This is a genomic window from Methylobacterium sp. Leaf118, from assembly GCF_920984675.1.
In the GTDB taxonomy this organism is placed as follows: domain Bacteria; phylum Pseudomonadota; class Alphaproteobacteria; order Rhizobiales; family Beijerinckiaceae; genus Methylobacterium.
The window spans coordinates 54,053-111,723 of sequence record NZ_CAKLBV010000007.1; the positions used below are offsets into that span (position 1 = coordinate 54,053).

Genomic DNA, 57,671 nt, shown 5'->3' on the forward strand with positions numbered 1-57,671 from the left:
GCTCGTGGGGGCGCCGCTGCGCCGCGCCTGCGCCCGCAGGCGGGTCAATTCGCCCGCCAGGGTCGCGGCGGTCAGGTCGAGGCGTCGCCCCGGAACCAGATGGCCGATGGCCGGAGCCGCCACCCCCGCCACGACGCCGAGAATCGCCAGCACGACGAGCATCTCGACGAGGCTGAACCCCGCCGAGCCGGCGCCCTGGCGGGGCGCGGTCATGGGCCGGCCTTAACGGCGGGGCGGCGGGCGAGCCGGGACAGCCGGGCCGACAGGACCGCCTCCTCGCCCTCCGCGCCGATCCGTTCGGCGATGAGGCCGTTCTCGTCCACGAGCAGCACGGCCGCGGTGTGGCCGTAGGTGTAGCCGCCCCCGGGCAGGGCCGTGCGCTCGGCCACCGCCCCGAAGCTCGTCACCGCCTCCTCGATCGCCGCCCGGTCGCCGGTGAGCGCCACGATCCGGGGATCGAAGCTCTCCATGTAAGGCCCCAGAGCCGCGGCGGTGTCGCGCTCCGGGTCCACGGTGACGAAGTAGAGGCGCAGGTCGGGATCGGGAATGTCCCGCAGGGCGAGGCTGATCCGGGCCAGCGTGGTCGGGCAGATGTTGGGGCAGTGGGTGAAGCCGAAGAACACGCCGTAGGGCCGGCCCGAGAGGGCGTCGGAATCGATGGTCGCGCCGGACGGATCCCGGAGCAGGAAATGGCCGGCGAACAGGCTGCCCCCGGCGAGCGACGGCCCCGGCTGCGCCGACTCGGCCGCCGGGGCGAGACCCGGCCCCGTCAGGGCGAGCAGGATGACGGCGAGCGTCACGCGCCGGCACGCGGAGCGCGGAAACCAGGGCGGGAGCGTCATCGTCGGTCACCCTGGGGCGCGAATCGTGCCCCCGCAGGGGCACCGGATCACGATGGTAGCGACCGCTTCTTGCTCGAACCTTTCGGACCGCCGCGTCGGCTGATGTCAGGGAGCCGGCGTCGAGCCCCGGGCCGATGCCGTCGGGCCCGCCCTCACACGGCGGTGGCCTGGAAACCGGCCACATCCAGTTCGAAGGAGCCGTCCGCCTCGATCGCGAAATAGGCCTTCGTCGTCTCCGCGGCTCCGGTTTGCAGCGATCGGATCGCGGCGACCGCGTCCGGCGGCGTTCCGATCCGCCGGGTCCAGGAGGCGAAGTCCATGCGCAGGCGCCAGGCCTGGATCGCCTCGATCCGGAAGCCGGCGCGCTCCAGCAGGGCCGTCCATTCGGCCGTGCGGTAATCGCGGGCATGGGACGGGTCCCGCAGCAGCTCGACCGCCTGCAGATGGGTGTCCCATGCCGCGGCGGACGGCGCGACGACGTCGATGAACACGGCCGTGCCGCCGCGTCTCAGGACACGGCGCGCCTCGCCCAGGCCGCGGGACAGGTCCGACCAGTGATGCGCGGAGAAGCGGCTGGCGACGCAATCGAAATGCGCGTCCGCGAAGGGGAGGCGTTCGGCGGGCGCGACGGTCCCCGAAATGTTCGTCAGGGCACGACGCCCGGCCTCCGCCGCGACGGCGGCGATCATCTCCGGCGACAGGTCGCAGGCCACGACCTCGCCGGCATGGGGCGCCAGGGCATAGGCCACATGTCCGCCGCCCGCGCCGAGGTCGAGGGCGCGGGCGGGGCGCAGCGCCGCCGCGAGGCGGCTCAGCCTCTCGAGATCCGCGCCGGCGGCATGGACCTCGCTCGTGACATAGGCCCCGGCCTGCGGGCCGAACTGGCCCCTCGCGAGGTCGTGCTGGCTGCGGCTCATCCGGTGCCCTTTCCTGATCGCAGGAGCCCGGCCGGTGGGCCGCGCCCCCGCAGCCGGGTGTCAGGGGCATTCCTCCTGGGTCCAGGTATATTGCCCCTTCGCCTCCCGGGCGATCGCCGCGCAGACGCTCTCCGGCACGTCGCCGGTGCAGGTGCGTCCGCCGACATAGTCCTTCACCCGGCAGGCCCCCTTCGCCGTCTGGGGCGGCGAGGTCGTCCCCGAGCCCGTTTGGGCCGTTTGCTCGGCCTGGGCCGGAGCCCCCAGAAGGGGCCCCGCGAGCAGGGCCGCCGCGGCGAGGCTCGCGAGCTTGCCGATCCTCTTGGTCATCATCACGATCTCGGGCATGGCGCGCTCTCCGCTTCGTCTCGACATTTACCGGATCCGCACGACCTTCGCGACGCTCGGCACCCCGGCCGCATCCATCGCGAACAGCATCCAGGTGCCCGGCAGCAGGATGCCGGGATCGCTCGGCAGCGTGAGCTGGTGGCTCGTGCCGCTCTGCGTGACCGTCAGCGGCACCCGGCGCTGGTCGGTGTTGGTTGAGTGGGTGACGCTGCTGAGCCGCACCAGGGAGAAGCTCGTCACGGCCCGGTCGGTGGTGACGGCGAGCGTGCCGCCCATCGTCGCGCTCGCGGGGGCCCCGGTGATGGTCGGGCGGTTCGCGAGGTTGCCCTGCGCGTCGTAGAGGTTCGGCGGGGTCAGGATCTCGAAATCGAGATGGTCGGCCCCGCCGCAGCCGCCGCAGAGGCCGCCGCCGCCGACGAGCACGCGCCCGTCGAGCATCAGCATGGCGATGCTGTGGTAGTTGCGCGGCACCACCATCGGGGCGAGCCGGCGGACCTTGCCGGTCTTCGGCGACCAGATCTCCGGCATCATCACCGGCAGGTTGTCGGTGAACTGGGCCGCCACGATCTGCCCGCCCACGGTCACGACGTCTCCGTCGGCCAGGACGACGCTGTTGGTGTAGGCCCGCGGGAACAGCATCGGCGCGGTCTCGGCGACGGTGACGGCTCCGTTCGGGCCGGCGCCGATATCGATCGTGTAGGCGGTGTCGAGGGCCGGCGCCCCGGTATAGGCGGGGGCGCCGCCGGCCTTAAAGATCTTGCCGATGTCGTACATGTTGGCGGTGCCGTTCACCGCGAAGCGGTCGTTGCCGCGCTTGCCGACGAAGCGGATGCTGCCGTCGCCGCTGGTATCGATCCAGTGCATGTCGGTGCTCGGGCCGGCATGGAACACCGAGCCGTTGGCGCCGGCAAACAGCCAGTAATGGGTGTCGCCGGGATAGACCGGCACGCTCGGATCGGCCGCCGCCTCGCCTTTGACGTTGCGCAGCACGCGCCAGCGGTTGGTGGCCTGCGACCAGACCTCGCCGTCCTTGCCGCCGGCCCCGCCGGACCACGAGCCGCCATAGGTGAAGGAATCGCCGTTCGAGAGCGTGGTGTTGGCGTTGTAGCCGCGGGTGATGTTCATGTTGGCCACGCGGGTCCAGGAATTCGCGGCCGGGTCGTAGATGGTCGAGACGCCCGCGGCGATGCCGCCGGTGATCAGGATGCGCCCGTCCGGCAGCACGTTCGTGCCGGGGCAGAACATGTTGTGCCCGGTATTGGCGATGTAGGTGTCGACCGCCTGATCGGTGGCCGGGTCGTAGAGGGTCGTCCAGGTGCCGTCGGTGGCGCCGGTCTGGAAGGCGGAGCGCTGCTCGGCCGCCCAGAACAGGATCTTGCCGTTGGGCAGGACCGCCCCGGCGACCGGGACGATGCCGATGCGCCGCGGCGCGGTCCAGGCGGACGGGGCCCGGCCCTCCGGACCGAGGATCGTCCAGCGCTGCGGGTCGGCCGAGTCGCAATCCCACTGCACGATGGCGCTGCCGGAGTTGCGGTTGTCGTTCCCCCCGGTCGGGCTGAGGCAGCGGCCCGAATGGTTGGCGACGATCTCGGTCCACTTGTCGAGCTTGCGCAGGCGGAACAGGGCGTTGGCGGCACTGGAGCAGCCCTGTTGCACCACGCGGGTGCCGTTGCCCGTCCCCGCATTCTCCACCGCGAGGCACTGTCCGGTCGTCGCGCTCTTGATCTGGTAGCCCTCCGCCATGGGCAGGAAGGTCCAGGTCTGGCTCGCCGGATCGCGGCAGACCTGCTGGAGCACGCCGTTCGCGGCGCCGTCGACGCAATTGCCCGAGCGGCGGTTGATCAGCACGGAGGCGCCGGTCGGGGCGCGCTCGCCGGGTGGGAGCGTTGCGGTGCCCCCATCCGTGCCGGTGCCCGTTCCGGTGCCGCCGGTGCCGCCCGTTCCCCCGGTCCCGCCCGTCCCGGTGCCCGGATCGGTGACGGTCGTGGTGGTGCAGCGCAGGGTGTAGACGACGTTGCGGCCCGGCGCGCCGGAATCGCCCCACATGTCCTGGCGCCCGCCCGCGGCGCAATCGCCCGAGGTCTGGAGCGCCCGCTCGTTCGGCGTGTCGCTGTAGGAGACGAGCGGCGTGCCGTTGCGCGACTTGTCCTGGTTGGCCCAGATCCGCAGGCCGACGGCCCAGCGCCCGCCCGCCGGGACGGTGATCGGCTGCGAGGCCGCGTTCAGGCCGGCCGGCGTGGTGCCCCAGTTGTAGGACAGGACCAGCGTCTGCGAGCCGACGCTGCCGTCGGTGTTGCGGGTGAACAGGAACAGTTCCTTGGCAAACCAGCCGTTGATCTCGGTCGGCGTCAGGGTCACCGCGGTGGCGGTGGTGGTACCCGCGCCCGTGGAGGCGCTGCCCTGGACGTCGCAGGCCTTGGCCACGCCGTAGAGCGGATCGCCGAAGGTGGCGTTGCTGCAGGCGATGGAGCCGGTGGCCGTGCGGGTCGCGTAGGTGCCGTTGGCGCCGTAACGGACCGTGCGCGTGCCCGAGACGGTGCAGGTCTCGTTCTCGGCGGCGCAGCGCGTCCAAGTCACCGTGCCGGTTCCGCCGGTGCCGGTCCCGCCGCCGGTGCCCGGGTCGGTGCCGCCGGTGCCTGTTCCGGGCGTGCCTCCGGTTCCGGTCCCGCCCGTGCCCGTTCCACCTGTGCCGGTCCCGCCGGTTCCGGTGCCCCCCGTTCCCGTGCCCCCGGTTCCGCCGCTCGTGTCGCCGCCGGTCCCGGTTCCGCCGGTGCCGCCCGTGCCGGGATCGGTTCCGGTTCCGCCACCCGTCCCCGTCGGGGCGGTGCAGTTCACGGTGTAGACGACGTTGCGTCCGGCCGTGCCGGCATCGCCCCAGGCATCCTGCCGGCCGCCGGCGGCGCAGTCACCCGAACTCTGCAGCGCGCGCTGCCCGGGCGTGTCGCTGTAGGACAGGATCGGGTTGCCCCGGCGCGACTTGTCGCTGTTGGCCCAGATCCGCAGGCCGACGCCCCAGGTCGCGCCGGCCGGCACCGCGAGCGGCTGCGAGGGCGTGTTCAGGCCCGCGGTCGCGAAGCCGAAATTGTAGGAGGCGACCGTCGCCTGGGTCGTGATGGCGCCGCTAGCGTCCCGCACGAACAGGAACACCTCTTTGGCGTACCAGCCGTTGATGGCCGTCGGCGTCAGGGTGACCGAGATGGCGGCGACCGCGCCGGTTCCCCCTCCCGTCGGCGGCGGGGTCGCCGGACTCGCCACCGGGACGAAGCTCTGGTTGTCGCCGCCCCAGCAATCCCACTGGATCAGCCGCTCGCCGTCGGCGCGGGAGCCGCCATAGACGTCGAGGCACTTGCCGGAATAGCCCGTGGTGAGCCGCATGCCGGTCCCTTGCGCCCGCGCCGACCACGCCTGCTGGGACACGTTGAGGCATCGGCTCTGCCGGACCACGCTGCCGTTGGTGCGCGAGGTCTGCGAATCCATGCACAGGCCGGTCGCCTGATTGACGAGCCGGAAGGCGCTGCCCGTGGACTGGATCTGCCAGGTCTGCTCCACGGCGCCGGTGCAGGTTTGCTGCACGAGGGTGACGGCCTCGGCCGGGTTGGCGCCCGGGACGGTGAGGCACAGTCCGGAATGGACCACCCGGATCGGTCCCGATCCGGTGCGCGCGGAGAAATCGATGTCCGCCTGGGCGGCGGTGGGGACGGCGCCGAGGAGCAGCGGCATCCAGAACGTTCGCCGACTGCGCAGGAACGCCTTGGCCTTGTTCGTGTCCCGTGCGCTGCTCATCTCGCCCCCGAGGTTGGCTGACTGACTGGGGGTTGCTTCGCAATCTCCCGCGTTCTCGGTACGGAACGAACGTTGAGGAAGATTGCAGCGCTCGAAGGCCTGACCGCAAGGGGGATCGATTGCTGTCAATGAGGTTAAGGGAGTGATACCGTGACGCCCACAGGAGCGTTACTTCGATTTTGACAGACAAACGACCGCGGACGCGGCTCGTATCGAGTGGACAAGACTGAGAGTTGTTGGACATTCGCTCGACCTGCTGGGCGGCGAGGCTCGCCGAGCGTGAACACACGCAACGCTGGGTTCGCTCGGTGATCGAGCTCAGCTTGTCCGAGGGAGGCCGACTCTGGGCCCGATGCGATCGGTCCTCGCCGGGCCCGACAGCGGCGGTCCTGCCGGACCGCGGCTCCGATCAGGCCGGCTCGGTCGTCCTGGCCGCCCCTTTGGGCAAACCGGGGACTCGGACTGGGGAGGCTCCGTCCGCAGGCGGGCTTTAAGCCGCCGTAAACGCCGCCAGCCTTAACGATTCCTCCCCATCGCGCCGTGAAGGGAGGGCGGTTCCCGTGCGTGCCATCCCAACTGTCTCGCCGTCGGGCGGGCGTGCCACCCTGCGCGAGAGTTTCGATACGGCGGCCCATCTGCTCGGCCTGAGCGAGGTGCGGGCCGACCGGGCGATCACCCACATCACCCTCCAGCTCGGTCCGCCCGGTGAGACCGGGCTGGCCGTGCTCGACCACCGCGCCGCCGAGCCGCGCCGCCACGCCCTCGCGATCGGCGCGGACGACCTCGTCGAGCGCCTGATGGCGATCCGCGAGGGCCAGGCGGGGCTGCGCGCCAAGATCCTGGTCGATCCCACCGCCTGCTTCACGCGCACCCTGGTCCTGCCGAGTGCCGTGCTGCCAAGGATGCGAATGGTGCTGGCGCAGGAGCTGGAGGCGGCCACCCCGTTCCGCGCGGAGGGCGTTCACGCCGACTGGTTCGTGGAATCCGAGGATGTCCAGGCCCGGACCCTGCAGGTGCGCCACGTCGTGCTCAAGCGCGGTCGCCTCGATCCCCTGCTCGCGGCCCTGGCGCAGGCGGGCATCGCGGTCGCCACGGTCACCGTCGGGCCGGACGAGGCGCGGACCATGCCGGTCGATCTCCTCAGCGGCGGACACCGCACCCTTCAAGGGCTCGCCGGGGGCGCTCGGACCGGTGATCTCGCATTCCTCGCTGGCGCAGTCCTGCTGCTCCTCGGCGCCGTCTGGGGCTGGCACGCGCATCAGGCCGCGACCCTCGAGGCCCTCGACGCGGCCGTCACCGCTGCGCGGCGGGCGGCGGGTCCCGCCCTGCCGGCGCCGCTCCAGGCCGGCACCGCGGCCCTCCTGGCGGGGCGGACTGCCCCCGTCGCCCGGACCTGGGAGGCGCTCGCGGCGGCGCTTCCGGCGACGGACTGGGCCGTGGCCCTGCGCCTCGACCGGGACAGCGCCTATCTCACCCTCCAGGCGGCGGACGAGGCCGCCGCCCTCGAGGCCCTCGCGCAGATCCCCGGCTTCGGGCCGCCCCATCTGCGCGACGCCCAGGCCAGCGCAGGCGGGGGGCACCGCCTTCTCGTCGAACTCCCCCGCGTCGGACGGGGAGAGCGGCCGTGAGGGCGCTTCTTTCCGACGGGCGAGCCCGCCCGATCCTGCTCGGCCTCTTCGGTTCGGGCCTCGCCCTCGTTCTGATCCTCGACCATGCCGGAGCGGCGTTCGACGCCTCCGCCCGGATCGACACGGCCCGGGAGCGTCTCGCCCGCCTCCACCGCATGGCGGCGCGCCCGCCCCTGCCGCCGGTGCTGACCGCACCCGACGCCGACGGGCTTCTGGCGGCCTTCCGCGGCCGCCTTGATGCCCTCGCCGGTGGACGCGCCGTGGTCCTCGACCGGTCCGAACTCGAGCGCGATCCCGATCACCCGGATCGGCCCCGCCTGCGCGCGGTGATCCGTGGCACCGCGGCGGGCTTGCACGGCCTGCTGCACGCGCTCGAAACCGAGGCGCCGATCCTCGCGATCGAGGAGGCGGATCTCGATGTCGAGCGGGCGGCCGATCCCGAGACCGGCCGCCCGACCGTGATGCGCGCGGCGCTGACGGCCCGCGGCCTCGTTCTGCCGCCGGTGGGGCCGGAGGCGCAGCCATGATCGACGGGATGAGGAGTGTGATGAGGGGCGTGCCGGCCCTCTTGGCTGGGAGCGGCCTCGGGTCCCGCGTGGTGTTCGGGTTGGCGAGTGTTGCCGCGCTCGCCGCCTTCGCCTGGCCCGTGACGGTCGATCCGCCGCCGCCGCCGGCCGTGGTGCCGGCATCGACGCCCCTCGGCGACGCCGCCCTGCGCCGGCCCCTGTTCGATCCGGGCCGGCGGGACTGGACCGCCCGCGGCGACCGGTCGGCCGTGCTCGAAGGCGAGCCGCGGCGGCCCGTGCTCACTCTGCGGGGGATCGTCGTCGATGGCGGCACGGCCCGCGCCCTCATCGATGACGGGGGCGGTGAGCCGCATTGGCTCGCCCGCGGCGAGGGGCGCGGCAACTGGCAGGTCGCGGCGATCGAGCCGGACGGCGTGACCCTGACGCAGAACGGCCGCAGCTTCCGGGCCGTCTTCATGGGCGAGCCCGCGACCCTGCGCCCGCTGCCCCTGGGTGCGGTCCCGCTGCGGCCGTAGCGGCGACGCCCCGCGGACCTCGATCCGGGACGATACTCTCACATCCGGTGGCGCAGCGGCTGGTCCGGAAAGCCGGCGCCCAGCGCGCCGGCCGATGCACTATTTCTGGAAACGGGCCTGGATGTTGTGCCCGTGCATCTTCAGCGACAGCACGACCTTGGCGCCCGCCGGAAGCGGCGCCTTGAGGGCGCCGACCAACCGGTTCGGCGCGGCCGGCGTCAGCGTCAGCGTGTCGGTCTGGCCGCCGGCCTGAACGAAGGCCTTGGCCGAGAGGCCGGCCGTCTCGGCCGGCTTGCCGCCCTCCTCGTTCACGAAGAACGTGACGCCGGTCTCGGTGGCGACCAGCTCGATGGGATGGCCATCGGCCACCGTGATCTCGCCGCCATTGGGGCCGGCGGCGAAACAGGGTCCGGCGAGGGCGAGGGCGGCGGCGAGGATCGCGGGGAGGAGGGGGGAACGCATGGTCTTTTCCTGTCTCGGGGGAGGGGAGGACGATCTCAGAACACCCCGGCCGGTGCCGGATCCGGGGCGCCGGACGGGGAGCGCTGATGGGCTTCGGCCCGCAGCCGTTCCAGAGGCTTGCGTCCGAACGCCAGGAACAGGACCGGGGTCACGACGGTGTCGAGGAGGGTGGCGCTGATCAGGCCGCCGAAGATCGTCACGGCGACCGGATGCAGGATCTCCTTGCCCGGCGCGTCGGCGCCGATCAGCAACGGCACCAGGGCGACGCCGGCGGCGAGGGCGGTCATCAGCACCGGGGCGAGCCGTTCCAGGCTGCCGCGGATCACGAGATCGGGCCCGAACGGCACCCCTTCGTGGATCGCGAGGTTCAGGATGTGGCTGACCTTCAGGATGCCGTTGCGGGTGGCGATGCCGGTGAGCGTGACGAAGCCGATCATCGAGGCGACCGAGAGCGGCTGCCCGGCGAGCCACAGGGCCGCGACGGAGCCGATCAGGGCAAGCGGAATGCTGCCGAGGATGATCAGGGTGAAGATCACCGAGCGGTAGCGGGAGTAGAGCAGGGCGAAGACCAGGCCGAAGGAGAGGAGGGAAAGCAGGCCGATGGTGCGGCTCGCCTCCCCTTGCGCCTGGAACGCGCCTTCCAGGCGGGTGGCGTACCCGTTGGGGAGCGGCGCCGCGGCGACCCGCTCCTGGATCGCGGCGACGATCGCGCCCATGTCGGCGCCGGCCTGCGTGTTGGCCTGCACGACGATCCGGCGCCGGGCGTTCTCCCGCAGGATCTGGTTCGGGCCGTCCGTCTCGCGGATGTCGGCGATCTGCCGGGCCGGCACCCAGCCCGAGGGCGTCTCGACCAGCATGTCGCCGAGGCGCTGGGTCGTGCGCATCGTGTCGGAGAGGCGCATCACCACGTCGAAGCGGCGGTGGCCGTCCACCACCCGCGAGACCACCTGCCCGTTCGAGAGGCGGCTCAGCTGCTCCACGAGGGACGCGGGCTGGACGCCGTAGAGGGCCGCGCGGTTGTAATCGACCCGGATCTCCAGCTGCGGGATCAGCACCTGTTTCTCGACCTGAAGGTCGGCGAGGCCGGGGATGTCGGCGATGCGCCCTCGGAAGTCCTCGGCCAGCGCCCGCAGGGTGTCGAGATCCTCGCCGAAGATCTTGAGGGCGATCTCGGCGCGCACCCCGGAGAGCATGTGGTCGAGTCGGTGCGAGATCGGCTGGCCGACATTCACGGAGACCGGCAGCAGGGCCAGGCGCTCGCGGATGTCGGCGACGAGTTCGGGCTTCGGCCGGGTGCCCGGCGTCAGGTCGATCTCGAGATCGGAGGAGTGGACGCCCTCCGCGTGCTCGTCGAGCTCGGCGCGTCCGGTCCGGCGTCCGACGGAGCGCACGCCCGGCATGTCGAGGAGCAGGCGCTCGGCCACCAGCCCGATCCGGTTGCTCTCGGCGAGCGAGATGCCGGGATTGAAGGCCATGTTGACCGTGAACGAGCCCTCGTTGAACGGCGGCAGGAAGGCGCGCGGCAGCGTCGCCGCCGCGAACCCCGCCGCCGCCACCGCCAGACCGGCGACGACCATCACGGTCCGGGCCTGCGGGACGAGGGCGCGCAACATCCACGCATTGGCGCGCTTCAATCCGCGGATCAGCCCGCTCTCGTGCTCTTCCAGGCGCTTCAGTCCCGGCAGCAGGTAGGAGGCCAGCACCGGCGTCAGGGTGATCGAGACGACGAGGCTTGCCAGGATGGAGACGATGTAGGCCTGTCCGAGCGGCGCGAAGAGACGCCCCTCGATGCCCGACAGGGAAAACAGCGGCACGAAGACTAGCACGATCACCATCGTGGCGTAGACGATGCCCGAGCGCACCTCGTTCGAGGCCGCGACCACCACCTCGAAGACGCTCTTGGGATTTCCGGCCTTTCGGTTCTCGCCGAGCCTGCGAAAGATGTTCTCCACGTCGACCACGGCGTCGTCGACGAGTTCGCCGATGGCGATGGCGAGCCCGCCGAGCGTCATCGTGTTGATGGACAGGCCGGCGAGGTAGAAGACGATCGCCGTGGCTAGGATCGAGACCGGGATCGCGGTGAGCGAGATCGCGGTGGTGCGCACGTTCAGCAGGAAGGCGAACAGCACCACGGCCACGACCGCCACCGCCTCGACCAGCACGGTCTCGACGTTGCGGATCGAGGTCTCGATGAAATTCGCCTGCCGGAAGATCAGCCGGTCGGCGCGCACGCCGCGGAAGGCGCAGGTCTCGCCGGCCGGCGCCGCGAAGGCCGGGCTCGTCGGGCTCGCGGCGTCGCCGCAGGCGTTCAGCCCGGCGGTGATCTCGGCGAGCGCCGCCTCGACCTCGCGGGTGAGGCGGACCGTGTCCACCCCCGGCTGCTTCTCGACCGAGATCACCACGGCCGGCGCGCCCATGTAGCCGGCGTCGCCCCGCTTCACCCGCGCCGCGAACGACACCTCGGCCACCTGCCGCAAGTAGACCGGCCGGGTGTTGACGGTGGCCACGACCATGTTGCGCAGGTCGTCGAGATCCATGGTCCGGCCGAGATTCCGGATCAGGTATTCGCGGGCGTATTGGTCGGTGAAGCCGCCGCCGGTATTGGTCCCGAACTGCGCCAGCGCCGTCTCCAGTTGGGCGTGGGTGACCCCCAGCGCCCGCAGGGCCGTCGGCTGGGGCGCGACGCGGAACTGGCGCACCTCGCCGCCCATCGGGATCACCTGGGCGACGCCGGGAATCGAGAGCAGGCGCGGGCGGATGGTGAAGTCGGCGAGCTCCCGCAACTGCATCGGCGAGACCGAGCCGCCGTTGACCGCCGCCATGACGATCTGGCCCATGATCGAGGAGACCGGGCCCATCATCGGGTTGACGGTGGCGGGCAGCTGCGGGCGCACCATGGCGAGCCGCTCGGAGACCTGCTGGCGGTTGCGGTAGATGTCGGTGCCCCAGTCGAACTCGACGTAGATCACCGACAGGCCGACCCCCGAGACCGAGCGGACGCGTCTGACGCCGGGCAGCCCGTTCATCTGCGTCTCGACCGGGAAGGTGACGAGCTGCTCGACTTCCTGGGGGGCGAGACCCTCGGCCTCCGTCATGATCGTGACGGTGGGCCGGTTGAGATCGGGAAAGACGTCCACCGGCAGCTTCGTCACCGCGAAGCCGCCATAGACGACGAGGACGGCGGCGAGCGCCAGGACGAGCAGGCGGTTGCGCAGGGAGAGCGCGACGAGAAGCGCGAACACGGGCGGGACTCCTCAGCGAACCTGATTGAGGAGTTCGGCGCCCTGGGTCACGATCCGACGGCCCGGCGTGAGGCCGGACACGACGAGGACCCGTCCGGCATCGAGGGGCTCGACCCGGACTTCCCGCGGTTCGAAACGCTCCGGGGCGGTGTGCTCGTAGACGAGGCTCTGGCCGTTGCCGCCCCGCACCACGCTCATCCGCGGAAGCGCAAGCCCGGTCTGCCGCGCATCGGTCTCCGCCAGCACGGTGACGAACTGGCCGGTGCGCAGCTCCGGGGGCGCATCCTGCACGGCGAAGTGCATCGGCACCGCCTGGCTGCGGTCGGCGAGCCCCGCGCCCATATAGGTGAGGCGCAGGATCCGGCCGTCGGCCAGGCGGGCGGTGGCGTTCGGCCCGCCGGCGACCGCATCGAAGCTCAGGGCCTCGACCCAGAGCCGGTCCGGATCGACGATCTGGAAGACCTGGAGGCCCGGGCTCGCCATCTGGCCGGCCACCGCATTCGCCTCGGCGATCACGCCGTCGACGGGCGCCGTCAGGGCTTCCGGCTGCTGGCGGATCGCGTCGAGGGCGGCGCGGCGGTCGAGCAGCCCCTTCAACTCGGCCTGCGCGTCCTCCAGCTGCACCTGCGAGACGGCGCCGCCGGGGGCGAGCTTGCGGTAGCGCTCGACCCGCCGCTCGACGACCGCGATCTGCTGGTCGAGTTCGCCCTGGCGCTGGCGCATATCCGAGACGTCCACCGCCTGCACGGGCGGGGTGACGGAGGCGAGGATCTCGCCCTTGCGCACCCGGGTGCCGAGCCGCGGGAACACGCCGGAGGCGGGCGGCGAGAGCCGGCCGCCGACGGAGGACTGGACGACCCCGCTGGCACTCGGATCGGGCACGATGCGTCCGGGCAGTTCGACCGTGCGGCGCAGGGTGTCGGCGGCGGTGACCTGGGTGCGCACCGCGAGGACCCGCTGGGTGGGCTTGGGCACGAAGATCGCGCCGTCCGGCTGCCGGCGGGCCAGATCCTGGCCCGACGGGGAGGCGGCCATCCGGGTCAGCATGGGCGGAGACGAGGCCGCGCCGCCTTTGTCGTCCCCGTCATGGGCAAAGGCCCGCGGCGCGCAGGCGATCGCCACGACGAGGACGATCAGCGCGGTGGCGGGTCCGTAGCGACGCCCCCGCATCAGCAGCGTGACGAGGCAGCCGATCAGGAAGCCCACGCCGCCGATGGCGAAGGGCAGGGGGTCGGCGTCCTTGAGATGGCGCTGGAAATCATGGGCTGCCGCGAGGCTGGCGGTCCAGGCCGAGGCGCCCGTGGATGCGGGCTCCGGCGGTGGCGGCGGGACCGTGATCGTCACCGGGAACACGTCGCTCTCGCCCGCGACCGTCACGGTGAAGAGCACCTCGTTCTCGCCGGGATGGGCGCTCCAGGGGGCGTCGAGGCCGTAGCTTCCGTCCGGCATCACGGTCGCCTTGGACGTCCCGTCCGGCCCCTCGGCCTGAATCACGGCGTCGGTCACGGGCTCGTTGGTGCCGGCCCGGTCGAGGAAGACGGTGAGCCGGCCGTTGCGGGCGATCGCGACCAGTTCGAGGGCGTCGGTGCTGGAGGCACCGCGCGGCGCGGTCGCGGCCGGCGCGGCCTGTGACTCGGCCGCATGGTCGTGGCCCTCGTGGGCAACGGCCGCGAGCGGCCCGCCGGCCCAGAGGCCGAGGACGAGGAGAGCCGTCCGCAAGGCGGAGGCGGAGGGACAACGCATGGACGATCGAGCCTTCGCAGGAGGGGATCCGGCGGCGGCCTGAGAAGGCTGCCGCTCGGCGCGCGCGCGGATGCGCGTTCCTCAAGCGACGGTTCGAGGGGGCTCGGGGAGGGCTTCGGGGCTCACGCTGACGAAGGCGATGGCGGGAATGCCCGCGAGCCGTCGTTCGGGCCGCCATGTCACGGCCATCCCCCAGCCCTCGGACCGCAGGACCGAGACATGGCAGCAATGAAGGCCGCAATGGCTGGCGGCCGCGTCCTCGCCGGCCTGCTGCGCAGAAGCTTCGATCGCGGCGGCGTGCGGCGCCCCGCCGATCTCGGACGGTTCCGACAGGACGGCGTGGGCCGCGGGATGGTCATGGGGATGGGCGTGGCCGATCGGACCCGTCGCGGCATGGGAATGCCCCGCAGCGACCACCGAGAAGGCAACGAGCGTCACGATCTGGAAGACCGTGAGCAGGGTGCGCCAAAGGGTGCGGGGAGCCGACATGACAGAGAGATCCTATCACAACGGAGCCGTTCGGCCATGCGGATTCTCACGCCCGACTCGGGGCGATCCTGCCCACTGTCCCAAGGTCTGTAATCCGCACCTGTGATCCGCGGCCCCGTCGATTTGCGCAAAGAAGGCCGAGCCGCCACAAGCGCCGCAGCGCGAGGACGGGGGCAGCCGTTCCCTTTCGCCCGCCAGAGACGCCGCTATCATAGGGCCGGCGTCGCCTGAATTGGCGGACCAGTCGCGATGCGGGCAGGAAAGAGCCGAAGATGGACCGATTAGATCCTCGCTGGATGCGGCGTTATCAAGTTACGGAAGTGTTGAAAGAGTTTAGCAATAAGAGCGTATTTTATTTTCCGAATCCGGGAAATGCGGGCGACTCGCTGATATCCGTCGCGACCATGCAGCTGTTCAAGCGTCTCAATATTACCTTCAAGCCGGTCGGGCTCGATGCGAAGGTGGAGGGACAGGTCGTCATCCTGGGCGGCGGCGGCAACTTCATCCCGCTCTACACCGCCATCCGCACCGCCCTCGAACGGTTCAGTGGCAAGGCGAAGCGGATCATCCTGCTGCCTCATACCATTCGCGGCAACGAGGACGTGATCGCCTTCCTGCCGAGCAATGCGATTCTGATGTGTCGCGACGCCGAGAGCTATCAGCACGTTCTGAACATCAATCCAAAGTGCGAAGTCATGCTCACGCACGACATGGCATTTCATCTCGATACCGAGGAGCTTTACGCGAACATCCCCGATCCGGACCATTATCAGCAGAATTATACCGAGAAGCTGCAGCTGAACAATCTGACCCCGCGCGATCTGGCGCAGAAGCCGGAATCGTACTTTTTTCGCCGGGATACGGAATCGACCGGGCGACACCCCACCACGGACCTCGATCTCTCCGCTGCGTTCACCTTCGGGGTCTGGCCCCGCAAGGCGGAGCTCGCCTCATGGTGCTTCCTGGAGGCCATTCGGACGTCGCAATCCGTCGCGACCGATCGCCTTCACGTCGCCATCGCGTCCGCCCTCCTGGGCAAGCCCTGTCGATTGCACGACAATTCCTATGGCAAGAACCGGGTCGTCTTCCAGCACAGCCTGCGCTCGTGGAGTTCGGTCTCGTTCCTGAACTGATCGATCGCGGGAACCAGCACCACGCGATCCGATCGCATCGCGTCCGTTTCACAGGCCGATCGGGCGCGGGGCGATGCGCCGGTCGGCCGGAGATCCTTCGACGGCGCAAGCGGTCGGGGAACACGAAGCGCGGCGGCGTGGCTCCGACGCTCGGACCCCGGAATGCCTACGGGGCCACCGAGCCATGTGCGGCCTGGATCAGCTCGTTCGCGAGCGCCTCGTCGTTGACGGCGCGCGCCAGCACGACCGCGCCGACCAGTGTCGAGAGCCTGGCGAGGGAACGTTGCCGACGCCGCTCCCGGGACGCCTTCGGGGTGAGGTTGGCGAGGATCGAGGCCAATCCCTCGACGGCCCGGGTGAACCGGGCCCGGACCGGGCTGTCCGGTGGTTCGCGCGAGACGTCGTTCGCCAGGGCCGCGAGCGGACAGCCCTTCCCGGGCGACCGGAGATGTCCCTGGGACAGGTAGGTCGCGAGGATGGTGTCCACGTCTCCGCGCCGATCCTCGGCGACGGCCGCGTCGAAGGCCTCGGCCGCGAGAGCCTCCTTGTTGGCGAACTGGCCGTAGAAGCCGCCATGGGTCAGGCCCGCGGAGGCCATGATGTCCGCGACGCCGACACCGTGAAGGCCGCGCTCCCGAAACAGGGTCGCGGCGACCTCGACCACGCGCTGGCGATTGAGCCGGGCCTGCTCCTGCGAAACTCTCGGCATTGTTGAATCTCTCGATGTTCCAACACGTTATATAGCGGCTGCCCCTCGTCTCATGAAGGGCCGACCCTTTCGTATCGGCCCGGGAGCTGGACGCCGGCTCTCGGAACAAGCCGATCCGAAACGGACGTCCCGAGAATCCTCCCGGATCCGAGATCCAGGATGAATTCCCCAAGGCCGGTGGGAACGACGCACGACCGGTCTGCGCGAGGGAGCGGAAGCGCAGACCGGTCGCCGCATCGCAGGCCCGATGCCGGGCCGGCGATCGCGTGGGTCGGAGGCCCGTCCACGAACCCGGTCCTCTGGCGTCAGGACTGGGCCGGTTGCAGCATCGCGCCGGCCTCCGACGGGACCTCCGCCTGCCGCGCCTCCCGCGAGACGCGGAACCACAGGGCGTAGAGGGCGGGCAGGAACAGGAGGGTCAGGAGGGTGCCGACGCCGACGCCGCCGATCAGGACATAGGCCAGGGCCCCCCAGAACACCGAGTGGGTGAGCGGGATGAAGGCTAGCATCGCCGCCGCCGCCGTCAGGATGACGGGACGGGCCCGCCGGACGGTGGATTCCACGATGGCCTCGTAATCCGACAGGCCCGCCGCCCGGTCGTGGTGGATCTGGTCCACGAGGATCAGGGTGTTGCGCATCAGGATGCCGGAGAGCGCGATCAGGCCGAGGATCGCGTTGAAGCCGAAGGGCTGGTGGAAGATCAGCAGCGTCGGCACGGCCCCGACCAGACCGAGCGGGGCGGTGGCGAACACCATGAACATCGTCGTGAACGAGCGCACCTGAAGCATGATGACCGTCAGCGTCACGATCAGCATCAGCGGGAAGACGGACACCAGGGCCGTCATCGCCTTGGCGCTCTCCTCCACCGCGCCGGCCGAGTCGATGCGGTAGCCCGGCGGGAGCTTCGCCCGGATCGCCTCAAGGAGCGGCGCGACCTGCGCGTGGATGTCCGGCGGCTGCCGTCCGTCGATGACGTCGCCCTGGACGCGGATATAGGTCTCGCGGTTGTAGCGCTTGAGCACCGCGTCCTCGCTGCGGCTCTCCAGGCGCGCCACCTGCGCGAGCGGGACTTGGCGTCCGTCCTTGGTCGCCAGCGTCAGGTCGCCGATCTCGCCGAGCGAACGCCGCTCGGGTCCCGGACTGCGCAGGAGCACGTCCACGGAGCGCAGGTTCTCGCGCACCTGGGTCGCCGGCGTCCCGTTGAGGTAGCTCTGCAATTGCTGGCCGGCCTCCTTCGGCGTCAGACCGATCAGGCGCAGCCGCTCCTGGTCGAGGGCGAGGTGCAGGCTCGGGGTCTTGTGGCCCCAGTCGAGGTGGACCATGCGCATGTTCGGGTTGGAGGCCATGGCCTCGGCCACCTCGGCGGCGATGCCGCGGATGACGTCGAGGTCCGGCCCCACCACGCGGAACGCCACCGGAAAGCGGACGGGCGGCCCGAACACGATCTGCAGCACCCGCACCCGCGCTTCGGGGAAGCGGCCCTCCTCGACGAGCCCGCGCACCTGGGCCCGGAGCGCGTCGCGGGCGTGGGAATCGGCGGTCTGCACCACGATCTGGGCGAAGGCCGGATCGGGCAGTTCGGGATCGAACGAGAGCACGAAGCGGGGCATGCCCTGGCCGATATAGCTCGTGATCGCGCGTGCCTCGGGCAGCGGGCGGATGGCGTCCTCGACCCGCCTCACCGTGGCTTCGGTGGCCGCGAAGGCCGAGCCCGCCGGCAGCGTCACCTCGACGATGAGTTCGGGGCGCTCCGAGTTCGGGAAGAATTGTTGTTCCACCTTGCCCATGCCGACCACGGCCGTCGCGAACAGAGCCAGGGTGATGCCGGCCGCCCACCATTTGTGGTCGACCGAGAGTCGCACGATCCGGCGCAGGCGCTGATAGTTCTTGGTGGCGTAGATCGCCTCGTGCCCGCCCTCGACCTTCTTGATGTTGGGCAACAGCTTGACGCCGAGATAGGGCGTGAAGGTCACCGCCACGACCCACGAGACGATCAGCGAGAAGGCCACGACCCAGAAGATGTTGCCGGCATATTCGCCCGCCGTCGAGGCCGCGAAGCCCACCGGCAGGAAGCCCGCGATGGTGACGATCGTGCCGGTCAGCATCGGCGCGGCGGTGGCGCTCCAGGCATAGGTCGCCGCCGCGATCCGGTCGGCGCCCTCCTCCATGCGCACCACCATCATCTCGATGGCGATGATGGCGTCGTCGACAAGCAGCCCGAGGGAGATGATCAGGGCGCCCAGCGTGATCCGGTCGAAGTCGCGGCCGGTGAGCATCATCACCACGAACACCGCCGACAGCGTGAGGGGCACGGCCAAGGCCACCACGATGCCGACGCGGAACCCGAGCGCGACCAGGGACACGAGGATCACCACCCCGAGGGCGGTGAAGAACTTCACCATGAACTCTTGGATCGCCTCGTCGATGACCTTGGCCTGATCGGTGATCTTGGTGAACCCGATGCCGGTGGGCAGTTCGTGGTGAATCGCGATCTCCTCGGCGTTGAGCGCCGCGCCGAGGGTGAGGCCGTTGAAGCCGGGCTTCATCACCACGCCGAGCATCAGGGCGGGCTCGCCGTCGTTGCGGATCGCGAAGGCCTTCGGCTCCTCATAGCCGCGCTTGACCTCGGCGATGTCGCCGAGCTTGAGGCTGCGCTCGCCCGCCGCCACCGGGAGGTTGCGGATCGCGTCGAGCCCGTCGATGGCGCCGTCGAGTCGCAGGTAGACCCGCGGCCCGTCCGCCTCGACGAAGCCCGCGGGCGTCACGTCGTTCTGGTTGGCGAGGGAGGCCAGGAGCTGCGGGCCCGTGATCCCGAGGGTCGCGAGGCGCTGGTAGGAGATTTCGACGAAGATCTTCTGCGCCTGTTCGCCGAGGATGTTGATCTTCTCGACGCCGGGCACCCGCAGCAGGCGCTGGCGCAGATCCTCCGCCCGCATCACGAGGTGGCGGTGCGGCTGCCCCCTCGCCTGGAGCGCGTAGAGGGCGAAATAGACGTCCGAGAATTCGTCGTTGAACAACGGTCCGAGCACGCCGCGCGGCAGGCTGGAGGCCTGATCGGAGAGTTTCTTGCGGGTCTGGTAGAACTCCCCCTGGACCTTGGCCGGGGGCATGTTGTCCTTGAAGAACACCTTCATCAGCATCAGGCCGGGCCGGACCGTGGTCTCGACGCGGTCGTAGTAGACGAGTTCCTGCAGCCGCTTCTCCAGCGGGTCGGCCACCTGCCGCTGCATCGCGTCGGCGGTCGCGCCGGGCCACGCGGCCGAGACCGCCATCACCTTCACGGTGAAGGTCGGATCCTCCGCGCGCCCGAGCCGCTCGAAGGCGAAGATTCCGGCCCCGATGATGGCGATCAGCAGGAACAGCGTGACGGCGCGCTCGCGCACCGCCAGCGCCGAGAGGTTGAAGGAGGTGGCGCTCATCGGGCCACCCCCGTGATGCTCGCGGGCGCCTGGCGCACGTGCTGTCCCGTGGTGAGGAGATGGGCGCCGAGGGCGACGATCCGATCGCCCGGAATCAGGCCGGAGGCGATCTCCGCGCTTTCCTCGGAGAGGCGGGCGATGGCGACCGGCTGCGCGCGGACCGTGTTGGTGTCCCGATCGAGCCGCCACACGGCGGCGCCGGCGCCCGCGTCGAACAGGGCGCCGAGCGGCACGGCCACCGAGGCCGGGCGCCCGGCCTCGCTCGGCGTGAGCCGGAGCGTCACGGTGGCCCCGAGCGGCGCGTCCTCGCCGTTGCCGGACAGGATGTAGCGCGCCCGGTAGGTGCGCGTGGCCGGGTCGGCGGTGGCGGACAGCTCGCGGAGGCGGGCCGGGTAGGTGGTCTCCCCCTCGGCATAGAGCGTGGCGGAGGCCGTGCCCGTCGCGAGGCGGCGGCTCGCCTCGGGCACGAACACCTCCGCCTCGCGGGCGCCGTCGCGGGCCAGCCGCACGACGGTCTGGCCGGCGGCTACCACCTGGCCGGGTTCGGAGGGCACCTCCATCACCACGCCGTCGGCATCGGCCTGGAGCTCGGAATAGCCGGCCTGATTGGCGATCTGGCTCGCCTGGGCCTCGGCCGAGGCGAACTGGGCGATGGCCGCGTCCGCCGCAGCCTTGTTCTGGTCGTAGCTCTGCCGCGAGGTCCAGCCCTCGCCGACGAGCTTGCGGCTGCGCTCCTCGTCCGCCCTGGCCTTGATCATCTGCGCCCGCGCCGCCTCGACCGAGGCCCGGGCCGCGTTCAGCGCGAGGGTGAAATCGGTCCGGTCGAGCCGCATCAGCGCCTGCCCGCGCCGCACGTGGTCCCCGGGATCGACGAGGCGCTCGAAGATCTTGCCGCCGACGCGGAAGCCGAGATTGCTCTCGGTCCGGGCTCGGATCACGCCCGTGTAGCGCGCGATTCCCGCGGCCGCCGGGGCGACATCGACGGTCTGGACCAGGGGCGGCTCGGGCGCCACGGCCGTCTCGGCCGGCGAGCACCCCGCCACCACCAACCCGGCAAGAACAACGACCCATCGCTTGTCCATCGTCGTCCCCGTGACCGTCTGGAGGCAGAAATAAATTAGATAAGTAATCTATTGCGGCATGGGTTCGGCGTCAATGGCGGCTCCGGCGGGTGATCGCGGACCCGGGCGACGCAGCGGGCGATCCGCCCGGCCCGCCGATGGTAAGGATTCCGATGGCGGGAAGGCCGGACGCGTCAGAGATGGCCTTCGCGGGCCTCGCGCAGGGAGCCGCCGAAGCGGCGCTGGAAGGCGCGGGAGATCGACGCGTCGTCGCGGAATCCCGCTGTGACGGCGATGGCCTCGATCGTCCCACCGAGGACGGCCAATCGTGTGCGGACGCTGTCGAGGCGGGCGTTGCGGATGGTGGCCCGGACACCGCCCCGCTCCGAGAAAGCGGCGCAGAGGCGGGTGCGCGAATTGCCGAGGCCGCGCACCCGCGTATCGACATCGAAGTCGCTCACTTGGCGCGCGATCGGGGCGTCGGCCAGGCCGCGGATCGCCTCGAGGCTCAGCGGCCCGTCCTCTGCGGTGTGGGCGGAGCGCCATTGATCGACCAGGCCGGCGGGGAGATGGATCAGGCCGTCGAGGCCGCTCTCGCGTTCCCCGGGCGTCATGGTCGGCACGGCCTGTACGTAGGCGGCGAAGAGAACCGGTGAACAGGCCAACCAGCGGCGCGTTGCGGGCGAGAAGCAATCCGCTGCGTTCCGCTGGTCCGTCCCCCGCGCGCCTCGAAGACGGCGCGGTCGGGCGACCGCGTGTTCGAAGGGATCGGCGACGGCACCGACACGATCCGCACGAGCGTGAGCTTCACCCCGGCGGCCAGTCAGGAGATCGATGAACTCCACGTTCTGCGCTCGGCCGGTGACCGGGCGATCGACCGGACCGGCAACGCGTTCGCCCAGACGGTGATCGGCAACAACGGCGCGAACGTGCTGAACGGCGGCTGGGGCAACGACGGGCTGACCGGCCGGGGCGGAGCCGACAGCTTCGTCTTCGTCAATGGGCTGGGCTCGGTCAATATCGCCCGCATCACCGACTTTGCCAGCGAGGACACGATCCGACTGTCGCAGAGCATCTTCACGACCCTGGCGACGGGTGAACTCGACAAGAGCGCGTTCAAGAACATCAGCGCCAATTCGGTCGATGCCGACGAGCGCACCTTGTTCAAGCCCTCGACCGGGGAGCTGTTCTACGATGCGGGTGGCTCGGGTAGCGGAGGGACGGTGAAATTCGCGACGCTCGACAACAAGGTCGCGCTCACCGCTGATGATTTCTTCATCGTGTGAGGTGACGGCACCGACGCGCGCACGGCGATCGCCTCGGTATGACGCAATCTCCCGGGCGCGTTGCCCGTCACCGCGGTCGCTCGGCGGATGACGCCGACGACGACGCGGGGATCGCTGTTCGTTACCCGCGCCTCCTCCCGAGAGGGGGTTGCCGGTTTGCGGATCATACCAAATCCGGTTGATCCCTTCGGGATGGCGGATTTGGGCTTCGCTCAAACGCTGCGCGGGCTTGCCTGATCTGGGCTCCGCTTTGATCAAGCGGAGCCCAGATCAGGCGATGCTCCGGTTCGCACGCCACTTTGCCGAACCGGCGGGCGCTGCGGGATCGGCCATGTCTCCGCGTGCCGCGACAGTGATGGGTCCTCTGGCGGGCGGCGACGTGAAAGCCGGCAACCGGCTCCTGCAGCTCGCGAACGGGTTGCGACCACGACCGGCCTGATCGCGCCATCAAACCCTGAACGGCACGGGCGCGCTGACCCGGGCGTTCCGATGCCGGACCAGTCTGTGCGCCCTCGTGTTTGCCGGGCACGCGTCCTCGGCCGCTCCGAACCACCGAAGGTAGGCGATTTCTGTTGCCAGACGATTGCCGGATCTCTTTCTGGAGATGTCTCAAGATTGCCCGGCCGTTTATGCTCGGGCGCTTCGGTATCGTTCCGATCTGAGAGGGCAAATTCTCTCGTATCAGCCCGAGGGAGATGCCCTCTCTCAGAAAAAGTCGATACGAAACAACATCCCGAGAAATTTTCTCTGTTCGGATATCCTGAACGATACCCGAGGATCGTCGCGAGTTCGCCGGGCTGTCGAGGCGATTGCATCCGCTGGAGTGCGGTGGTCTGTGTCACCGGAGCGCCCGTCACGGGCCCACAGGAGCCTCCCGGCGATGTCGATCAATCAGGGCGCGGCCGAGCAAGCCGCCGAGCTTTCAGCGCTCCGCGCAATGGTCCAAACGGTCGCGATGCTCACGTTCGAGAGCCACGGATTCACCGCCGACAAAGTCCGCATGCTGGGCCGTCACCTCGCCGCCCAGATCTCCGGCCTCGAAGTGGCCGGCGCTGCCGAAGCCGACCTGCAGTTCATCCGAGAGGCCAACAGCCAGGCCTATGTCGCGCTCTTCGACGCGGTCGCCGATGGGATGAGCGGTCAAGCCGGAGAGCGCGAAGAGTAGTGCGCGAGCATCGCCTGATCCGCCCAGGCTCAACGCCGGTCGTGGGTCACGACCCGGCGTGCCGAGGCGCCACCAATGGCAGCCTGCCGCGAGCGGCTGATACAAGTTCATGGAAGGTGTCGGGAAGGTCACCACCTGTCGCGACGGAAGGCGAACAGGTGAGTGGCGGAGACGGAGGGATTCGAACCCTCGATACCCTTCTTAGGGGTATGCTCATTTAGCAAACGAGTGCCTTCAGCCTCTCGGCCACGTCTCCTCGCCCCCTGGCTCTAGAAGCTCTCCGGGGACGGGTCAACCTCTTCGCGGGGGGGCGTGGGACAGATCGCGACATCCGGCGGGCCGATGAGGGTTTTGGGAGCGTGTCTGGGTTGCGGTGGCGGGCGGCGGGTCGGCCGCGTTCCCCGCGCGGGCGATTGGCCAGCGCCGGTTCGGGGCCGGTGCGCCTCACGCCTCGGCGAGGCGCTTGCGCTGGACCTTGCCGTTGGACGTGCGGGGCAGGGCGTCGAGGAAGCGAATCTCCCGGGGGGTTTTGTAGCCGGCCAGCCGCTCGCCGCACCAGGCTTTGAGACCCTCGGCATCGGGCGCGGCGCCGGGGCGCAAAACCACGAAGGCCGCGATCACCCGCAGGTCGGCGCGCACCGCGAGTTCGGTGACGCCGACTTCGGCCACGTCCGGGTGCTCGGCGAGGGCCCCCTCCACCTCCACCGGCGAGACGCGGTAGCCCATGGCGTTCATCAGGTCGTCGTTGCGGCCGTGGAACTGGAGGTAGCCGTCGGCGTCGAGGCTGGCGAGGTCGCCGCCCGCGAACCAATCGCCGCGCATCACCGCCGCCTCCTCCTCGGGCCGGCGCCAGTAGCCCAGCATCAGCCCGGGCTCGGACCGGTGCACCGCGAGCAGGCCGGTCTCGCCGGCCGGCAGCGGTTCCGGGGCACCCTCGACGGGAAGGATCGCGACCCGCCGGCCGGGCTGGGGCCGCCCCGGCGAGCCGCGACGCACGGGGATCGTCGGCCCGCTCGACACGTAGGTTGAGATCTCGCTCATGCCGAGCGCCTCGTAGAGCGGCTTGCCGGTGTGGGCGGTCCAGTCGTCGAGGAGGTCGGGACTGAGCGCCTCGCCTGCCGTCACGCCGTGGCGCAGGCGCGACAGGTCATGGGCCGCGAGGTCGGCGTATTTGAGGATCTGCCGATAGACGCTCGGCACCGCGGCGAAGATCGTCGCCCCATGGGCGTCGATCAGGCCGGGCCAGATGCCACGGTCGCGCGGGCCGTTGTAGAGCACCGCCGTGGCCCCGCAGGCCCAAGGATCGGTGATGCCGACACCGAGCGTGTAGGTCCAGTTCATCGTGCCCGCATGCAGCATCACGTCGGCCTCGGTGAGACCGAGCCAGTGCGCGTGCATCGGCTGCCGGCCCCAGACCGCGCGGTGGGCGTGGAGCACGCCTTTGGGGCGGCTCGTGGTGCCGGAGGTGTAGACCAGGGTGGCCGGATCGTCGGCGGCGGTGTCGGCATAGGCGGGGAGCGGCGCACCGGCCTTCAGGACGGCCACGTCCGTGGCGTCGAGCCAGAGCCGGCCGCCCGTGCCGGCCTCGGGCGTCGAGAAGCCCTCGCCGACGACGATCGCCGCCACCGCGGCATTGTCCATCAGGAACGCGGCCTCGTCGGCGGTCAGCTGGGGCGAGGAGGGCAGGGCGACGAGGCCGGCGGCGAGTGCGCCGAAATAGACGAGGACGTAATCGGTCTCGTTGCCCATCCGGATCATCACCCGGTCGCCGGGCCTGAGCCCGAGCCCGAGTAAGCCCGCCGCGATGCCGCGCACCGCCCGATCGGCCTCGGCATAGGTGAGGCGGCTCACCGCACCGCCATCGCCGGCCATCACGAGGGCCGTCTTGTCACCGCGCTGACGCGCGTTCGCTTCCAGGCAATGGCGGGCCGCGTTGAAGCGGGCGGGCGGCAGGCGGTCGTCGGAGATCGGCACGGGGGCGTCCGGTCGTCGTGGGCGGCCTCCGGTGTCCGCTCCCGCTCCCGCCCCGTCAAGCGCGGCCGCTGCGGCCGCGCGCCGCTCGGGCGCGACTCGTCGGTCAGCCGCGCGCCGGCCGGACGAGGCCGGACCGGTGATCCTCCGCGTTCTCGGTCAAGGCGAGCCAGAGGAAGCGGGCCGGATCGACCGGCCCCGGCAGGACGAGCCGCCCCGGGGGGACCGGACGGAAGCCGAAGCGGCGGTAATAGGGTGCGTCGCCGACCAACGTCACGAGGCCGTGGCCGGTGCGACGGGCCGCCTCCAGGCTGGCCCCCATCAGAGACGAGCCGATGCCGCGTCCCGAAAAGCTTGGATCGACGGTGAGGGGGCCAAGGACGAGGAGCGGTCCGCCATCGGCCTCCGCCGGGCCGACCCGCACCGAACCGACCAGATAGGTGCCGACGAGCGCCGTGAAGCACAGGTCGGGCAGGGGCGCCGCCCCCTCGCGCAGGCGATAAGCGGTGCGGGCGAAGCGGCCCGGCCCGAAGGCGCGGGCGTGCAGCCGCTCGATGGCCGAGCCGTCGTCGGGATGCTCGGGGCGGAGGACGAGGGGGAGGGCGGTCACGGAAGCGGAGTCTCGGCGCGGACCCCTGGGCCGATAGCAGCCCGCTCCTCAGCCGGCAAACGACGCCGCCCGCCGGCCCCCGCCATCAGGCCGCGCGGGCGGAAAAATCGATGCGCGGGTCGATCCAGGTGTAGATCAGGTCGGAGAGCAGGTTCACGGCCAGCCCGAGCAGGGAGAAGATGTAGAGGGTCGCGAACACCACCGGATAGTCGCGCCCGACGATCGAGGTGAAGGACAGGAGCCCGAGGCCGTCCAGCGAGAAGATCGTCTCGATCAGCAGCGAGCCGGTGAAGAAGGCGGTGATGAAGGAGCCGGGAAAGCCCGCGATGACGATCAGCATCGCGTTGCGGAAGACATGGCCGTAGAGGACGCGGCGCTCGGTCAGGCCCTTCATGCGGGCGGTGAGGACGTATTGCTTGCGGATCTCGTCGAGGAACGAGTTCTTGGTGAGCAGCGTCGAGGTCGCGAAGGCGCCGAGCACCAAAGCGGTCAGCGGCAGGGTGAGGTGCCACGCGTAGTCGATGGCCTTGCCCCACAGGGAGAGCGACTCGAAGTTTTCCGAGGTGAGGCCCCGGATCGGGAAGATCTGCACGAACGAGCCGCCCGCGAACAGGATGATGAGCAGGATGCCGAACAGGAAGCTCGGGATCGCGTAGCCGACGATGACCACGCCTGAGGTCCACACATCGAAGCGCGAACCGTCGGAGACCGCCTTGCGGATTCCCAGCGGGATCGAGATCGCATAGGACAGGAGCGTCATCCACAACCCCAGCGAGATCGAGACCGGCAGCTTCTCCTTGATCAGCTGCAGCACGCTCACGTCGCGAAAATAGCTGCGGCCGAAATCGAACCGGACATAGTCCCACAGCATCTTGGCGAAGCGCTCGGGCGCCGGCTTGTCGAAGCCGAACTGGGCTTCGAGCTTCTTGATGAAGGCGGGGTCCAACCCTTGCGCGCCGCGATATTTGGAGGTCTCGGAGCCCCCGCCGCCGCGGGTAGCGCCGCCGCCGAGATCGCCCTGGCCGCCGGTGACCCGCGAGAGCGAGCCTTCCTGCTGGCCCTGGAGCTGGGCCAGCACCCGCTCGACCGGTCCGCCGGGGGCGAACTGGATGATCGCGAAGGTGATCAGCATGATCCCGAAGATGGTCGGGACCATGAGGGCGAGGCGCCGCAGGATGTAGCCGAGCATGGTTGGAGCCTCAGTCTCGGCCGATCCGGCGCGCCTTCTCGGCGTCGTACCACCACAGGTCCGGGGTGCCGAGGCCGTAGGCCGGCGGGGTCGCCGGATGGCCGAACACGTCCCAGGTCGCGATCCGGTAGCTCGGGGCGTACCACATCGGAATCCAGTAGCGGCCTGCGCGCAGCACGCGGTCCAGGGCCCGGCAGGCGGTTTCCAGCGACGCGCGCGAGGTGGCGGTCACGGCTTTCTCGACCAGGGCATCGACCACCGGGCTGTGGATGCCCGCGAGGTTATTGGTCCCGGCCATGGCCGCGGCGGAGGATCCGAAGGTGGTGCGCAGTTCCGGCCCCGGGGTCGCCCCCTGCGAGGCGTTGCGGATCACGATGTCGAAATCGAAATCGCGCACGCGCAACTGGTATTGCGAGGCGTCGACGATGCGCTGCCGCGCCTGGAGACCCAGCCGGGCGAGATTGCGGATGAAGGGCTGGGTGCGGGCTTCCCAGATCGGGTCGTTGTCGAGGAACTCGAAGGCGATCGGCGCGCCGCTTGGCAGCTTGAACACGCTGCCGTCGCGGGTGCAGCCCGCCTCCTTCAGGAGCGCGTTGGCGCGGCTGAGCAGCGCCCGGTCCTGGCCCGAGCCGTCGCTCGACGGCATCACCCAGGCCTCGCCGAAGACTTCCGAGGGCAGATGCTCAGGATGGGCGTCGCGCAGGGGTTCGAGCAGCGCGAGTTCATCCGGGCCCGGCTTTCCCGTCGCCTTGAGGTCCGACCGCTCGAAGAACGAGTCCGTGCGGACATAAGTGTCGAACATCTGGTTGCGGTTGGTCCAGGCGAAGTCGAAGCACAGCCCGATCGCCTCGCGCACACGCGGGTCCTTGAACACCTCGCGGCGGGTGTTGAACCACCAGCCCTGGATGCTGGCCGGCGCGTTGTTCGGCAGCGTCACCCGCTTCACCCGGCCCTCGCGCGCCGCCGGGAAATCGTAGCCGTTGGCCCAGATCGAGGAGGTGAACTCTTCCCGGTAGGTGAACGCCCCGCTCTTGAACGCCTCGAACGCCGCCCGCCGATCGCGGAAATACTCATAGCGGAGCGCATCGAAGTTGTTGCGCCCGACATTCACCGGGAGTTCCGCCGCCCAGTAATCCGGCACCCGCTCCAGCTCGATGAAGCGGCCGACATCCATCCGCCCGACGCGGTAGGGGCCGGAGCCGAGGGGCGCCTCCAGCGTCGAGGCCTCGAAATCGCGGCCCTTCCACCACGTCTCGGAGAAGATCGGCAGGCCGGCCACCGTCTGCGGCAGGTCGCGGGCATAGCCCGGCTTGTAGCGCACCAGTACCACGTCGTCGGCTTCCGCCACCGCATCCTCGAGATCGAGGATTTCCTGCGAAATCGCCGGATGGCCCTTGTCGCGCAGAATCTTGAGCGAAAAGGCGACGTCGCGCGCGGTGAGCTTCGAGCCGTCGTGGAAATAGGCCTGTGGCCGCAGCCGGAAGCGCTGGGTCAGGCCGTCCGGGCTCGTCTCCACCGTGCGGGCGATCAGCCCGTAGGCGGCATCCGGCTCGTCGAGGGCGCGCACCATCAGGCTGTCGAAGGTGAAGTTCAGCCCGCCGGCGCCGTTGCCGCGGAACACGTAAGGGTTGAGTGTATCGAAGGAATCGAAGCCCTGGTTGCCGAAGGTCTGGACGAGCTGGGACGAGAATCGTCCACCCCGCGGGGCCATCGGGTTCACGTAGTCGAAGTTCGGGAAGTCGGGGCCGTATTTGAGCTCGCCGAAGCTCGACAGTCCGTGGCGGGCCCCGGTGGGCTCGGCGCCCTCGGCGCGGAGGCGGTGGGGGAAGGCGGCGGCCGCGGCGAGCGCCCCGGTGCCGAGGACGAGCCCGCGGCGCGTCGGGCGGGCGCTCAACGCGGTGCCCCGGTCTTGGCGGCGCGCGCCTCGTCGTACCACCAGATCGTCGGAAAGCCCGAGGAGCCGTAGCGCGGCAGCACTGCCGGGCGGCCGAAGCGGTTCCAGCGGATCGTTCGGACGACCGGCGAGGACCATTGCGGCAGGACGTAGTTGTGGGCGAGGAGCGCCCGGTCGAGGGCGCGGGTGGAGGCCACCAGCGTCTCGCGGTCGCTCGCGAAGATCACCTTCTCGATCAGGGCGTCGATGCCGGCGTCCTGAATGCCGGCGACGTTGCGCGTTCCGGGCTTCTCGGCGGCGGCCGAGCCCCAGTACTCGCGCTGCTCGTTGCCCGGCGAGAGCGATTCCGGCCAGCTCGTGGTCGTGATGTCGAAGTCGAAGGCGCGCAGGCGGTTCTGGTACTGGGCCTGATCGATCACCCGTACGCTGCACTGGATGCCGATGAGCTTGAGCTGCGCCGCGAACGGCAGGATCACCCGCTCGAACACGTTCTGAAATTCCAGGAACTCGACCGTGAAGGGCTCGCCGGTGGTCTTGTTGACCATCTGCCCGCTCTTGAGCTCGAAGCCGGCCTCCTTGAGGAGGCCGACCGCCTGGCGCAGGTTCGCCCGCACGGCCTCCGGCGTGTCGTTGACCGGGTTCTTGTAGACCTCGGTGAAGACGCGGGGCGGCAGCTTGTCCTTGACGCTCTCCAGGATCGCCCGCTCGTTGCCCTCGGGCAGGCCGGAAGAGGCGAGTTCGGAGCCGAAGAAGTAGGAATTGATGCGCTGGTACTGTCCGTAAAACAGCTGCCGGTTCATCTCCTCGAAGTTCATGGCGAGGTTGAAGGCGCGCCGCACCCGCTCGTCCTTGAACTTGTCCCGGCGCAGGTTGAACGTGAAGGCCTGCATGATCCCGGTGCCGCGGCCCGGGAATTCCTCCTTGACGAGCCGGCCCTCGCGGACCGCGGGGAAATCGTCGAATTGCGTGGCCCAGTTGCGGGCGACGTTCTCGGTGCGGAAATCGTAGAGGTCGCCCTTGAGGGCCTCCAGCAGCACCGATCCATCGCGAAAATACTCGAAGCGGATCGTGCCGAAATTGTTGCGTCCGCGGTTCACGGACAGGTCCTCGCCCCAGTAGTCCGCGACGCGCTCGTAGGTCGCCGACCGGCCTGGATCGAGCTTGACGAGCCGGTAGGGGCCGGAGCCGAGCGGGATCTCCAGCGTCGTCTCGGCGGGGTTGCGTGGCTTGCCGTCCGCGGTCTGGCCGGTCCACCAGTGCTTCGGCAGCACCTGCATCTGACCCAGCACCTGGGGCAGCTCGCGGTTGCCGGATTCCGAGAAGCGGAAGGTGATCTCGCGCTCGGAGCCCGGCTCGGCCCCGGTCACGCTGTGGTAATAGGCGGCGTAGAACGGGCTGTTGGCCTTGAGCGTCTCGAAGGACCAGATCACGTCCTCGACCGTGACGGGCCGGCCGTCGTGCCAGCGGGCGCCGGCCCGGAGGCGGTAGGTCACGGACATCCCGTCGGGGGCGACGCGCACCGCCTCGGCGAGCAGGCCGTAGGAGGAGAACGGCTCATCGCCCGAATCCTCCATCAGCGTGTCGTAGATCTGGGTGATCCCGCCTTCGAGGTCGCCCTTCAGCCCGTTGACGACGACGTTGAGATTGTCGAACCCGCCCTGCGCCCCGAGGCGGACGAGGCCGCCGACCGGGGCCTTCGGGTCGACATACTCGAAATGGGGGAAGTCGGGCCCGTATTTCGGTTCGCCGAGCAGGGTCAGGGCGTGGCGCCAGCGGTCGGGGGCTGCCTGGGCCGAGGCCTTGGCCGCCGATTCCGCCGGCTCCTGGGCGGCGGCGGGCCCGCGGAGGCCGAGGGCGGCGAGCGCTCCGGCAAGGAAGCTGCGGCGTGCGATCACGGCGTGTCCTGTCACCTGGGCGCGGTCTCCCGTCTGTCGCACCCGTTCGTCGGAACGGGCGAAAATCCGGGCTCGTTCTAGGACGCCCGGGCCCCCCGCGCCAAGCCGCCGCGAGCGCGCAGCCTCGCCGGACGCGCCTGTCCGACCGAAAGAGGCCTGTCTGTCCGAAAAACGACTGCCTGTCCGAAAAACGACTGCCCAACGAAAAAGGCCGGGCGCTCCGGCCCGGCCTTCCTGGTCTCGATGAATCGTCGCCTTACGGCTTGGGCGCCTCGGGATCGGCCTTGGCCGGCGCCTCTGTGGCCGCCGGGGCCTCGGGGGAGGCCGGCGCCTTCTGGGTGTCGACGTCGCCCGACGGCTTGGCCTCCGGCGCCTGGGGCGGCGCGACCTCGTTGCGCTGGGGCTGCACCTCGGGGGCCGGGACCGGACGGGCCGTGCCCTTGCCGTCGCCCTCGGCGCCCTGGGGTGCGTTGGTCTCGGGCTTCTTGTCCTTGTCGCCGGTCTGGCTCTCGGGGGCCTTGTCGGCGGGCTTGCTCTCCGGGGGCTTGCTCTCCGGCGGCTTGGCGGCCGGCTTCTCGCCCTCGGCCTTCTTCTCGGCCTCGGCGGGCTTTTTCTCGCCTTCGGCGGGCTTGGCCGCCTCGTCCTTCTTCTCGGCGACCGGGAGCGGCTTGGGGCTGTCGGAGAGGGTGCGCAGATAGGCGATCACGTTGGCGCGCTCGGTCGGCGAGCCGATGCCCGCGAAGGCCATCTTGGTGCCCTTGGCATAGCCCTTCGGGTTCTCGAGGAAGTGATCGAGATCCTCGTAGGTCCAGGTGCCGCCCTTCTCCTTCAGGCCGGCCGAGTACTCGAAGCCGGCGGCATGCGCCTTCTCCCGCTCGACGACGTCCCACAGGTCCGGGCCGACCTTGTTCGGGCCGCCCTTCTCGAAGCTGTGGCAGGCGGCGCAGGCCTTGGTGCCGCCCTTGCCCTTGTCGGCGTCGGCGCTGGCGAGCCGCACGGCGACCGGTTCGGCTTTCGGCGCGGCGGCGGCCGAAGCGGCGGCCTTCGGCTCCGGTTCGGGCAGCGCGTAGCCCGCGCTGCCCGCGGGCTTCGGGTGGTAGATCAGCTCCGCCACGAAACCCGACCCGACTGCGAACAGCAGGGCGCCGAGAACTGCGCCGGCGACCTTGTTCAGCTCGAAGGAATCCATGCTCGACTGCTCCGGCGCGCGGGATGAGGGACCCGGCGAATGGGGGCCCGACGGGCAAGACGCCGGACTTTGGAAGATTTCGAGGGTGATTAGCCGTTCGGGGCCGATCTTGACAATGGCCCGCGCGCGCAGCGCGCTGTCGCACGGCCGGTTTTCCCATGGGCTGGTATACCAGCCACGGCGGTCCCCTGCTTTCCCCCCCGCGATGACAAGCCCGGCCGCCGCTGGTAGAGCCGCCCGCGACGCCGCAAGGTCATCGCCCCACGCCATGTCCGATCCGCTCATTCTGATTCCGGCCCGGCTCGCCGCCACGCGCCTGCCGAACAAGCCGCTCGCCGACCTCGCGGGTGAGCCGATGATCGTCCATGTCTGGCGACGCGCCGTCGAATCGGGGATCGGCCCCGTCGTGGTCGCGACCGACTCGCCCGAGATCGTCGACGCCATCGAGTCCCGCGGCGGGCTCGCGGTGATGACCCGGGCCGACCACCCCTCGGGCTCCGACCGCCTCGCCGAGGCGCTGGAGATCATCGATCCGGAGGGCCATCACGATGTCGTCGTCAACGTGCAGGGCGACCTCCCGACCATCGACCCGGCGATCATCGGCGCGGCGGTGATGCCGCTGGCCGATCCGCATGTCGACATCGCCACCCTGGCGGCGGTGATCGAGCGGTCGGAGGAGGCCGACGCCCCGAACGTCGTCAAGATCATCGGTCACACCGTCGGCCCCAATCGCCTCCGGGCGCTCGCCTTCACGCGCGCCCGGGCGCCCTGGGGGGATGGGCCGCTGTTCCACCATATCGGCCTCTACGCCTATCGCCGGAAGGCGCTCGCGCGCTTCGTCCGCCTGCCGCAGGGGGAGCTGGAGCGCCGGGAGAAGCTGGAGCAGCTGCGGGCGCTGGAGGCCGGGATGCGCATCGACGCCGCCCTCGTCACCGACCTGCCCCTCGGCGTCGACACCCCGGCCGACCTGGAACGCGCCCGGGCGCTGCTCGCCACCCGCCGCCTCAACTGAAGCGTCCCGCGCCATGACCGACCGCACCATTGCCTATCAGGGCGAGCCCGGAGCCAACTCGCACATCATCTGCGCTCAGGCCTATCCGGACTGGACCTATCTTCCCTGCCCAACCTTCGAGGACGCCTTCGCGGCGGTGAACGAAGGCGCGGCCGGCCTCGCCATGATCCCGATCGAGAACTCGATCGCCGGCCGGGTCGCCGACATCCACCACCTGATCCCGACGGCCCGGCTGCACATCATCGCCGAGCACTTCCTGCCGATCCACTTCCAGCTCATGGTGCTGCCCGGCGCCCCGGCGGAGGGGCTGCGCAGCGCGCACAGCCACGTCCACGCCTTGGGCCAGTGCCGCCGCGTCATCCGCCGCCTCGGCCTCAAGGCCGTGGTCGCGGGCGACACCGCGGGCGCGGCCCGCGAGGTGGCCGAGGCGGGCGATCCGACCCGCGCCGCGCTCGCCCCGGCGCTCGCGGCCGAGGTCTACGGTCTCGACATCCTGGAGCGGGACGTGGAGGACGAGGCCCACAACACCACGCGCTTCGTCGTGTTCGCGCCCGAGGCCGTGCCGTCCGATCCCGGCGACGGCGCCCATGTCACGAGCTTCATCTTCCGGGTGCGCAACATCCCGGCGGCGCTCTACAAGGCGCTTGGCGGCTTCGCCACCAACGGCGTCAACATGTCGAAGCTCGAAAGCTACATGGTCGAGGGCCAGTTCACCGCGACCCAGTTCTACGCCGAGGTCGACGGCCATCCCGAGGATGACGGCCTGCGTCGCGCCCTCGACGAACTGCGCTACTTCTCCCGCGAGGTGCGCATCATCGGCACCTATCCGGCCCATCCCTTCCGCGAGGCGACCCGGCAGGCGGCGGAATAACCGTTCCCGCCTGACATGGTCTAAACCGTCGCCCTCCGTCCTGATCTTCGGCGAGCGATGAGCACTTATCGATTCGACGACCTCCTGGCCCCGCGCCGGATCGCGGTGGTTGGCGCCGGAGACCGGCCGGGTTCGGTCGGCCGGGCCATCATCGACGGCCTGCGCGCGGGCGGGTTCGAGGGCGAGATCGTTCCGGTCCATCCCCGGGAGGCGAGCGTCGACGGGCTCGCCTGCGTGCCCTCCATCGCCGGCCTCGCCCAGCCCCCGGACCTCGTCATGGTGGCGACGCCCCCGGGGGCGGTGCCCGGCATCGTCGAGGAGGCGGGCCGGGCCGGGGCCGCCGCGGCGGTGGTGCTCTCGGCCCATCTCGGCCAGGGCGAGGCCGCACCGATGGGCGCGGCCCAGGCCACGGCTCGGCGCTACGGCCTGCGCCTGATCGGGCCCGACAGCGTCGGCCTCAGCGTCCCGGCCAAGGGCCTCAACGCCAGCCTCCTCGCCCAACCCCCGAAGCCCGGCGACCTCGCGCTGATCTCGCAATCGGGCACCGTCGCCTCCGCCATCGCCGCCTGGGCGGGCCGGCGCGGTGTCGGCTTCTCGGCGGTGATGACCCTCGGCCGTTCGGCGGATGTCGACGTGGCCGACTGCCTCGACCATTTCGCCGAGGATTTCCACACCCGCGCGATCATCCTCTCCCTCCACCACGTCGCGGATGCCCGGAAATTCCTGAGCGCCGCCCGGGCCGCGGCCCGGGCCAAGCCGGTCGTGGTGCTGCGCACCGGCCGTCACGAGGCGTCCGCCCACGCCCCCGAGACCCATACGGGCGCCCTGGCCCGGCCGGGCGCGGTCTACGAGGCCGCGTTCCGCCGGGCCGGCCTGCTGGCCGTCGACGGGCTCGACGCGATGTTCTCGGCGGTCGAGACGCTGGGGCGCCAGCGCCCCTTCCCGGGCCATCGCCTGATGATCGTCTCGAACGGCCGCGGCATCGGTGCTCTCGCCGCCGACGGCCTCGCCGACCGGGGCGGTGCCCTCTCTGCGCCCTCGCCGGCCGCGCTCGCGGCCCTGGAGCCGGTGCGGCATGGCGGGCGGGCCAACCCCCTCGATCTCGGCATCGACGCGGTGCCGGAGGACTATGCCCGCGCCCTGGAGCCGCTGCTCGCCTGCCGTGAGAGCGATGCCCTGCTCGCGATCCATGTGCCGACCGCCCGGGCCGGTAGCCGCGCGGTGGCGCAGACCGTCGCCGCCGCCGTCGCGTCGGGCCGCAAGGCCGGGCGGCGCAAGCCGGTCTTCGCCGTCTCGATCGGCGAGGACGAGGCGATCCGGACGATCTACGGCGAGGCCAAGATTCCCCTGTTCCCGACCGATGCCGACGCGGTCGAAGGCTTCCTGCACCTCGTGCGCTACCGCGAGGCCCAGGACGACCTCATGCGCACCCCCGCTTCGCTGCCGCGGGACTTCTCGCCGGACATCGCCGCGGCCCGGGGAATCGTCGAGCAGGCGCTGGCCGAGGGCCGGACCTGGCTCGATCCCGGCGCCATCGCCGCTTTGCTCGCCGCCTACCGGATCGAGTCGGTGCCCGTCGCCCTCGCCCCCGATCCCGAGGGAGCCGCCGCTGCGGCCTGGCCGTTCATCGCCGCTGGAGGGACCGTGGCCCTCAAGCTCGTCTCGCCGGACGTCGTGCACAAGTCGGAGGTCGGCGGCGTGCGCCTCGGCCTCACGTCCGAGGCCGACGTCCGCGAGGCCGCCCGGGCCATGATCGCCCGGGTGCGGGCTCTGCGCCCAGAGGCCCGCATCGCCGGGTTCGCGATCCAGCCGACGGTGCGCCGGCCCCAGGCACGGGAGCTGATCGCGGGGCTCGCGGAGGATCCGGTCTTCGGCCCCGTCGTCGTGTTCGGCCGCGGTGGCACGGCGGTGGAGGTGATCGATGACCGGGCGCTCGGCCTGCCGCCCCTCGACCTCGCTCTGGCGGGCGAACTGATCGGGCGCACCCGCGTCGCCCGCCGGCTGGCGGCCTACCGCGACGTGCCCGCCGCCGACACGGGCGCCATCGCGCTCACCCTCGTCAAACTCGCCCAGCTCGCCGCCGACCTGCCGGCGGTGCGCGAACTCGACATCAACCCCCTGCTCGCCGACGCGGACGGCGTTCTCGCTCTCGACGCGCGGGTGCGGATCGAGGCGGAGGCCGGGTCGGAGCGCCGCCGCGGCCGATGGCATCCCCGCTTCGCGATCCGACCCTATCCGGCCGAGTGGGAGCGGCGGCTCGTGGCCGGCGACCGGCGCATCCAGGTCCGCCCGGTGCGGCCCGAGGACGAGGGGATGTTCCGCGCCTTCTTCGGACAGGTCGATCCGGAGGACGTGCGCCTGCGCTTCTTCGCCCCCGTGCGTGAGTTCAGCCACGCCTTCCTGGCCCGGCTGACCCAGCTCGATTATTCCCGGGCTATCGCCTTCGTGGCCACCGAGGAGGGGCCGGACGGCGACCGGCGCATGCTCGGCGCCGTCCGGCTCCACGCTGACGCCAACCATGATTCGGGCGAGTTCGCAATTCTCGTGCGCTCCGACATCAAGGGCACCGGCCTCGGCATCGCCCTGATGCGCATGATGATCGACTGGGCCCGTACGGAGGGCATCGCCTGCGTCGAGGGCAGCGTGCTCGCCGAGAACCGGGCCATGCGCTCCGTCTGCCGCCATCTCGGCTTCGAGGAGCGGCTCGCCCCGGACGAGTCCGGCCTCGTCAAGGTCAAGCTGCGGGTCGGGGCCGGCGGCAGCGCATGAGAAAGGCCGCCGACCCTCTCGGATCGGCGGCCCTTTCGATGACGATGTCGGCGGGGGTCAGTGGCCGCTCTCGGTGGCGTCGCGGGTCGACTCGTAGAGGAACCACGTGCGCTCCTCGGCCTGGTCGATCCACTCCTCCAGGAGGCTCGTGGTCGAGACGTCGTTCGCCTCGTCGGTCACCGCGTGCAGCTCGCGCATGTTGGCGGTGAGCGTCTTGTTGTCGTCCCGCAACTCCTTGAGCATCTCGAGCGGGCTGACGTAATCGGCGTTGTTGTCCTGGACGCGCTTGAGGCCCTCGGCCTGACCGAGCGAGCGCAGGGTGGTGCCGCCGATCTTGCGGGCGCGCTCGCCGACCGCGTCGATGATCGAGAAAATCTGCTCGGATTGCTCGTCGAGCAGGAGATGGTAGTCGCGGAAATTCGGGCCGCTGACATGCCAATGGAAGTTCTTGGTCTTGATAAAGAGCGCGAACAGGTCCGACAGCAGCACGGTCAAGCCATGCGCGATCTTGGTGACGTCCTCCGGATTGAGGTCGGTCGGGGTGTTGAGCCGGTCGCTGGCGACGCGCAGTTTAGCCTTGGCCATCGCGGAAATCCTCAAACTGTCTTCGAAACGCGGCCAGCGTCCGAGCGCCGGCACTCGTCGGGCAGAATGAGGTTTTCGAGGCGATTGTTCCAGCGCGCATGGCAGCCTCCCTGTCGGGGGATGCCAAGGCTCCATGGCGCATGCCGGCTCAGGTCCTCCCGCCGACGAGACCCGGCGGAACGAGGCCCGGCTCGCCGTCCGGCGCAGGGACGGCCCGGCGGACGGGCGGCTTCGCCGCGATCGGGGCCGGCCCTGGTGCGGGAGCGACGGCCCTTGGCGCCTCGGGCCGTGCGCCTTCGACCTTGACCGCCGGCTTGGCCGCCGGCGCGGGAGGGCGCGGCGTCCCGCCCGCGGCCTCGGACCGCGACGGCAGGCCCCGCTGGCCGAGCGCGCCCGTGGTCGCGACATCGGGCGGCGGGGCGGCGGGCTTCGCCGCGGCAGCGGTCCCGGCCGGGGCGGCGGAGGGCGTGTCGAGGCCGTAGATGTCGTCGCGGAAATGCACCCGCCCGTCCGTGGTCGCGTAGCCGGTGAGATAGACGAAGGCCACCGGCACCGGCTTGACGAGCTTGACGTCGCGCCGGTCGCCCGTGGCGATCCCGGTCTCGATCTCGATCGGACCCCAGACCGAGCCGGCCCCGTTCGGCCCCTCGGTGCCCTGGAGCAGCCAGGCGGCGAACTCCTTCACCTGCCCGACGCGCACGCAGCCATGGGAGTGGAACCGGACCGAGCCGGCGAAGAGCGACTTCGAGGGCGTGTCGTGCATGTAGATCGCGTGGCGGTTCGGCATGTCGATCCGCACCTGCCCGAGCGAATTGTCGAAGCCGGCATCCTGGCGCAGCGTGTAGTTGGCCGCCTTTTCGGTGGTCCAGTCGATCGTCGTCGGATCGACCTCGACCCCACCGGGGCCGAGGATGCGGATGTGGTTCTTGGCCAGATATCCCGGATTCTTGCGCATCGTCGGGATGATCTCGTTCTTGATCACCGAGATCGGCACGGTCCAGGTCGGGTTGAGGTTGACGTCGGTGATGCGGGTCTCGACCGTCGGCGTCTGCTTGTCGGGCTTGCCGACCACCGCGACGTAGCGGCGGGTCACCGCGCCATTCTCCACCGCCTCGACGGTCGCCGAGGGGATGTTGACGGCGACGTAGCGCTCGCCGAACGCGAAGTTCGATCCCAACACCCGCTGGGCCGAGGCGCGCAGCTGCCGCTGGCGGACCTCCGCCGGCACGTTCAGGGCGTTGAGCGTCAGCCGTCCGAGGATGCCTGAATCCGGCAGGCCGTGCCGGGCCTGGAAGGCTTTCACGGCGGCCACCAGCGGCGGGTCGTAGCGATCGGAGGGCGGCGCCTCGGCGGGCAGGTCGCCGGTCAGCGTCAGGTGGTGGCGCAACGACGGGATCGCCGGATGGCTGTCGCCGGGCTTCGGGGCGAAGTCGGGCGGCAGGGTCTTCCAGCCGCCGGCCTCGGCATAGATCTGATAGCGCTCGGCGGCCCGCATCGTCTCGACGAAGGTCTGCGCCGTGTAGGTCGGCAGTGGATCTTCGGAGACGCGGGCGTAGACGGTCGGCGGCAGCTCCCGTGACACCTTCTTGACGGGCGCCGGTTCGGTCGGAGCGGCGTCCGGCCGCGTCTCGGCCCTTGCCGGCTTGGGCTCTGCCTTCTCGGTTTTGGCCTCCGGGTTGGGATCGGGCCGCAGCTCCGGTTTCGGCTCGGCCTTGCCCTCGGCGCGGGGCTCGATTCGCAGGTTGATCCGGGAGTCGGAGCGGGGCTCGGGTGGAGGCTCGGCCCGAAGCGGCGTGGCGAGCAGCAGGGCGAGGGCCGCGGCACCGCCGAGCAGCCGGGTGCCGCGCGGGGCGGGGAGGACGTACGGCATCGCGGGTCTCGTCGGGGACACGAAGCGCGATCATCCGGGGGGATGGTTACCATCTCCCTCCGCGCGCCCGATGGGCGTTGTCCCGCGTTGCGGCGCCCGTGGGGCCGGGCCCCGTGCCGCGGTGGTGCGGGCCGCCTGGATGTGCAAAACCCGGGGCGCCGGTCGCCCCGCGAGACCCCCGTGAGCAAAGCCAGACCTTCCGAGAAGACCCTGCTGACGCCGGAGCGCCGGCCGGACGATGCCGATCAGTCGATCCGCCCCCTCAGCCTGTCCGAGTTCATCGGCCAGCGGGCGGCCCGCGCCAACATGCAGATCTTCATCGAGGCAGCCAAGAAGACCGGCCAGGCCCTCGACCACGTCCTGTTCGTCGGCCCGCCCGGCCTCGGCAAGACCACGCTCGCCCAGATCGTCGCCCGCGAACTCGGGGTGAACTTCCGCTCGACCTCCGGCCCGGTCATCGCGAAGGCGGGCGACCTCGCCGCCCAGCTCACGAACCTCGAAGAGCGCGACGTGCTCTTCATCGACGAGATCCACCGCCTCAACCCGGCGGTGGAGGAGATTCTCTATCCGGCGATGGAGGATTACCAGCTCGACCTCATCATCGGCGAGGGCCCGGCCGCCCGCTCCGTCAAGATCGAGCTGCCGAAGTTCACGCTGGTGGGCGCCACCACCCGCGCCGGCCTGCTGACGACGCCGCTGCGCGACCGCTTCGGCATCCCGATCCGGCTGGAATTCTACGAGATCGACGAGCTCGAACTCATCGTGCGCCGCGGCGCCCGGGTGTTGGGCCTCGGCATGTCGGAGGAGGGCGCCAACGAGATCGCCAAGCGGGCGCGGGGCACGCCGCGCATCGCCGGGCGTCTGCTGCGCCGGGTGCGCGACTTCGCCATCGTCGAAGACGCGCCCACCGTCACCCGGGAAATCGCCGACCGGGCCCTGCTGATGCTCGACGTGGACCCCGTCGGCCTCGACGTGATGGATCGCAAGTACCTGACGCTGATCGCCGCCTCCTTCGGCGGCGGGCCGGTCGGGATCGAGACGATCGCGGCGGCCCTCTCCGAGCCCCGCGACGCCATCGAGGACATCATCGAGCCCTACCTGATCCAGAAGGGCTTCGTGCAGCGCACCCCCCGCGGCCGCGTGCTGACCCCGCACGCCTTCCGCCATATGGGCTTTGCCGAGCCGCGGCGCGATCCGGCGACGCAGTTCGGCCTGTTCGGTGGCGCCAACGATCCGGAGGCCTGAGGCGGCGTGCCGGCGCGCGTCACCCGCCGCACGGTGCTGACTGGCCTCGGCGGCCTCGCACTCGCTGGGCTCGGCACCGGCGCCTACGCCGTCGGGATCGCGCCGATGCGCCTCGTCGTGACCCGTTATGCCTTGCGCCCGCTCGGGCCCTGGCCGCCGGGCTTGACCCTGCGCATTGTGGCACTCGCCGACCTGCATGCCTGCGAGCCGTGGATGCCGCTCTCGCGAATTGCCGGCATCGTCGCTGCGGCCAACGCGCTGGGTGGCGATGTGACCGTGCTGCTCGGCGACTACGTCTCGGGCATGAACATGGTGACCCGACATGTGGAGGCGGCCGAGTGGGCACCCGTCTTGGGGCGACTCACGGCGCCGCTCGGCACCTACGCCATCCTGGGCAACCACGATTGGTGGGAGGACCGCACGGCGCAACGCCGCGGCGCCGGCCCGACCATCGCGGGCGCGGCGCTGACCCGGAGCGGCATCCGCGTGCTGGAGAACGAGGCGCAGCCGCTGACGGTCCGCGGCCATACCGTCTGGCTCGCGGGGCTCGGCGACCAGCTCGCCTTCCAGCCGAGCCGCCAGCACCGCGGCGCGGCCGGCATCGGCCGGGACGATCTGCCCGGCACGCTCGCCCGAATTCCCGAAGGCGCGCCCGCGATCCTGCTGGCGCACGAGCCCGATATCTTTCCTCATGTACCGCCGCGGATCGCGCTGACGCTGTCGGGTCACACGCATGGCGGGCAGGTGCGCCTGTTCGGCCACGCGCCCGTGGTGCCGTCACGCTACGGCGAACGCTTCGCCTATGGTCATGTCCGCGAGCAGGCCGACCTCATCGTCTCCGGCGGTCTCGGCATGAGCGTCGCTCCAGTGCGGCTCGGCGTACCGCCGGAGATCGTGGTGGTGGATCTCGGTGCCGAGGACGGAGCGGTCTGAAAGATATGTCGCCAACGCATAGCGCATTCGCCCTCGAAGCCGGGGGCCGGGCGATCCAGGCCGCTCGGATGTGACCGCGATCCACGGCGTCCTTCTATCAAGCTGTTGATTTTGTCTGCGATTTCGATCGGCCCCGCCCGAACCGCGGCGGATCGGCGCTCCCTTGATCCTGTCATCACAGGATCGTTGGCATGCGGAACACGCGGGTTTCGCATCTGTTGGGGCCGCGAACGCTTCCACACGGGAGCGTCGGCGAACCCACGCCGCAAGCCCGATTCCCGAGGAAGATTCCCCTATGAAGACGACCGTCCTGGCCGCCCTCGGCCTGTCCGTGGCCGCCCTCACCACCCCCGCCCTGGCGCAGGATGCCCTGCTGCTGCGCATCGGTGCCGACGCGCCGATCGGGGCCGCCGCCGCCTCCACGCCGGAGTTCCGCGCCGAAGCCCTGCGCTCGGACGCCGTGAGCATCGAGGCGAGCCGCATCGCCCTGGAGCGCTCCCGCAACCCGCGCGTGCGCCGCTACGCCAACCGGGTGCTGGTGGAGCGTGATGCAACCACCAAGGCGCTGCTGCCCCAGGGCACCTCGCTGTCCGCCAGCGGCCGGATCGTCCCCGACAGCCAGGGCATTCCAACCCGTCTCGACAACCCGGTCGGCCTTGTGCTCGCGCCCGTCACGCTGGCGGCCAATCTCGGCACCGGCATCGTCGGCGGTGTGCTCGGCGGCGTCGGCCTCATCGACAACAGTCCGGCCGAGCCCGGCCGCCGCGTCGCCGTCGGCCCCAACGGCCAGAACCGCCTGGAGCGCCTGAGGGCGGCCCGCTCGGCCCGCGAATTCGACCGCACCTATGTCGGCCAGCAGGCCCGCTCGGATGCGCGGACCCTCGCGCTCTACAGCCGCTACGCCCGCACCGGCGACAGCGCGGCCGGCCGCACCTTCGCCAACGAGGCGCTGCCCTACATCGCCGACCAGCACGCCGAGTCGGCGACGCTGGCGGGCCGCATCGGCGGCTGAGTTCGTCCAAGAACGCTCGCATCGAACGCTCGCATCGAACCCTCGCATCGGCGAAGGCCGTCCCTCGGGGCGGCCTTCGCCGTTTGGAGCTTCGTCCGAGGTCGGGCCGGTTTGCCTGATCTCGCCCTGCGCCGATCGACTGGTTACATCGAGCCGCAGCGAGGCGCTGCACCGCGCCTCCCCTCAGACGTCTCTCGGTCCCCCATGACCTCAGCCATCCCCGCGAACGCCCACCGCCTGCCCCTGCGGATCTATTACGAGGACACCGATTTCTCGGGCTTCGTCTACCATGCGAGCTACCTGCGGTTCATGGAGCGCGGGCGCACGGAACTTCTGCGGGGCTTGGCCGGCGACCAATCGGCGTTGCATGCCGACGGGTCAGGGCTCGTCTTCGTGGTGCGGAAGATGACCCTCGATTATCTCCGACCCGCGCGGATGGACGATCAGGTCGAGGTGCTGACATGGTCGAGCGCCTTGCGCGGTGCCTCGATGCATCTCGCGCAGGTCGTGCGGCGCGGAGAGGACGTGCTGGTGCGCGCCGAGGTCGTCGTCGCCTGCGTGCGAGACGGGCGGGCGGTTCGCCTCCCCGACGGGCTGCGCCGTGCTCTCACGCCGCCGGAGGTCAGATCCGCCTGACTTCGACCAGGAATTCCTGGACCGAGCGGGTCACCTCCTCCATCTGCTCGTCGAGGATCGTCGTCGCCGAGAGGACCGAGCGGGCCGAGCCGGCGGAGGTATCGGCGGCCCCGGCGACCTCGTCGATGCTGCCGCCGACGCGCCCGGTGCGCTCGGCCGCCTCCCGGGCGCTCCGGCTGATCTCTCCGGCCGTCGCCGATTGCTCCTCCACCGCGGCGGCGATCGTGGTGGCGCCCTCGTCGAGACCCTGGATGACGCCCGCGATCCGCTCGATGGCTGCGACGGTCTGCGAGGTCGCCGCCTGGATCAGGCCGATATGCTGCGCGATCTCACCGGTGGCCTTGGCGGTCTGCTCGGCCAGCGCCTTGACCTCGGTGGCGACGACCGCGAAGCCGCGCCCGGCGGCGCCCGCCCGCGCCGCCTCGATGGTGGCGTTGAGGGCGAGGAGGTTGGTCTGGCTGGCGATCGAACGGATCAGCCCGACGACCTCGCCGATGCGATGCGACGTGTCCGACGACGCCTTGACGCTGTCCATCGCCGCGCCGGCCTCGGTCACGGCCTGACCGGTGGCCGCGCCGGAGCGGCTCACCTGCCCGGTGATCTCGGCGTTCGAGGCCGTCAGCTCCTCGACGGCGGCGGCCACGGACTGGACGTTGGTCGTCGTCTCCAAGGCGCTGGTCGCGGCGCTTCCGGCGGTGGCGGTGGCGCCGGTCGCGGTCAGAACCGGCTCCGCGGCGCCGCGCATCGCCTTCGTGGCATTCGCGGTCTCGTCGAGCGCCATGCGGATGGCGGCGTCGAAGCGCGCGATCGACTCGGTAAAGGGGGTCACGTCGGCCCAGGACAGCACAGCCGCGACGTAGCGGCCATCGGCGGCCCGCACGGGAGAGACGTGGAGATCGAGGGTCTTCGGGCCCAGCTTGATCTTGGTGCGCCAGGGCAGGCGAGAGGGATCGGCGACGAGGCTGCGCTGATGGGCCGGGTTCTTGTGGAACACGTCCATCGAGAGGCCGACCATCGCATCCGGGTTCACCGAAGCGGGAAGAGGCTCCCGGATGGCACGCAACGTCTCGACGCTGCGGCGGTTGGCGAAGATGATCGTCGCCTCGGCTGGATCCAAGACCAAGACGTTGACCGGAAGCGAGTCGATGATCGCCGCGAACGCCACCTTTGGGACACTCTTGCCGTCCGCTTCTTGTAGTCTGGTCATGTTTAAGTGTGAAGACCTACGCAGCGTTATCATTGCGATGGCGCTTCCGTATCGATCGAGGAGCAGGTTCAAGCGATTTTTTGTCTTTTATCATTTGTTAAATTTGGCCGCTTCGGCGGCTTCGACCGGTTCATCCGCCCGGCCCCCTTGGCCCACCCCATTGCCCCCCCCCTTGGCCCACCCGCTGTGCCCTGCCACACGAGCCACGTCCCGCGCATCAGCCCGTCGCGGTGGCAACGGCTGGGATCCGCGTCGGCAACGGTTTCTTAACCCTGCCGCCGGCTTAGACTTGGGAGGCGGGTTCATACCGCGCCGCGAAAGGGGCCGGGCCCGGGAGGGCTCTCGACCCTTACTTTCGACAGATTCCCGAGTGATCTCAAACGCTATCGCTCAAAGGATCAGTCGGCAGTCCGGCCCGCGGCGGCGCGGCCCTGACGACGCGAGGATCATTCAATGACCCCAGCCGATGCCATGCACGCCGCGCCCGTCGCAGACATGAGCCTGTTCGGCCTGTTCTGGCAGGCGCATTTCGTCGTCAAAATCGTGATGGTGGGCCTGCTCGGCGCCTCGATCTGGTGCTGGTCGATCATCGTCGACAAGTCCCTGCTGTTCCGCCGGGTCGAGGCGGAGATGGACGCCTTCGAGGAGGCGTTCTGGTCCGGCCGCTCCCTGGAGGAGCTCTACCGGTCCTTCAACGACCGCCAGCCGACCGGCCTCGGCGCGCTCTTCGTCGCCGCCATGCGGGAGTGGAAGCGCTCCTTCGAGGGCTCGGGCCGGCAGATCCACTCGCTGTCGCAGCGCATCGACAAGGTGCTCGACGTGACGATCCAGCGCGAGGTCGAGCGGCTCGATTCCCGGCTCCTGTTCCTCGCCTCGATCGGCTCGGCCGGTCCCTATATCGGCCTGTTCGGCACGGTCTGGGGCATCATGACCGCCTTCACCTCGATCGCGGCCTCCAAGAACACGTCGCTCGCCGTCGTGGCGCCGGGCATCGCCGAGGCCCTGTTCGCCACCGCCATCGGCCTGTTCGCGGCGATCCCCGCAGTGCTCGCCTACAACAAGCTCCAGGCCACCGTCGCCAAGTCGCAGTCGCGCCTGGAAGGCTTCGCCGACGAATTCTCCGCGATCCTCTCGCGCCAGATCGACGAGCGGCTCTCGGTCGCCGCCTGACCCGCCCGGAGCAGCAGCCATGGCCATGACGCACGGCGCCCAGGGCGGCGGCAAGCGGCGCCGCCGCGGGCGTCGCACCGGCGGCGCCATCAACGAGATCAACATGACGCCGTTCATCGACGTCGTGCTGGTGCTCCTCATCGTCTTCATGGTGGCCGCGCCCATGATGACGGTCGGCGTGCCCCTCGACCTGCCGCAATCCAAGGCGGGTCCGCTCAATTCCGACGTGAAGCCGATCACGCTCTCGATCCGCCGCACCGGCGAGGTCCATCTCGGCGAGGTCGAACTCTCCGACTCCGCCATCGTGCCCCAACTCATGCAGGCGGCCAAGAACGGCACCGAGGACCGCGTGTTCGTGCGCGGCGACAAGCGGGTCGATTACGGTCGCGTGGCGCAGGTGATGGCCATCGTCACCGGCGGCGGCTTCAAGAAGGTCGCCCTCGTCACCGAACCCGACAATTAGGGACGCTGCCAAACCGTGGCTCTGCGCTGGCCCACACACTTCGATCGCCGGGAACCGGGCGTCTGGATCTCGGGCATGGCCCATGCCGCCCTGTTCGCCGGCGCCCTGTTCGCCGTGGCCGCTCCGGCGCTTCCGGATGCGCAGGAGGGCGTGGCCGTCGAGGTGCTGAGCGAGCAGGCGTTTTCGGAGATGACCCGCGGGCAGCGGGATGCCGAGCGCCCCGAGAAAACGCCCAATCGGGCCGAGCGGGTCTCCGACAAGCCGGAGGAGCGCGAGCCGGAGAACGCGGAGACGGACGCGCCGGCCGCCCCGACCCGCACCGCCGACATGAAGCTCGCCTCCGTCGATGCGATGCCCCTGCGCGCCGACACCGCCGATCCGGTGAAGGAGGAGGCCGAGGCCGCCGCCGCGAAGGCCGCCGCCGCCAAAGCGGAGGCGGCGAAAGCCGAGGCTGCCAAGGCTGCGGAGGCCAAGGCGAAGGCCGAGGCGCGGGCGAAAGCCGAGGCCGCCACCAAGGCGGAGGCGGCCAAGGCCGCCGCCAAGGCCGAGGCCGAGAAGCGCGAGGAATTGCAGAAGCTGATCGAGCGCGAGCAGGCCGAGGCCGAGGCCGAAGCCGCTGCCAAGGAAGCCGCTTCCAAGGAAGCCGCGTCCAAGGCGGAGGCGAAGTCCAAGGCCGAGGCCAAGGCGAAGGCCGAGGCGCGGGCCAAAGCCGAGGCCGAGGCGAAAGCGAAGGCCGACGCGCAGGCGAAGGCGGAGGCCGAGCACCAGAAGCAGCTCGCCGACGCCAAGGCGAAGGCCGACGCCGCGGCCAAGGCGGAAGCGGACGCCAAAGCCAAGGCCGAGGCTGCGGCGAAAGCCAAGGCGAAGGCGATGGCCGACGCAAAGGCGAAGGCCGATGCCGAGGCCAAGGCGCGCCAGCAGGCCGAACTCGCCAACACGTTCAATCCCGGTGACATCCGCCAGACGCTCGCTGCGCGGGCGCCCTCGCAATCGACCGGCTCGACCGGGCGCGAGGTGCAGCGCACCGCCTCCCTCGGCACGGCGACCGGCACGGCCCAGAAGCTGTCGCCGTCCCTGCGCGACGCCCTGGTCGGAATGCTGCAGCAGCAGATCGAGCGGTGCTACTCCGCGCCCCCCGGGGCGACGCAGGGGGTGGTCCTGCCGATGCTCGACATCCGCCTCAACCAGGACGGGTCGCTCACCACAGAGCCGCGGGTGGTGCGGTCGGGCTCGAACTCGGTCGACCAGTCGATCGCCCAGGCCGCCTTGCGGGCGGTGCGGCGCTGCGCCCCCTACAAGATCCCGGCCCAGTACGCGCCCTATTACAACGACTGGAAGGCCATCAACGCCGAGTTCGAGTTCTCGCCCGTCTGATCCCTGCCCGGTCCCTCCCGACTTCCCCGACCAGCCTCTCCGGACGACTTCCCATGCCTGGAACAGCCTTCACCCGGCGCGGCCTTGCGCTCGCCCTCGGCGTCCTCGCCCTCGCGCTGCCCGCCGCCACGCCTGCCCGAGCCCAGCTTCAGCTCCGCATCGGCAGCGGCGCGTTCCAGCCGATGCCGATCGCCGTCGCGGATTTCGCGGGGGATGCGAGCCTCGGCACGCTGGTGGCGAGCGTCATCACGAACAACCTGCGCCGTTCGGGCTACTTCACGCCGCTGGAGAAGGCGCGCTTCCCCGAGACCCCGAGCTTCGACGCGGCGCCGAACTTCGAGTCGTGGCGGAGCGCGGGCGTTCAGGCGCTCGTCACCGGACGGGTCGGGCGCGACGCCGCGGGCCGGCTGACGGTGGCGTTCCGTTTGTGGGATGTGGGGTCGGGCCAGCAGATCACCGGACAGCAATACGGCACCGACGTCGCCAACGCCCGCCGCACCGGCCACCTCGTCTCGGACGCGGTCTACACCAAGATCACCGGCCTCGGCCCGTGGTTCGACAGCCGCGTCGCCTTCGTCGACGAGTCCGGCCCCAAGGAGAACCGCCGCAAGCGCCTGATGGTGATGGATCAGGACGGCGCCAACGTGCGGGCGCTGACCAGCGGCGGCGACGTGGCGGTGGTGGCGCCGCGCTACTCGCCCGCCGGCCAGGAGATCGCCTTCATGACCCAGGCCACGGGCCAGCAGCCCAGGGTCCAGATGATCGACCTGGAGACCGGCCAGCGCCAGACGGTCGGCAACTTCGCCTCCATGAGCGCGAGCCCCCGCTTCTCGCCCGACGGGCGCCGCCTCGTGATGAGCGTGCAGCAGGGCGGCAATGCCGACATCGTCACCGTCGATCTCGGCTCGAAGGCGCAGACGCCGATCACGCAGGGGCTCGCCATCAACACTTCGCCGTCCTACGCGCCGGACGGCAGCCAGATCGTGTTCGAATCCGACCGCGGCGGCTCGCAGCAGATCTACGTGATGGGCGCCGATGGCTCGAACGCCCGGCGCATCTCCTTCGGCGAGGGCGCGGCCTCGCAGCCGGCTTGGTCGCCGCGGGGCGACCTCATCGCCTTCACCCGCCAGCGCAAGGGCGGCTTCGCCATCTGCGTGATGCGCCCCGACGGCTCGGGTGAGCGCGTGCTGACGGAGGGGTTCCACAACGAGAGCCCCACCTTCTCGCCGAATGGCCAGTACGTGATGTTCTTCCGCGATCCCGGCGGCCAGGGCGGCGGCAAGCTCTACATGGTCGACATCACCGGCAAGGTGGAGCAGCCCGTCCCGACCCCGAGCTTCGCCTCCGACCCGACCTGGTCGCCGCTGCTGGCGGGGCGCTGATCGCGGCGCGAACGACAGCCGCATCGTTCGGCCACTCGGAGGAGGGGGCAGCGTCGCGCCAGGCGCCCCCCATGCCAGCGCGATCCGTGAGCGAGCACCGAGGACGGGCCGAGCGTCCTGGCCTTTGGCCGTATCGCGCCGTGGAGGCTGTGGCGGCCATTCAATGAATGCGGGTAAAATCCGCCGCAAGACACTCTTCGCTTGAGGCGCGCGCCGCAAAACCGGTATCCGGCGCCGATTGAGACCGGAGACATGCTGCGATGGCTATGCGACTCGATCGCGTCGGCGACCTGTACGACACGGCGACGTTCGGGCCCCTGTCGGCCGTCGATGAACTCATCCCGACGGCGGATGGCGGTTACAAGCTGATCTTCGAGCGGCAGACCGAACCCGGTGACGGCACGCCGCGGATCGACGAGGATTTCCTCGCGACAATCGGGCCGAATGGCCTGCAGAACGGCCCCCTTCTCAAGTTCGACGAAGATCTGAGATTCGGCCATTCGGTGGTCCGGTCGGACGGATCTCTGCTGGTGTCGTTCGGAATGAGAACCCACATCATTCTCGGGACGGTCGGTCCGACCGGTGAGATCGAGACGGGTTACAGCGCAGAACTGACGCAGATCCTCGAGCCTCCTTTCACCACCAGCGACGGCGGCGTCGCCTTCGGAACCAGCGGCGTGATCGCCGTTGCCCGCATCGGTCAGGATACGAGCGGAAAACATCGGGCGGTCGATATCCTGAAGTCGGACCTCACGGTCAAGACGACCCTCATCCTCGATCGCGACCTGACAACGGACGAGGCCGGCTCCACCACGATCACCGCCCTGTCCGACGGCCGCTTCCTGGTGACGTGGACCGAACTCATCGGCGACCGATCCAATGTCGTTGCCCGCGTCATCCCCTCCGCAGGCGTCGCCGTCGGACCGACCTTCGTGGTCGGCCAGGTCGATGACGGCAGCGCCCTCGTGGGGGACTATGCGGTCACCGCGCTCCCGGATGGCGCATTCGCCTTGAGCTATCAAGGGCCGTACATGAGGGACAACTCCCCGATGAACGGAGTCGAGCCGAGCGTCCAGAATCTCTATGGACAAATTTGGGTTCCGAATGGGGCCGGCGGGTTCACTGCGAGCGGAAGCTTTGATCAGGACGATCGGTTCGACATTGACGCACTCAAAGCTCTCATCACACTGTCCGATGGGCGCATGGTTCAGATCGTGCGATATAGCAATGATGCCCTGTCTGGCGAAGCGCGATTGACTGATCTGCTCGTGCGGGCGCACGTGTACGATGCCCGTGGGACTTACACGGGAGAAACGTTCGACCTGTTTCAATTCAAAGAAGATTACGGAGTTGGCTGGCAGCTGCTCGATAATGTTCGAGCGGTCGCGCTTGAAGGCGATCGGTTTGCCCTGATCGTCGATTCTCAGAGTGCCTCGAACGGGGCGCATAGCACCGTCCAGATCCTGTCGCTCTCGTCGCTGCCGCTTGCGCTGGTTCGAGGAACCACCAGCGGGAACGACATTCTCAAAGGGAACAGCCGCACCGATCTCGCCGAACTGCTGAAAGGCGGCGAGGGCAACGATCACCTGCTGGGGTATGCCGGCAACGACAAGCTCTCCGGTGGGAATGGCGACGACCGTCTCGATGGCGGCACCGGCGCCGATCGAATGGAGGGCGGACGCGGCAACGACACCTACATCGTCGATGCGTTCGACGATTTCGTCGTCGAGGATCAGGGAAGCGGATACGATACCGTGACGACGTCGATGGATTACGGTCTCTTCGACAACGTCGAGGCGCTGGTCCTGACGGGCACGGCTGCGCTCAGTGGTCGCGGCAATGCGCTCGACAATGTGCTGACCGGCAACAACGGCGCCAACGTCCTCGACGGGAGCACGGGCGCCGACGTCATGCGCGGATGGGGTGGCGACGACACGTTCATGGTCGACAACGCGAAAGACAAGATTGTCGAGCGGGCCGATCGCGGGATGGATACTGTGATCACCACCGTGAGCTATCGGCTGACCAACGACCAGTCGATCGAGATCCTGAAGATCGATCCCTATTTTAATTATTCTGGTCGGACCATCAGCCTGACCGGAAACGATGGCGCGACGACGATCGTGGGAAGCTATTTCGCCGATGTCCTCAATGGGAAGGGCGGCGCGGACATCCTGACCGGTGCGGGGGGAAGCGACACATTCGTGTTCGACAGCGCCCTCGGAAACGGCAATGTCGACAGAATCACTGATTTCACCTCACGTTTTGATCGCATCAAACTCGACGATGCGATCTTCAAGGGCCTGCCCACAGGACGTCTGGTAGACACTCTGTACAAGGATCTCTCGAAAGGGGGTGTCGATGGCGACGACCGAGTTCTCTACGATCCGACGACGGGTAAACTGGCCTACGACGTCGACGGCAAGGGCGGCGTGAAGGCCGTCACCTTCGCCATTCTGGGCGAAGTCGGCTCCGCCGATCATCCGGCCGTTCTCGCCAGCGATCTCTTCATTGTCTGACACGGGGAACACAGCAAAACCGCCGCGGACGAAACCGCGGCGGAAGCGCTCCACAGGTGGGGCTGGTGCGTGTTCGAAGACGTACCGTATCGGTCGCTTCTGCGCCCCTAGGGAGTCGCTTCCGTCGGGTGTTCGTATGGGGCCACTGGGTCCGGGGCCGAACTCAAGCCCGGGCCGTCGTCACGGCTTCACGCTGCGGTGGAGTCATCCCTGTCTCCTCCAGCTTTCACCAAGAAACTACGTGCGGACCACGCCGTTCCCGGGTCTATGTGCTTGCTGTCGCGAAGCACTTGATGAGGTTGCGACCGTACTGGCCGCGCGTCAAGACCCAAAATGCGCCCAAGCTGTCTTGTATTGGCCGTTGGCGAGTCCGATCCGGCAAACCCGTGAGCCGGCAACGGCTTAGGGGAACGCATTTTTTCGAGGGCGCGAATCCCGGCCATCCGAGGGCGGTGCCGTCCCTCGGGCGCGCCTGTCGGACTACCGGCCGTCGAGCATGCGGTTCTTCACGAGATACCGGATGCCCCGGTCGAAGGACTCGTCGGTGTTGCCGCGCAGGTCCACGCTGTAGGCCTGCTCCGGCGCGCCCTCTCGGAGCGGCTTCACGTAGACGTTGATGTTGAGGATGAGGTTCGAGACCTTCTGAACCTCGCCGGTGATCGCGGTGTCGGCGCCGAGCTGCTTGGCGAAATCCTCGGCGCAGCCGTTGCAGGATCGCAGATCCGCGCTCTTGGCGACGGCGTCACGGACCGGATCGGTCGCCACGACGGTATAGCGTCCGCTCTCGGTCAGCAGGGTGCGCAGCGTGTCGCCGGTGCGTCGCAGCCGCGCCCGCTCCTCCTCGGTGGGCTCGGTGGACGCCCCCTTGGCGAACTGGAAATCGAACACCGCGGCGTTCGGCGGCTCGGCCCAGGCCGGTGCGACGGGCGGGAGACCAAGGGCGAGGCAGGCCGCGACGCGGGACGGGGATAGGCGCATGACAATCCTCCGGAGAATGCCGGCGATGCGGCATCGTTCGGGAGGTAACGCCCGTCGAAGGGGATGGATCAGGGCGGCGCCCCGTCCCCTCCCAAGGGGGAGGGGACGGGAAGAGGGGTCAGCCGCCGAATAGGCGCTTGATCCCGGCGAGGAGGCCGCGGGCGGGGAGCGGCTCGAAGGCGGGCGTCTCGGTCGGGGGCGGAGCCACCTTCGCCGGCGCGGCGACGGCCTGGACGAGACCGAGGGCGGCGGTGTCGGTGGTCTCGCGATCGATCAGGATCAGGCTGCCGGTGTCGCGGTTCTCGACATACGGATCGACAGAGATCTGCCGGTCGAGGGTCAGGGTCACGTCGCCGATATCGTTGACCGCGAGCTTGTCCGCCGGGCCGGCCTGCCCGGTCTCCGGGTCGATGCGGCGGTGGACCGCCGTCACCACGGCATTGACCGTCTGGGTGCCGACCTTGGCCCACAGGCTGGCCCCGGGGGCGAGCTCGGTCTCGGCGGCCCAGAACAGGCGCACCGCGAGACTGTCGGTCAGCGTCAGCGGCGCGTCCGCGGAGGCGATCACCGCCCCGCGGGAGGCGTCGATCTCGTCGGCGAGCACCAGCGTGACCGACTGGCCCTCGCTCGCGCGCTCCAGATCACCGTCGGCGGTGACGATGCGGGCGACCGTCGAACGCCGGCCCGAGGGCGCCACGGTGACGGCGTCGCCCGGGGCGACGGAGCCCGAGGCGATCAGCCCGGCAAAGCCCCGGAAATCCGAATTCGGCCGGTTCACCCACTGTACCGGCAGGCGGAAGGCGGCGGCGCGCTCCTCCGGCTTCACCGGCACCTCTTCGAGGTGGCGCAGCAGCGGCACCCCCGTGTACCACGCAGCGGCGGTCCCCGGCAGCACGACATTGTCGCCGTTCTTGGCCGAGAGCGGAATCGCCTGCACGTCCACGAAGTTGAGCGGCGCGGCGAAAGCCTGGAAGCCGGCGACGATGGCCTCGAACTTGTCCTGGGACCAGCCGACGAGATCCATTTTGTTGATGGCGAGCACGACCCGGTGAATGCCGAGCAGCGAGACCAGCAGCGCGTGGCGCCGGGTCTGGCGGGTCAGGCCGTGGCGGGCATCGACGAGGATCACCGCCGCGTCGGCGGTGGAGGCGCCGGTGGCCATGTTGCGGGTGTATTGCTCGTGGCCGGGGGTGTCGGCGACGATGAACGAGCGCCGCTCCGTCGAGAAGAAGCGGTAGGCGACGTCGATGGTGATGCCCTGCTCGCGCTCGGCCTGGAGACCGTCGACGAGCAGCGCGAGATCGACCTCGCCGCCCTGGGTGCCATGCTTGCGCGAGTCGCGCTGCAGCGCCGTCACCTGATCGTCGAAGATTTGCTTGGTGTCGTGCAGCAGCCGGCCGATCAGGGTCGACTTGCCGTCATCGACCGATCCACAGGTGATGAAGCGCAGCACTTCCTTGTTCTGGTGGGCGCGAAGGAAGGCCTCGTAGCCGAATGCCTCCGGAGACTGATGGATCGTCATCAGAAGTAGCCCTCCTGCTTCTTGCGTTCCATGGCGCCGGCGCCGTCCTTGTCGATCACCCGGCCCTGACGCTCCGAGGTGCGGGCGGCCAGCGTCTCGCCGATGATCTCCGGCAGGGTCGCGGCCGGACTCTCGACCGCGCCAGTCAGCGGGTAGCACCCGAGCGTCCGGAACCGGACCTGCCGCAATTCGGGGGTCTCACCCGGCTCCAGGGGCAGGCGCGCATCATCCACCATGATGAGCTGGCCGTCGCGCTCGACCACGGGCCGCTGGGCCGCGAAATAGAGGGGTACGATCGGAATTTTTTCCTGCTCGATATAGAGCCAGATGTCGAGCTCGGTCCAGTTCGAGAGCGGGAACACGCGGAAGCTCTCGCCGCGGCGCTTCTTGAAATTGTAGAGGTGCCACGGCTCGGCCCGCTGCCGCTTGGGGTCCCAGCGGTGCTGCCCGTTGCGCAGCGAGACGATGCGCTCCTTGGCGCGGCTCGCCTCCTCGTCGCGCCGCGCGCCGCCGAAGGCCGCGTCGAACTTGTGCTTGTCGAGGGCCTGACGCAGCGCCTGCGTCTTCATCACGTCGGTGTGCACCTCCGAGCCGTGGCTGACCGGACCGATGCCCTTGGCGAGCCCGTCCTGGTTGGTGTGCACGAGGAGGTCGAGGCCGAGTTCCTTCACGCGGGCGTCGCGGAAGGCGATCATTTCCTTGAACTTCCACGTCGTGTCGATGTGCATCAACGGAAACGGCAGGCGCCCGGGCGCGAAGGCCTTCAGCGCCAGGTGCAGCAGGACGGAGGAATCCTTGCCGATCGAGTAGAGCATCACCGGGTTCTCGGTCTCGGCGACCGTCTCCCGGAAAATGTGGATGCTCTCCGCCTCCAGCCGCTGGAGATGCGTCAGGCGGGTGCGCGCGGGCGCGGCGACGGCGCTCATCAGACCAGTTCCCTTCTGTTCTCGCGGGGCGTCGCGGCCCGGGACGGCTCCGAGGCGGGCGTCTCGAAGGCGGCGGGCTCCTGGCCCGGCGCGACATCCCCCTCCGGCCCGTGCAGGTGCAGGCCGCATTCCTTCTTGGATTCCTGCTCCCACCACCAGCGGCCGGCGCGCTCGTCCTCGCCGATCTTCACGGCGCGGGTGCAGGGGGCGCAGCCGATCGAGGGGAAGCCCCGATCGTGTAGGGCGTTGTAGGGGATGAAGTTGTCCCGCACGAAGCGGTCGACATCCGCCCGCGACCAGTCGGCCAGCGGGTTGATCTTGATGAGCCCGCGGGCCTCGTCGGCCTCCGCGAGCGGCGTGTCGGCCCGGTTGGCGGATTGCCCGGCCCGCAGCCCCGTGAACCACGCCGCCGCGCCGGCCAGGGCGCGGCCCAGCGGCTCGACCTTGCGGAAGCCGCAGCAGGCCTGCCGCGCGGCGACCGAATGGCGGAAGCCGTTGATCCCCTCGCGGGCCACGAACTCCTCCTCGGCCACCCGCTCCGGCGCGTAGGCCCGGATGCGGATGCCGTAGGCGGCCTCCGTCTCGGTCCACACGTCGTAGGTCTCGGGGAACAGCCGGCCGGTATCGAGGGTGACGATCTCGGTGCGGCCCTTGTTCAGGGCGAGCGCGTGCGTGAGCGCCTGATCCTCGATGCCGAGGCTGGTGGTGAAGACGAGCCGGCCCGGGATGCGGTCCTCGACGAGGCGAATACGCCCCCGGAGGTCCAGCCCCGCCATGGCTTCGGCGAGGTCCCCGGCCGCCCGGACGAGGGCAGCGGTCATGTGCGTAAAATCGAATTGCCTGCTTGTCGGAGCTCTGAGATGTTCGCTATAACGAACGCTGTCAAGGCGTCACGCCCGTCGCACACGCAAATCCGCGTTGCGGTGCGAACGCCCCGGCAACGGCTGTCGCAGCGGTTCGTTGCTCAAAACAAAAGAATCTTCTCGCTCAAGCGTCCAGCCGACGGCTCCGCTCGGGCATCCTCCAGGTCCCTTCAGAGAGGCCGCCCTTGGATTCGATCGACCTGAAGATCCTCGCGCTTCTGCAGAAGGACGCCACGCTCTCCATCGCCGCCATCGGCGAGCAGGTCGGGCTGTCGCAGACCCCGTGCTGGAAGCGCATTCAGCGCCTCGAGGCCGACGGCGTGATCGACCGGCGCGTGGCCGTCCTCGATCCCGTCAAGCTCGGGCTCGGCCTGACCGTCTTCGTCTCCATCGAGACGGCCGACCATTCGAAGGATTGGCTGGAGCGCTTCGCCGACCGGATCGCCGCCATGCCGGAGGTGCTCGAATTCTACCGGATGGCCGGCGACGTCGACTACATGCTGCGCGTCGTCGTGGCCGACATGGCGGCCTACGACACCTTCTACAAGAACCTGATCGGTACGTTGCCGCTCAAGAACGTCACCTCCCGCTTCGCCATGGAGAAGGTGAAATCAACCACGGCCCTGCCACTGCCGGCCCCACCGGCGCGGCGGCGGGTCGAACCTCGGCTCGCGGTGGTCGGAGAATAAACTTCCTTTCGGCGCCGCAGCAACGAACAATCCCTTCTCTTCCTCGGGCGTTCTTTAAAACGGACATTTCTCCGTTGACAGCGGCGCCCCGGCGGACGACATGGCATCATAATGTCCAGGCAAGCGATCCTCCCCCGCACGGCTCCCTTCGGAGACCAGGAACGGGCCCATCTCGACGCGGCGCTCGGCGCGGCGACGCCGATCCAACGCGCATGGCTCACCGGCTTCCTCGCCGGGCTCGACGCCGCCGCCGGCCAGCCCGGCGCCGCCGCGCCCGCTCCCGCGGCCCCCCCGAAGGCCTCCGAGCCACTGACGATCCTGTTCGCGTCGGAGTCGGGCAATTCCGAAAAGCTCGCCAGCGACGTGAGCAAGCTCGCCCGCAAACAGGGCTTCAAGCCGAGGATCGTCGATTTCGCCGAGCTCGACCTCGCCACGCTGCCGAAGGCCGGCAAGATCATCGCGATCGCCGCCACCTGGGGCGAGGGCGAGCCGCCGGCCCGCGCCGTGCGGGCCTATGGCGAGCTGATGTCCGACGCCGCGCCGCGGCTCGAAGGGGTGGCCTTCGGGGTGCTCGCGCTGGGTGACACCAGCTACGCGGAGTTCTGCGCCATCGGAAAGGCGCTCGACGCGCGCTTCGAGGCCCTCGGCGCCCGGCGTGCCTACGACCGCGCCGACCTCGATCTCGATTTCGAGACGCCGGCGGCCGCCTGGATCAAGGGTGCGCTGAAGGCGCTGGCGCCGGCGGAGGTCCCGGCCGACAACGTCGTGGCCGTCGATTTCCGCGCCGCCGCCGAGGACGAGGACGGCGAGGTCAGCCGCGAACCGGTGGTGGTCGAGGTGATCGACCACGTGAATCTCAACTCCTCCCGCTCCGACAAGGAGACGATCCACCTCGCCCTCGAATTCGCGGACGGCGCGCCGGCCTATGAGCCTGGCGACTCGCTGGAGATCTTCCCCGAGAACGACCCGCAGCTCGTGGACGAGATCCTGCGCGCGACCGGGCTGTCGGGGGATGAGGGCCTGCGCCGGTCGCTGCTGGCCGAGCGCGACATCACCACGCTCTCGCCCACCACCGTCGAGCGCTTCGCCAAGGCCACCGGCCACGCGGATGCGCAGGCCTTCGTGGAGAGCGGCGAGGTGAAGGCCTGGATCGAGGGGCGCCACCTGATCGACCTGATCGAGCGCTTTCCCACGACGCTGAGCGCGGAGCACCTCAACACCGTCACCCGGCCGTTGCCGCCGCGGGCCTACTCGATCGCCTCCTCGCGCAGGGAAGTGGGCGACGAGGTGCACCTGACCGTCGCCGCTGTGCGCTACGAGACCCATGGCCGGGCGCGATCCGGCGTCGCTTCGGTCCATGTGGCCGATCGCATCGCCAACGGGGCCAAGCTGCGGGTTCGGGTGAAGCCGAACAAGCATTTCCGCCTGCCGTCGGACCCGTCGACCGACATCATCATGGTCGGTCCCGGCACGGGCGTGGCGCCGTTCCGCGCCTTCGTGCAGGAGCGCCGCGCCACGGAAGCCCCCGGCCGCTCCTGGCTGTTCTTCGGCGACCGCCACTTCACCCACGACTTCCTGTACCAGCTCGAATGGCAGGACGCGCTGGAGGACGGCTCGCTCACGAAGATCGA

At 70.0% G+C, this 57,671-nt stretch carries 46 protein-coding genes and 1 tRNA gene (2 of these 47 running past the window's edge); 20 read left to right on the top strand and 27 right to left on the bottom strand.

Features of this window, described 5'->3' with window-relative positions:
* From LW587_RS05035 to LW587_RS23980, 5 genes are all read right to left on the bottom strand, one after another.
* A protein-coding gene (locus LW587_RS05035) for a GspH/FimT family pseudopilin (protein WP_232628502.1) crosses the window boundary here: on the bottom strand, positions 1-213 show its start. Its footprint begins 249 nt before the window's first position; 213 of the gene's 462 nt are visible here — the first part of the coding sequence; its start codon is at positions 211-213; the stop codon falls past the left edge of the window.
* A complete protein-coding gene (locus LW587_RS05040) occupies positions 210-842 on the bottom strand; it encodes an SCO family protein (RefSeq protein WP_232628503.1) in 633 nt (210 codons plus the stop codon). The genes LW587_RS05035 and LW587_RS05040 overlap by 4 nt, the downstream gene beginning before the upstream one ends.
* Positions 843-994: 152 nt before the next feature.
* The gene (locus LW587_RS05045; RefSeq protein WP_232628504.1) at positions 995-1,759 is read right to left on the bottom strand and encodes a class I SAM-dependent methyltransferase; all 765 of its coding nucleotides are present in this window, start codon (positions 1,757-1,759) and stop codon (positions 995-997) included.
* Between the two features lie 60 nt (positions 1,760-1,819).
* Positions 1,820-2,104, bottom strand: a complete 285-nt coding sequence (locus LW587_RS05050; protein ID WP_232628505.1) for a hypothetical protein — start codon at positions 2,102-2,104, stop codon at positions 1,820-1,822.
* Positions 2,105-2,131: 27 nt separating this feature from the next.
* Positions 2,132-5,887 (bottom strand): RICIN domain-containing protein, encoded by a 3,756-nt coding sequence (locus LW587_RS23980; protein WP_269780295.1) that lies wholly within the window; start codon positions 5,885-5,887, stop codon positions 2,132-2,134.
* A 560-nt stretch (positions 5,888-6,447) separates the two neighbouring features.
* Here LW587_RS23980 and LW587_RS05070 point away from each other — a divergent pair.
* The 3 genes from LW587_RS05070 to LW587_RS05080 are packed head-to-tail and all read left to right on the top strand — an operon-like array spanning position 6,448 to position 8,557.
* A complete protein-coding gene (locus LW587_RS05070) occupies positions 6,448-7,515 on the top strand; it encodes a hypothetical protein (protein ID WP_232628506.1) in 1,068 nt (355 codons plus the stop codon).
* The gene (locus LW587_RS05075; RefSeq protein WP_232628507.1) at positions 7,512-8,042 is read left to right on the top strand and encodes a GspMb/PilO family protein; all 531 of its coding nucleotides are present in this window, start codon (positions 7,512-7,514) and stop codon (positions 8,040-8,042) included. The genes LW587_RS05070 and LW587_RS05075 overlap by 4 nt, the downstream gene beginning before the upstream one ends.
* A 20-nt stretch (positions 8,043-8,062) precedes the next feature.
* Entirely contained in the window at positions 8,063-8,557 is a 495-nt protein-coding gene (locus tag LW587_RS05080) for a hypothetical protein (RefSeq protein ID WP_232628508.1), read from the top strand.
* A gap of 99 nt (positions 8,558-8,656) precedes the next feature.
* Here the strand turns inward: LW587_RS05080 and LW587_RS05085 are convergent, their stop codons facing one another.
* The 4 genes from LW587_RS05085 to LW587_RS05100 all read right to left on the bottom strand — a co-directional run bounded on the left by LW587_RS05085 (position 8,657) and on the right by LW587_RS05100 (position 14,493).
* Complete coding sequence (locus tag LW587_RS05085) at positions 8,657-9,019, bottom strand: hypothetical protein (protein ID WP_232628509.1); 363 nt, start codon at positions 9,017-9,019, stop codon at positions 8,657-8,659.
* A 35-nt stretch (positions 9,020-9,054) separates the two neighbouring features.
* Complete coding sequence (locus LW587_RS05090) at positions 9,055-12,261, bottom strand: efflux RND transporter permease subunit (protein ID WP_232628510.1); 3,207 nt, start codon at positions 12,259-12,261, stop codon at positions 9,055-9,057.
* 12 nt (positions 12,262-12,273) lie between these two features.
* Entirely contained in the window at positions 12,274-14,004 is a 1,731-nt protein-coding gene (locus LW587_RS05095; RefSeq protein ID WP_232628511.1) for an efflux RND transporter periplasmic adaptor subunit, read from the bottom strand.
* Between the two features lie 81 nt (positions 14,005-14,085).
* A complete protein-coding gene (locus LW587_RS05100; RefSeq protein ID WP_232628512.1) occupies positions 14,086-14,493 on the bottom strand; it encodes a hypothetical protein in 408 nt (135 codons plus the stop codon).
* Between the two features lie 296 nt (positions 14,494-14,789).
* On the opposite strand from LW587_RS05100, the gene LW587_RS05105 reads away from it, so the two are divergent.
* Positions 14,790-15,626 (top strand): polysaccharide pyruvyl transferase family protein, encoded by an 837-nt coding sequence (locus tag LW587_RS05105; protein WP_269780296.1) that lies wholly within the window; start codon positions 14,790-14,792, stop codon positions 15,624-15,626.
* A gap of 166 nt (positions 15,627-15,792) precedes the next feature.
* Here LW587_RS05105 and LW587_RS05110 read toward each other — a convergent pair whose 3' ends face one another.
* From LW587_RS05110 to LW587_RS05125, 4 genes are all read right to left on the bottom strand, one after another.
* The gene (locus tag LW587_RS05110) at positions 15,793-16,335 is read right to left on the bottom strand and encodes a TetR/AcrR family transcriptional regulator (protein WP_232628514.1); all 543 of its coding nucleotides are present in this window, start codon (positions 16,333-16,335) and stop codon (positions 15,793-15,795) included.
* A 305-nt stretch (positions 16,336-16,640) separates the two neighbouring features.
* Positions 16,641-19,754 (bottom strand): efflux RND transporter permease subunit, encoded by a 3,114-nt coding sequence (locus tag LW587_RS05115; protein WP_232628515.1) that lies wholly within the window; start codon positions 19,752-19,754, stop codon positions 16,641-16,643.
* Complete coding sequence (locus tag LW587_RS05120) at positions 19,751-20,836, bottom strand: efflux RND transporter periplasmic adaptor subunit (RefSeq protein WP_232628516.1); 1,086 nt, start codon at positions 20,834-20,836, stop codon at positions 19,751-19,753. Before LW587_RS05120 ends, LW587_RS05115 begins: the two co-directional genes overlap by 4 nt.
* A 173-nt stretch (positions 20,837-21,009) precedes the next feature.
* On the bottom strand, positions 21,010-21,429 hold the full coding sequence (locus tag LW587_RS05125; protein WP_232628517.1) for a helix-turn-helix domain-containing protein: 420 nt from the start codon (positions 21,427-21,429) through the stop codon (positions 21,010-21,012).
* A 141-nt stretch (positions 21,430-21,570) separates the two neighbouring features.
* Between LW587_RS05125 and LW587_RS05130 the strand changes: the two genes are divergently transcribed.
* Both LW587_RS05130 and LW587_RS05135 read left to right on the top strand, forming a co-directional pair.
* Positions 21,571-22,101: a calcium-binding protein gene (locus LW587_RS05130; RefSeq protein WP_232628518.1), complete on the top strand. Its 531-nt coding sequence runs from the start codon at positions 21,571-21,573 to the stop codon at positions 22,099-22,101.
* An 880-nt stretch (positions 22,102-22,981) separates the two neighbouring features.
* Positions 22,982-23,266: a hypothetical protein gene (locus tag LW587_RS05135; protein ID WP_232628519.1), complete on the top strand. Its 285-nt coding sequence runs from the start codon at positions 22,982-22,984 to the stop codon at positions 23,264-23,266.
* A gap of 163 nt (positions 23,267-23,429) precedes the next feature.
* Here the strand turns inward: LW587_RS05135 and LW587_RS05140 are convergent.
* The 7 genes from LW587_RS05140 to LW587_RS05170 form a co-directional block, all read right to left on the bottom strand.
* Positions 23,430-23,522, bottom strand: a tRNA-Ser gene (locus tag LW587_RS05140).
* Between the two features lie 188 nt (positions 23,523-23,710).
* Positions 23,711-25,240, bottom strand: a complete 1,530-nt coding sequence (locus LW587_RS05145; protein WP_232628520.1) for an acyl-CoA synthetase — start codon at positions 25,238-25,240, stop codon at positions 23,711-23,713.
* A gap of 103 nt (positions 25,241-25,343) precedes the next feature.
* Positions 25,344-25,847, bottom strand: a complete 504-nt coding sequence (locus tag LW587_RS05150) for a GNAT family N-acetyltransferase (protein ID WP_232628521.1) — start codon at positions 25,845-25,847, stop codon at positions 25,344-25,346.
* 85 nt (positions 25,848-25,932) lie between these two features.
* Positions 25,933-27,036 carry a microcin C ABC transporter permease YejB gene (locus LW587_RS05155; protein WP_232628522.1) on the bottom strand — a complete coding sequence of 368 codons (1,104 nt, stop codon included), beginning with the start codon at positions 27,034-27,036 and terminating at the stop codon, positions 25,933-25,935.
* A gap of 10 nt (positions 27,037-27,046) precedes the next feature.
* Positions 27,047-28,930, bottom strand: coding sequence for an extracellular solute-binding protein (locus LW587_RS05160; protein ID WP_232628523.1), 1,884 nt, complete (start codon positions 28,928-28,930; stop codon positions 27,047-27,049).
* Positions 28,927-30,840, bottom strand: a complete 1,914-nt coding sequence (locus LW587_RS05165) for an extracellular solute-binding protein (protein WP_232628524.1) — start codon at positions 30,838-30,840, stop codon at positions 28,927-28,929. The genes LW587_RS05160 and LW587_RS05165 overlap by 4 nt, the downstream gene beginning before the upstream one ends.
* 241 nt (positions 30,841-31,081) lie before the next feature.
* On the bottom strand, positions 31,082-32,014 hold the full coding sequence (locus LW587_RS05170) for a c-type cytochrome (RefSeq protein WP_232628525.1): 933 nt from the start codon (positions 32,012-32,014) through the stop codon (positions 31,082-31,084).
* 268 nt (positions 32,015-32,282) lie between these two features.
* On the opposite strand from LW587_RS05170, the gene LW587_RS05175 reads away from it, so the two are divergent.
* The 3 genes from LW587_RS05175 to LW587_RS05185 are packed head-to-tail and all read left to right on the top strand — an operon-like array spanning position 32,283 to position 36,666.
* Positions 32,283-33,026, top strand: coding sequence for a 3-deoxy-manno-octulosonate cytidylyltransferase (locus LW587_RS05175; protein WP_232628526.1), 744 nt, complete (start codon positions 32,283-32,285; stop codon positions 33,024-33,026).
* Between the two features lie 13 nt (positions 33,027-33,039).
* Positions 33,040-33,897 (top strand): prephenate dehydratase, encoded by an 858-nt coding sequence (locus LW587_RS05180; RefSeq protein ID WP_232628527.1) that lies wholly within the window; start codon positions 33,040-33,042, stop codon positions 33,895-33,897.
* Positions 33,898-33,954: 57 nt separating this feature from the next.
* A complete protein-coding gene (locus LW587_RS05185; RefSeq protein ID WP_232628528.1) occupies positions 33,955-36,666 on the top strand; it encodes a bifunctional acetate--CoA ligase family protein/GNAT family N-acetyltransferase in 2,712 nt (903 codons plus the stop codon).
* Positions 36,667-36,723: 57 nt separating this feature from the next.
* Here LW587_RS05185 and LW587_RS05190 read toward each other — a convergent pair whose 3' ends face one another.
* Both LW587_RS05190 and LW587_RS05195 read right to left on the bottom strand, forming a co-directional pair.
* Positions 36,724-37,251, bottom strand: coding sequence for a Dps family protein (locus LW587_RS05190; protein ID WP_232628529.1), 528 nt, complete (start codon positions 37,249-37,251; stop codon positions 36,724-36,726).
* Positions 37,252-37,399: 148 nt separating this feature from the next.
* Positions 37,400-39,121, bottom strand: a complete 1,722-nt coding sequence (locus LW587_RS05195) for a L,D-transpeptidase family protein (protein WP_232628530.1) — start codon at positions 39,119-39,121, stop codon at positions 37,400-37,402.
* A gap of 180 nt (positions 39,122-39,301) precedes the next feature.
* Here LW587_RS05195 and ruvB point away from each other — a divergent pair, with 180 nt between their 5' ends.
* From ruvB to ybgC, 4 genes are all read left to right on the top strand, one after another.
* Entirely contained in the window at positions 39,302-40,366 is a 1,065-nt protein-coding gene (ruvB, locus tag LW587_RS05200) for a Holliday junction branch migration DNA helicase RuvB (protein ID WP_269780297.1), read from the top strand.
* A gap of 6 nt (positions 40,367-40,372) precedes the next feature.
* A complete protein-coding gene (locus LW587_RS05205; RefSeq protein WP_232628532.1) occupies positions 40,373-41,299 on the top strand; it encodes a metallophosphoesterase in 927 nt (308 codons plus the stop codon).
* A 295-nt stretch (positions 41,300-41,594) separates the two neighbouring features.
* On the top strand, positions 41,595-42,311 hold the full coding sequence (locus LW587_RS05210; protein ID WP_232628533.1) for a DUF4142 domain-containing protein: 717 nt from the start codon (positions 41,595-41,597) through the stop codon (positions 42,309-42,311).
* 204 nt (positions 42,312-42,515) lie between these two features.
* Positions 42,516-42,947, top strand: a complete 432-nt coding sequence (gene ybgC / locus LW587_RS05215) for a tol-pal system-associated acyl-CoA thioesterase (protein ID WP_232628534.1) — start codon at positions 42,516-42,518, stop codon at positions 42,945-42,947.
* On the opposite strand, the gene LW587_RS05220 is transcribed toward ybgC, so the two are convergent.
* Positions 42,934-44,154, bottom strand: a complete 1,221-nt coding sequence (locus LW587_RS05220) for a methyl-accepting chemotaxis protein (RefSeq protein WP_232628535.1) — start codon at positions 44,152-44,154, stop codon at positions 42,934-42,936. The two genes, ybgC and LW587_RS05220, sit on opposite strands and share 14 nt — an antisense overlap.
* A 453-nt stretch (positions 44,155-44,607) precedes the next feature.
* On the opposite strand from LW587_RS05220, the gene tolQ reads away from it, so the two are divergent.
* The 5 genes from tolQ (at position 44,608) to LW587_RS05245 (ending at position 51,062) form a co-directional block, all read left to right on the top strand.
* On the top strand, positions 44,608-45,324 hold the full coding sequence (gene tolQ, locus LW587_RS05225; protein WP_232628536.1) for a protein TolQ: 717 nt from the start codon (positions 44,608-44,610) through the stop codon (positions 45,322-45,324).
* A gap of 19 nt (positions 45,325-45,343) precedes the next feature.
* A complete protein-coding gene (locus LW587_RS05230) occupies positions 45,344-45,787 on the top strand; it encodes an ExbD/TolR family protein (RefSeq protein WP_232628537.1) in 444 nt (147 codons plus the stop codon).
* 15 nt (positions 45,788-45,802) lie between these two features.
* A complete protein-coding gene (gene tolA, locus LW587_RS05235) occupies positions 45,803-47,161 on the top strand; it encodes a cell envelope integrity protein TolA (protein WP_232628538.1) in 1,359 nt (452 codons plus the stop codon).
* 53 nt (positions 47,162-47,214) lie between these two features.
* Complete coding sequence (gene tolB / locus LW587_RS05240) at positions 47,215-48,543, top strand: Tol-Pal system beta propeller repeat protein TolB (protein ID WP_232628539.1); 1,329 nt, start codon at positions 47,215-47,217, stop codon at positions 48,541-48,543.
* Positions 48,544-48,803: 260 nt separating this feature from the next.
* Positions 48,804-51,062 (top strand): calcium-binding protein, encoded by a 2,259-nt coding sequence (locus tag LW587_RS05245; RefSeq protein WP_232628540.1) that lies wholly within the window; start codon positions 48,804-48,806, stop codon positions 51,060-51,062.
* A gap of 480 nt (positions 51,063-51,542) precedes the next feature.
* On the opposite strand, the gene LW587_RS05250 is transcribed toward LW587_RS05245, so the two are convergent.
* The 4 genes from LW587_RS05250 to LW587_RS05265 form a co-directional block, all read right to left on the bottom strand.
* Positions 51,543-52,040 (bottom strand): DUF3280 domain-containing protein, encoded by a 498-nt coding sequence (locus LW587_RS05250; RefSeq protein ID WP_232628541.1) that lies wholly within the window; start codon positions 52,038-52,040, stop codon positions 51,543-51,545.
* A 118-nt stretch (positions 52,041-52,158) separates the two neighbouring features.
* Positions 52,159-53,562, bottom strand: coding sequence for a sulfate adenylyltransferase subunit CysN (gene cysN / locus LW587_RS05255; protein ID WP_232628542.1), 1,404 nt, complete (start codon positions 53,560-53,562; stop codon positions 52,159-52,161).
* Complete coding sequence (gene cysD / locus LW587_RS05260; RefSeq protein ID WP_232628543.1) at positions 53,562-54,488, bottom strand: sulfate adenylyltransferase subunit CysD; 927 nt, start codon at positions 54,486-54,488, stop codon at positions 53,562-53,564. The genes cysN and cysD overlap by 1 nt, the downstream gene beginning before the upstream one ends.
* Positions 54,488-55,309: a phosphoadenylyl-sulfate reductase gene (locus LW587_RS05265; RefSeq protein WP_232628544.1), complete on the bottom strand. Its 822-nt coding sequence runs from the start codon at positions 55,307-55,309 to the stop codon at positions 54,488-54,490. Before LW587_RS05265 ends, cysD begins: the two co-directional genes overlap by 1 nt.
* Positions 55,310-55,536: 227 nt before the next feature.
* Between LW587_RS05265 and LW587_RS05270 the strand changes: the two genes are divergently transcribed.
* Both LW587_RS05270 and LW587_RS05275 read left to right on the top strand, forming a co-directional pair.
* Positions 55,537-56,040 (top strand): Lrp/AsnC family transcriptional regulator, encoded by a 504-nt coding sequence (locus LW587_RS05270; protein WP_232628545.1) that lies wholly within the window; start codon positions 55,537-55,539, stop codon positions 56,038-56,040.
* A 111-nt stretch (positions 56,041-56,151) separates the two neighbouring features.
* Positions 56,152-57,671: the 5' portion of a diflavin oxidoreductase gene (locus tag LW587_RS05275; RefSeq protein ID WP_232628546.1), read on the top strand. It continues 256 nt past the right edge of the window; only the first 1,520 of its 1,776 coding nucleotides appear in the window; the start codon lies at positions 56,152-56,154; its stop codon lies beyond the right edge, outside the window.

Coding starts and splice junctions, on each gene's coding strand:
- LW587_RS05040 (WP_232628503.1), bottom strand. CDS start 842: ATGACGCTCCCGCCCTGGTTTCCGCGCTCCGCGTGCCGGCGCGTGACG.
- LW587_RS05045 (WP_232628504.1), bottom strand. CDS start 1,759: ATGAGCCGCAGCCAGCACGACCTCGCGAGGGGCCAGTTCGGCCCGCAG.
- LW587_RS05050 (WP_232628505.1), bottom strand. CDS start 2,104: ATGCCCGAGATCGTGATGATGACCAAGAGGATCGGCAAGCTCGCGAGC.
- LW587_RS23980 (WP_269780295.1), bottom strand. CDS start 5,887: ATGAGCAGCGCACGGGACACGAACAAGGCCAAGGCGTTCCTGCGCAGT.
- LW587_RS05080 (WP_232628508.1), top strand. CDS start 8,063: ATGAGGGGCGTGCCGGCCCTCTTGGCTGGGAGCGGCCTCGGGTCCCGC.
- LW587_RS05085 (WP_232628509.1), bottom strand. CDS start 9,019: ATGCGTTCCCCCCTCCTCCCCGCGATCCTCGCCGCCGCCCTCGCCCTC.
- LW587_RS05095 (WP_232628511.1), bottom strand. CDS start 14,004: ATGCGTTGTCCCTCCGCCTCCGCCTTGCGGACGGCTCTCCTCGTCCTC.
- LW587_RS05100 (WP_232628512.1), bottom strand. CDS start 14,493: ATGTCGGCTCCCCGCACCCTTTGGCGCACCCTGCTCACGGTCTTCCAG.
- LW587_RS05105 (WP_269780296.1), top strand. CDS start 14,790: ATGCGGCGTTATCAAGTTACGGAAGTGTTGAAAGAGTTTAGCAATAAG.
- LW587_RS05110 (WP_232628514.1), bottom strand. CDS start 16,335: ATGCCGAGAGTTTCGCAGGAGCAGGCCCGGCTCAATCGCCAGCGCGTG.
- LW587_RS05115 (WP_232628515.1), bottom strand. CDS start 19,754: ATGAGCGCCACCTCCTTCAACCTCTCGGCGCTGGCGGTGCGCGAGCGC.
- LW587_RS05120 (WP_232628516.1), bottom strand. CDS start 20,836: ATGGACAAGCGATGGGTCGTTGTTCTTGCCGGGTTGGTGGTGGCGGGG.
- LW587_RS05125 (WP_232628517.1), bottom strand. CDS start 21,429: ATGACGCCCGGGGAACGCGAGAGCGGCCTCGACGGCCTGATCCATCTC.
- LW587_RS05135 (WP_232628519.1), top strand. CDS start 22,982: ATGTCGATCAATCAGGGCGCGGCCGAGCAAGCCGCCGAGCTTTCAGCG.
- LW587_RS05155 (WP_232628522.1), bottom strand. CDS start 27,036: ATGCTCGGCTACATCCTGCGGCGCCTCGCCCTCATGGTCCCGACCATC.
- LW587_RS05170 (WP_232628525.1), bottom strand. CDS start 32,014: ATGGATTCCTTCGAGCTGAACAAGGTCGCCGGCGCAGTTCTCGGCGCC.
- LW587_RS05175 (WP_232628526.1), top strand. CDS start 32,283: ATGTCCGATCCGCTCATTCTGATTCCGGCCCGGCTCGCCGCCACGCGC.
- LW587_RS05180 (WP_232628527.1), top strand. CDS start 33,040: ATGACCGACCGCACCATTGCCTATCAGGGCGAGCCCGGAGCCAACTCG.
- LW587_RS05185 (WP_232628528.1), top strand. CDS start 33,955: ATGAGCACTTATCGATTCGACGACCTCCTGGCCCCGCGCCGGATCGCG.
- LW587_RS05190 (WP_232628529.1), bottom strand. CDS start 37,251: ATGGCCAAGGCTAAACTGCGCGTCGCCAGCGACCGGCTCAACACCCCG.
- LW587_RS05195 (WP_232628530.1), bottom strand. CDS start 39,121: ATGCCGTACGTCCTCCCCGCCCCGCGCGGCACCCGGCTGCTCGGCGGT.
- LW587_RS05210 (WP_232628533.1), top strand. CDS start 41,595: ATGAAGACGACCGTCCTGGCCGCCCTCGGCCTGTCCGTGGCCGCCCTC.
- ybgC (WP_232628534.1), top strand. CDS start 42,516: ATGACCTCAGCCATCCCCGCGAACGCCCACCGCCTGCCCCTGCGGATC.
- LW587_RS05220 (WP_232628535.1), bottom strand. CDS start 44,154: ATGACCAGACTACAAGAAGCGGACGGCAAGAGTGTCCCAAAGGTGGCG.
- tolQ (WP_232628536.1), top strand. CDS start 44,608: ATGACCCCAGCCGATGCCATGCACGCCGCGCCCGTCGCAGACATGAGC.
- LW587_RS05230 (WP_232628537.1), top strand. CDS start 45,344: ATGGCCATGACGCACGGCGCCCAGGGCGGCGGCAAGCGGCGCCGCCGC.
- tolB (WP_232628539.1), top strand. CDS start 47,215: ATGCCTGGAACAGCCTTCACCCGGCGCGGCCTTGCGCTCGCCCTCGGC.
- LW587_RS05245 (WP_232628540.1), top strand. CDS start 48,804: ATGGCTATGCGACTCGATCGCGTCGGCGACCTGTACGACACGGCGACG.
- LW587_RS05250 (WP_232628541.1), bottom strand. CDS start 52,040: ATGCGCCTATCCCCGTCCCGCGTCGCGGCCTGCCTCGCCCTTGGTCTC.
- cysN (WP_232628542.1), bottom strand. CDS start 53,562: ATGACGATCCATCAGTCTCCGGAGGCATTCGGCTACGAGGCCTTCCTT.
- cysD (WP_232628543.1), bottom strand. CDS start 54,488: ATGAGCGCCGTCGCCGCGCCCGCGCGCACCCGCCTGACGCATCTCCAG.
- LW587_RS05265 (WP_232628544.1), bottom strand. CDS start 55,309: ATGACCGCTGCCCTCGTCCGGGCGGCCGGGGACCTCGCCGAAGCCATG.